This is a genomic window from Pseudomonas sp. TS_SC_3, from assembly GCF_056156225.1.
This window is the reverse complement of sequence record NZ_CM149586.1, coordinates 480,001-537,671: the sequence shown is the minus strand read 5'-3', so window position 1 is coordinate 537,671 and position 57,671 is coordinate 480,001. Positions and strand designations below refer to the sequence as shown.

Here is a 57,671-nt window from a genome sequence, read left to right as displayed (position 1 = left end):
GGCCTCTACCTCGCGCTGCGCTTCGCGAAACGGCGTGACCGCAGAGCCTGGGCGGGCACTGCGGTCTGGCGAATAAGAGGAGGTAAAACCGTCGATACGCATCTATTACTGCTCGGCTTGCTTAGCCAACGATGGATACAGGTGATGGCAATTTAGCCGCCATAGCCGGGCTTGGCAATCACGCGCCGCATGCCGCCGCCCCATGCGCGACAGAAGGTGCGCCGATACCCTGCAGATCAAACGGCGGCTTTGGGTGTGGCCACCTGATCACGCAGATAAACCGGCTGCGCCAGGTCAGCCGCCACGGCCTCGCCACGTGCCCAGGCAAAGCGTGCCAGGCTGAGTAGGTCTTCGGCATGCGGCAGCATGGCAGCATCTTGCCCGGTAACGGTCACCGGAATGCGCGCAGCAAAGGTGCCCCAGCCAGTACCTGCAGCAAACCAGTCGCCACTGGCATCAACCGGTAGGCTGGCACGCTCAGGTGGCAATACCGCCTCAACACCGGCCAGGCGCATTTCACCCTGCTCGGCACGGTAGCACCCCCAATAGACTTCATCCATGCGCGCATCGATCGCGGCTGCGACCTGCTGCGCGCCATGTTCACGCAAGCTGCGCTGAGCCAGCACCGCCAGGTTGGAGACCGGCAACACCGGGCGCTCCAGCGCGAAAGCCAAGCCCTGTACCACGCCGATGGCAATCCGCACCCCGGTAAATGCACCGGGGCCACGGCCAAAGGCAATCGCATCCAGCGCCGACAACGGCACACCCGCATCAGCCAGCAATTGCTTGATCATCGGCAACAGACGCTGCGCGTGCATGCGCGGGATCACGTCATAGTGACTGAGCACCTTGCCGTCATGCAGCAGGGCAACGGAGCAGGCTTCGGTGGCGGTATCCAGGGCCAACAGAGTGGTCATCGCGGTTCAGGCTGGTCAGCAAATGGGCGGGCATTAAAACGGTTTACCGTATTTTTTGCCAGCACCCTGGCCGGGTAGGCGACAGATTACGCGCGGTCACACCGCCTTCCACTGCACGCTCCACCGCGTAGGTTGTGCGTATAAACAACAACGCCCCGCAAAGGCGGGGCGTTGTTTGCAATCGGCAGTGGCTTAGCTGAGTGCAGCCAGTACCTTGGCCGTAATCTCATCAACCGAACCCACACCAGCAACGGCGCTGTATTTCGGTGTGCCATCAACGGCGGCCAGCTTCTGGTAGAAATCGACCAGTGGCTTGGTCTGCGAGTGATAGACCGACAGACGATGACGGACGGTTTCTTCCTTATCGTCATCGCGCTGGATCAGCTCGTCACCCGTTTCGTCATCGATACCTGCGACTTTCGGTGGGTTGTGCTCGGTGTGGTAAACGCGACCCGAGGCCGGGTGCACGCGACGACCGGCGATACGGCTGACGATTTCTTCATCATCAACCGCGATTTCAATCACGTTGTCGATGACCACGCCGGCTTCCTTCAGGGCTTCAGCCTGGGGAATGGTGCGCGGGAAACCGTCGAAGAGGAAACCGTTGGCACAATCGGCTTGGGCGATACGCTCTTTGACCAGGTTGATGATCAGGTCATCGGAAACCAAACCACCGCTGTCCATTACGCTCTTGGCAACCAAGCCCAGCTCGGTGCCGGCCTTGACCGCAGCACGCAACATGTCACCGGTGGAGATTTGCGGAATACCAAATTTCTTGGTGATGAAACCCGCTTGGGTGCCTTTACCGGCACCGGGCGCACCCAGCAAAATTACGCGCATCGATGTGCTCCTCAACATGTAAGTGGAAATCGCTCGGACTCGCCTCGTGGGGCCAATCTCAAAATGGTTCAGACAGCGCTTGCCGCAAGGGCCAGCGTGCCAAAAGGTCGATCAAGATACACAGCGCACCAGTAGCGCACAAGCCGCCGAAAGTCGGATACACCTACAACCCCTTCAGCGTGTCAGCGCTGCCGGCAACGTGTTGGCCATACGCTGCCGGCGCCGGCAATCCCCCCTTGAAATGGGCTAGCCGGTGTTACGCAAACCAGCGGCAATGCCTGCCACGCTGACCAACAACGCTTGCTCCAGCGGGCTATCGGCCTGGCTGTCACGCTGCCGCGCACGGGCTAACAGCTCGGCCTGGAGCAAGTGCAGCGGGTCGAGGTAGGTGTTTCGCACGCTGATCGACTCCAGGGTTTCCGGGCTGTGCGCCAGCAGCTGAGACTGGCCCGTCAGCCCCAGTACGGCGGCCACTGCCTGCGACAATAGGCCGCGTAAATGTGCACCCAGCGGCTGTAAAGCGGGGTCGACTAAACGCTCGTCGTACAGGCGTGCGATAGTTTCGTCAGCTTTGGCCAGGACCATTTCCAGCATGTCGATGCGGGTGCGAAAGAACGGCCAACCCGCGCGCATCTGCCCCAGGAGTTCGCCTTCACCGCGCTGCAGGGCGTTGTCCAGCGCCGCTTCCCAGCCCAACCAAGCCGGCAACATCAGGCGCGTTTGGGTCCAGGCAAAAATCCATGGAATCGCACGCAGGCTTTCTACGCCCCCCTCGCGGCGCTTGGCTGGACGGCTGCCCAACGGCAAACGGCCCAGTTCCTGCTCCGGCGTGGCCTGGCGGAAATACTCGACAAACTGCGGGTGCTCGCGCACCACCGCACGGTAAGCCTGGACGCCATCGCTGGCTAATTTATCCATCAGCTCACGCCAGGCCGGCTCCGGGCTGGGCGGCGGCAGCAGGGTGGCTTCCAGCACAGCGGCCAGGTACAGGTTGAGGTTTTGCTCGGCGATATCCGGCAGACCGAATTTGAAACGAATCATTTCACCCTGTTCAGTGGTACGGAAACGCCCGACCACTGAACCCGGCGGCTGCGACAGAATCGCCGCATGGGCTGGGCCGCCACCACGCCCTACGGTGCCGCCGCGGCCATGAAATAGCAGTAGCTCGACATCGTGTTCACGGCATACCTGCACCAGGGTTTCCTGGGCGCGGTACTGCGCCCAGGCAGCGGCCGTGGTGCCGGCGTCCTTGGCCGAATCGGAGTAGCCGATCATCACTTCCTGCGGCCCTTGCAGTCGCGCGCGGTAGCCATGCAGCGCCAGCAACCGGCTGATCACCGGGCCGGCGTTATCCAAGTCGGCCAGGGTTTCAAATAACGGCACCACACGCATCGGTCGTTGCAACCCGGCTTCCTTCAGCAGCAGCTGCACCGCCAGTACATCGGAGGCCGCACCGGCCATGGAGATGACATAAGAGCCTAGCGATGCGGCAGGTGCACGCGCCACTTCCCGGCAAGTGGCCAATACTTCGGCAGTTTCGCCGCTGGGTTTGAAGTGCCCTGGCAGCAGCGGACGGCGGCTTTCCAGCTCTTGCAGCAAAAACGCGACACGGGCGTCTTCATCCCACTCGGCATAACGCCCCAGGCCGAGGTAGTCGGTGATTTCACTCATGGCCGCCGTATGTCGACTGGAGTCCTGGCGCACATCCAACCGCCCCAGAAACAGACCAAAGCTCGCCGCGCGCCGCAGGCAATCGAGCAATGGACCGTCGGCGATCACGCCCATGCCGCAGTCATGCAGCGACTGGTAGCAACACTGCAATGGCTCGAACAGCTCGCGATTGTTTTGCAGTACAGCCGGGGGCGCCGGTAACTCCTCCTGCAGAGCGGCCTGAGCCCAGTTGCGGGTGGCACGCAAACGTTCACGCAGCTGCTTGAGCAACGCGCGATACGGCTCGGCGCTCTCGCCTACCCGAGCCAGTAGAGCCGGGCTGGCCTGCTGCATCGACAGTTCAGCGGCCAGTTGGTCGATGTCACGCAGGTACAGGTCGGCGGCCATCCAGCGCGCCAGCAGCAGCACCTCACGGGTCACGCTGGCAGTCACATTGGGGTTGCCATCACGGTCACCGCCCATCCAGGAGGCGAACCGAATCGGCGCGGCATCCAGCGGCAGGTGCAACCCGGTGGCGCTGTGCAGCACCTGATCGGCTTTGCGCAGCACATTGGGGATGGCATGCCAAAGCGAATGCTCGATCACCGCAAAGCCCCATTTGGCTTCATCCACCGGGCTTGGCCGGCTACGGCGGATTTCCTCGGTGTGCCAGGCTTCGGCAATCAGCCGTTGCAGGCGCTGCTTAACCTGCTCGCGCTCGGCGGCGGAAAGATCACTGTGGTCGCCTGCAGCCAACTGCTCGGCCATCGCGTCGTATTTCTGAATCAGGGTGCGCCGCGCCACTTCGGTGGGGTGCGCGGTCAATACCAGTTCGATATCGAGACGGCCGAACTGGCGGGCCAGCGCCTCGCCTTTATGCCCATGAGCGCTCAGGCGCTGCAGCAGGTCGGCGAGGATATTGTCTTCAAAGGGCTGTGCTTCACCCGGTGCACGGCGGCGCACACGGTGGTACTGCTCGGCGATATTGGCCAGGTTGAGAAACTGATTGAACGCCCGCGCCACGGGCAGCAACTCGTCATCCGCCAGCTGGTTCAGGGTTGCACTGAGTTGCTCCATCCCTTCCGCCGAGCCACGGCGCGAGGCTTTAGCGCCTTTGCGGATGCGCTCGATCTTGTCGAGAAAGGCGGCTCCATGCTGCACGCTGATGGTGTCACCCAGTAGTTCGCCGAGCTGGTGGACGTCTTCGCGCAAACGCGCATCGATTTCTGCCATGACTGTTACCTCCGCTAATCCTGTGTCCAGAGTGCCCAGCGCGCCACCTTCTTACAAGTGCGCGACGCCACGCCTGCACTTATCGGCGCGGGCGCTAGCCTGAACAGTGAAAGCCCGCCACGTCGCGGCGGGCATAACAAGGACAAGAGGCAAACATGAAGATTCGCGAGCTGGTACAGCACTGGCAGGAAAATGCGCGGGGCCGCCTGAGCGCAACGCCCTATCAGATCCACCTTGACCTGGAAGCAGCCGCACGCCTGGCGGCGCTGCAGGAGATGTACCCCAAACACCACGTCGAAGAACTGCTCGGCGAGTTGCTCGGGGCGGCGCTGGAAGAGCTGGAAGCCAGCCTGCCCTACGTGAAGGGCACTAAAGTGGTGGCCACCGATGAGCTGGGCGACCCGCTGTATGAGGATGCCGGCCTGACGCCGCGCTTCCTCGCCCTGTCACGCCAGCATCTGCAGCGCCTCAGTGAACAGCAGGCCCATAAGGACTAGGCGTTACTGACCTTCGTTGCAGCGAACGGCCTGCTTGCGCTGATCAACCAGCACACCGCTCAGGCCCTTCTGCTCCAGGTCAAACATCACCAGCACGCCATCAATGCACTGCGCCACTTGGCTGGCGGGCTTGAGCGAGACTTTATAGTCCTCACCCGGTACCGTTTTGAGCATGGTGAACTCGGACAGTAGCAAGGCATCCTCAGGCTTAGCCACGTGCAGATAACCGTAATAACCGAGCACGGCCACGGTAGCGCAGATGCTGCCAATACCGGTCAGGATCAGCGGAATAGGATTGACTTCACTCATAACAGGCTCTCGGATTAACAATTGGGCAGGCGATGCATCAGGCGGCGCAGCTTGCAACAAACCCACACGCCTGCAAAGCCCCAGATTGCCGCATTACTTGCCACCGGCGCGCACTTCTTCACGCGCCTTGAAAGTGGCTTCATAAATACGCTCAGCCAGGCGCGAAAACGGCAAGCTCTGCACCCACACGGTACCGGTACCTTTGAGCGTGGCCAGAAGGATGCCTTCACCACCAAACAACATGCTTTTCAGCCCGCCAGCCAGGGCGATGTCGTAATCAATGCCGCTGGTAAAGGCCACCAGGCAGCCGGTGTCCAAGCGCAGGGTTTCGTTGTTCAGTTCTTTACGAATCACCGTGCCGCCGGCATGCACAAAGGCCAGGCCGTCGCCTTCGAGCTTCTGCAGGATAAAACCTTCACCGCCAAAAAAACCCGCCCCTAGGCGCTTGTTAAAGCTGATGCCGACCGCCGTGCCGTAGGCCGCGCAGAGAAAAGCGTCCTTCTGACAAATCAACGTGCCGCCGTGCTCAGCCAGCTGGATCGGCACCACGGTGCCCGGATAAGGCGCGGCAAAGGCCACCCGCGCCTGGGTTTTGCCAGCATTGGAAAAGTGCGTCATAAACAGTGATTCGCCGGTCAGCATGCGCTTGCCCATGCCCCACAGCGTGCCCAGCACACCCGTGGCCGCGCCATCGCCCATGCGCGTTTCAAAGCGGATGCCGTCGGTCATGTAATTCATCACGCCGGCTTCGGCGATCACCGTCTCGCCCGGATCGAGAATGATCTCCACGCTTTGCGCGGAGGCGCCGAGGATTTCGTAGTCGAGTTGATGGCTGGGCATGTGGTGGCTCCTGTTAAGGCGGAAAGAGCAGCCCGGATTTCATCCGGGCTACGGCTCGTCTACTGAACGGCTAGGAGCGTCATGCGTGAGGTGCGCTGCCGCTTCTAAAGAATGTTGGCGTAGTCGGCTTCGATCCGATCGAGACTCAGATGGTTCAAGAAATTGGAGAAGCACATCCAGGCTGACAGCGAGTTGAGATCGCTGAACTGCGGCGGCAGGAACTTGGGCGCAACAACCAGCCCTTCGTCCACCAGCTGACGCAAGGTACGCATGTCTTCCAGGGTGGTTTTGCCGCAGAACAGCAGCGGAATCTGCTCCAGCTTGCCTTTGCGCACGGCCAACTGGATGTAGTTGTAAATCATGATGAAGCCTTTCAGGTAGGACAGGTCCTTGGTGAACGGCATACCGGTGGGCGTCGAGCCACGGAACACTCGGTTGGCGTTGCTGTAGCTCTCTTCCTGGCTGAAGCCCTGCTCGCGGTAGAAGTCGAATACTTGCAGAAAATCCGCGCCCTCTTCGGCCATATGAATGGCGCGGGTGCGGTTGGTCAGCTTGCGTAAACGGGTTGGGTAGGAGGCGAAGGTGATCACCTCCATCAGGATCGCCAGGCCTTCCTGTGTCACCGTGGACGAGGGCGGGCCCTTGGCCAGAAAGGTGCACACCGGCTGGCTCAGGCCATTTAGGGTGGTCGCCACATGCACCAAGCCCTCGTGCACTTCCAGGGCTTTTACATCGCGCTCATTGAACATGGCATCGGCGCGGATCTTGATGTAATCGGCACCAGCGGCGGCATCAGCAAGAATACCGTCTGACTCAAAAACCCGAATGGTGCTCTCCTCCTCGCCAAACACCTTGTTCAGGCGATGTTGCAGCAGGTTGACCGCCTCTTTGGCAGTCAGGGTCTTGGCTTCATCCTTGAGATCGCCGCGCTTGTCGATGTTATTCAGGAAGTCAGAAAACATCAGGCCCAGGTCGGCCAGGGTGGGGTCACCGGCATGGAAGGCATCGGAGGCCGCGCCGTAGAGTTCCTGGCTGATCAGGCCGAAATCCTCAGTGCCGCGCGCTTCGAGCATACGAATGACCATGCGGTACTCGCGGCACATGCGCCGCATGATCTTGCCCACCGGGTTGAACTGGCCAAGCTGGCGGGTGATATCACGCTCGATATTCTGGAACTCGAGCTTCTTGGCTGACGCATCAAAAGGCAGCGGCCGGTTGGCGTAGTAGGCTCGGTCAACGGCAGGCAGCTGCTTACCGTTGTGCTTGAGGAACTCGTTGCGGATCGAGTCATCCCACTTCACCGCATCCAGCACGCGTATCGGCGTTTGCGCGTCGACCAAACGGTCGGACAGCGCGCGCACAATCAGCTGGTAGTCGTCCAACTCGGTATAACTGTTCATGCTTTCCCTATCCCCTACTAGTCGCCGGCCCGCTGATAACGCGCGACTTCGATAAACACATCCGAATTGGCCTGATCGTCGAGGTAGCTGAACACCTGCTCCAGCGGGCTGCTGATCAGCACGCCATCGCCTTCTGCGCCGTCAATCACCTCGCCCTGCAATGCCCCCTGCTCCAGCTCATGGAGAATACGGTCGACATCCAGGTTGTAGATCACCAACTCATTACTGGTGGTCAGCTCGAAACCGGCGATGGCGAAATTCGCCCCCAGGCTTTTCGGCAGGCCGGCCGACAGGTACCAGCGCCGGCCGTGATGGGCCACGGTAAAGCCGTACTCCTCAATGCTTTCGAGGTTATCCGGGTTATCCACATAGGTCCGCGCTTTGTACACATTGGAACCTGCGCGCGTGACCTGCAAATACTGCTGCTCACCCCATTCATTTTTACGCGACCACTGGCCAAGTAAAGGCATGGGAGCGGCTTCATTGGCGGGAATGGGGTCTTTGAAGGTAACCAGACACCCACTCAGCAACAAGAAGGACACGGCAAGCAGCGCGCGCCAGGTGATCATTGAGCTCTCCTTATAAATGGATTGACCAGGCTACCAGGCCGTTAAAAACCAGACGAGGCAGGCAAAACAGACGAGAACACAGCATTTGCGCAGGGTAAATGAGCACCCCGTTCGGCCTCATGCCCAAGCCTGTATTTAACGCAGTATTACCAACGCAGGTCGTTTTTCAACGGCCTGTTATGGCTTCGCAGCAAATACACATGGCGCTTGAATGAGGACAACCTATTTCCACAGCGCAGACGATCAACACCATCGCGCCGCCCTGATACTCCACGCGCAGAATAATCGCCGTCAAGCGCCTGACCTAGTGCCCCGCCCGCACTTGCTCACGAATACGGGCCGTAAAAAGCAGACCATAAAAAAACCGCCCGTAGGCGGTTTTTTCAGCATCAGGCGTGTGGGCGCATGTGCGGGAACAAAATCACGTCGCGAATCGACGGTGAATTTGTCAGCAGCATCACCAGGCGGTCGATGCCGATCCCCTCACCCGCCGTCGGCGGCATACCGTATTCCAGGGCGCGGACGAAGTCGGCGTCGTAGTGCATGGCTTCGTCATCGCCGGCGTCCTTGTCGGCTACCTGAGCGTGGAAGCGCTCGGCCTGGTCCTCCGCGTCGTTCAACTCGGAGTAGGCGTTGGCGATTTCACGGCCACCAATAAACAGCTCGAAACGGTCGGTGACGTTCGGGTTGTCATCGTTACGGCGAGCCAGCGGCGACACTTCGAACGGGTATTGTGTAATGAAGTGCGGCTGTTCCAGCTTGTGCTCGACCAGCTCTTCGAAAATCATCACCTGCAATTTGCCCAAGCCTTCGAAACCGAGCACTTTGGCGCCGGCCTTTTTAGCGATAGCACGCGCCTTGTCGATATCGTTGAGGTCATCGGCGGTCAGCTCGGGGTTGTACTTAAGGATCGAGTCGAACACCGACAGGCGTACGAACGGCTCACCGAAGTGGAACACCTTGTCACCGTACGGCACGTCGGTGGAACCGAGCACCAACTGAGCCAACTCGCGGAACAGCTCCTCGGTTAGGTCCATGTTGTCTTCGTAATCGGCGTAAGCCTGGTAGAACTCCAACATGGTGAATTCAGGGTTGTGCCGCGTCGAGACGCCTTCGTTACGGAAGTTGCGGTTGATCTCGAACACCTTCTCAAAACCGCCGACTACCAGACGCTTGAGATACAGCTCCGGGGCGATACGCAGGAACATCTGCATATCCAGGGCGTTGTGGTGAGTTTCGAACGGCTTAGCCGCTGCGCCGCCGGGGATGGTCTGCAGCATCGGCGTTTCTACTTCGAGGAAGTCACGCTGCATCAGGAAGCTGCGGATATGCGCAATCACCTGAGAACGCACGCGGAAGGTGTGGCGGGTTTCTTCGTTGACGATCAGGTCAACGTAGCGCTGACGATAGCGCTGCTCGGTGTCGGTCAGGCCGTGGTGCTTATCCGGCAGTGGGCGCAGTGACTTGGTCAGCAGGCGCACGTCGGTCATTTCCACGTACAGGTCGCCCTTGCCGGAACGGGCCAGGGTGCCAACGGCTGCGATGATGTCGCCCATGTCCCAGGTTTTCACCGAGGCCAGGGTTTCTTCGGACAGGGTTTTACGGTTGACGTAAACCTGGATGCGCCCGGTCATGTCCTGGATCACCATGAACGAGCCACGGTTAAGCATGATGCGCCCGGCAACCTTGACCGGAATAGCGGCCTCGGCCAGCTCTTCCTTGGTCTTCTCGGCGTACTGTTTCTGCAGGTCGGCGCAGTAGTTGTCACGGCGAAAATCGTTGGGGAAGGCGTTGCCCTGCTCACGGATAGCGGCAAGCTTTTCCTTGCGCTGGGCAACCAGCTTGTTTTCTTCGTGCTGCCGCTCTTCGTGGGAAAGGGCCTGCTGGTCGTGTTGTTGGTCGCTCATGGTCGTTTGTCTGTCCTGTAAATCGTTGGTTGGGCACGGGCCCGGCCGATGGTTGGGCTACGCAGCGCGTAGCTCAACCTGCCTAAAACCATCATTCAGCGGTTAGAGCCCTTGTTTCAGGCTCGCCACGAGGTATTCGTCGATATCGCCATCAAGCACCTTGTCGCAGTCGCTGCGCTCGATATTGGTGCGCAGATCCTTGATCCGCGAGGCATCCAGCACGTAGGAGCGAATCTGGTGGCCCCAGCCGATGTCCGACTTGCTGTCTTCCAACACCTGCGAGGCGGCGTTGCGCTTCTGCACTTCTTGCTCGTACAACCGTGCGCGCAGCATCTTCATAGCGGTGTCTTTGTTGGCGTGCTGCGAACGTTCGTTCTGGCAGCTGACGACGGTGTTGCTTGGCACGTGAGTAATACGCACCGCCGAATCGGTGGTGTTTACGTGCTGACCACCGGCACCGGATGAACGATAGGTGTCAATGCGCAGGTCCGCCGGGTTGATTTCGATCTCGATGTTGTCATCGATCTCCGGCGAGACGAATACCGCAGAAAACGAGGTGTGGCGACGGTTGCCCGAGTCAAACGGGCTTTTACGCACCAGGCGGTGCACGCCGATCTCAGTACGCAGCCAGCCGAACGCGTACTCGCCTTTAATATGCACGGTTGCGCCCTTGATGCCGGCAACTTCACCAGCGGACAGCTCCATGATGGTGGCATCAAAGCCGCGCTTGTCGGCCCAGCGCAGGTACATACGCAACAGGATGTTGGCCCAGTCCTGAGCCTCGGTGCCACCGGAACCGGCCTGGATGTCGAGGTAGGCGTTGTTCTCGTCCATTTCACCGCTGAACATGCGGCGGAATTCAAGCTTTTCGAGGATGCCGCGCAGGCGCTCGACTTCACTGGCGACGTCGGCCACGGCGTTTTCGTCGTTTTCTTCAACAGCCATGTCGAGCAGGTCACGGGAGTCGGCAAGACTGCCCTGCAGGTCATCCAGGGTGTCGACAATCAACGCCAGGGAGGCGCGCTCGCGGCCCAAGTTCTGCGCGTATTCTGGGTTGCTCCAGACCGTTGGATCTTCGAGCTCGCGGTTTACTTCGACTAAACGATCATGTTTGTGATCGTAGTCAAAGATACCCCCGAATAGTCAGGGTGCGCTCGGACAGATCCTTGATGCTGTTGAGGATCGGGTTGATTTCCATGGCGTTCAGCACTCGCAGGCAATTGAGGTGTACAGCGGCCCTGTGCGGCCCGATAAGCCAGCCCTATGGCTGCTGATCGTTGCGGCAAGCGGACCGTGGCCCCGAAGTTTTAGAAAAGCCGGCGAGTATACCCCAGTCAACGCCCTGCTGGCAGTCTGCGACGAACGCCATTGGGTTGCCGGGCGGCCCCTCAACCGGGCTCAGCAACACCGACTTGGTTGCGGCCATTTTTTTTGGCCAGGTACAAGCCACGGTCCGCCAACTCGATCAAATCAGTTGGCGCCATGCCTGCCTGAGGCGTGAGGGTGGCGACCCCCAAGCTGATGCTGACAACAGAACCCGGTGCAGGGTGTTCATGGGCAATGGCCAAGGCCTGCACGCACAGCCGAACTTTCTCGGCAAGCAAGCGCGCACCACCGCGCGAGGTCCCCGGCAGAATCATGACGAATTCTTCACCGCCATAGCGCGCGGCCAGGTCTGAAGAGCGGCTGCACATGTCACTCATGCAGGTCGCCACTTGGCGCAAGGCTTCATCGCCCTCCACGTGCCCAAAGCGGTCATTGAAGGCTTTGAAGTAGTCGACATCAATCATCAGCAGCGACAGCTCGCTTTGCTCACGCAGCGCGCGTGCCCATTCGGAATTAAGGCAATCATCAAAATGGCGGCGGTTGGCCAGACCGGTGAGGCCGTCGGAGCGCATCAAGCGCTGCAGAACCAGATTGGCTTCAAGTAATTGCTGCTGACTCTCGCGCAGCGCTCGAAACGCCTCATCGCGCTGCTGCATGGCGAGGTAGGAGCGTGAGTGGTAGCGGATACGCGCCACCAACTCAACCACATCGGGCAATTTGACCAAGTAGTCGTTGGCCCCTTGGGAGAAGGCGGCGCTTTTGATCTTGGGGTCTTCTTTGGTCGACAGCACGATGATCGGCACATCTTGCAGCGCTTTGCGCGCACGGTATTGGGTCAATAGCTCAAGGCCGTCGACCCCTGGCATGACCAGGTCTTGCAAAATAACCGATGGTTTTATCTGTTCGGCCAGGCTAATCGCCTGCAGGGGGTCTGAACAAAAGTGAAACCCAATGTTCGTTTCAGTCGCCAACGCTCTGCGCACGGCCTCTCCGATCATTGCTTGGTCATCGACCAGCAAGACCATCAGTGGAGTCGATATCGGTGCATCCTCCTGAACACCGTTAAATTGCGGAAAACTTTGCATACTACTTTCTCCAGGCTTGGCGCCCGTTATCATTTTAGACCCTGCAACATCCAATAGCACTTCGCCATCCACGTCGTTAATCAAACAGCGCGACCAGACGCCGGCCAATCTCGGCTAACGGTAATATCTCGCTTGCGGCGCCAAGCTGCGCAGCAGCCTTGGGCATACCATACACGGCGCAGCTGGCCTGATCCTGGGCGATGGTCAGGTACCCGCGCTGGCGCATATTGAGCAGCCCCTGAGCGCCATCGCGGCCCATACCGGTGAGCAGTACGCCGATGGACTCACCCGGCCAATTGGCCACCACGCTGTCAAAAAACACATCAATCGACGGGCGGTAAATATGTGCGCTGGGCTCGGCGCTGTAGGTCAACTCACCGTTGCGCTGCAAAATCAGGTGGTCATTGCTGCCCGCCAGCAACACCGTTCCCGGCTGCGGCACATCGCCCATGCGGGCCAAGCGTACCGGCAACGGTGACTCGCTAGCCAACCATTGGGCCATGCCAGCCGCAAAGGTTTGGTCCACGTGCTGCACCAGCACCACGGCTGCAGGGAAACCAGGCGGTAGCTGTTTGAGCAATTCAACCAAGGACGCCGGCCCGCCGGCCGAGGCGCCAATAACCACCAAGCGCTGGCGGCCACCGGCGCCGACCCGGCGCACGGGACTCGCGACCGTACGGACATTTTTTTGCCCCAATAGCAGGCCTAAATTATGGATCTTGCGTAACAGCGCAGCGGCATCCGGCAATTGCGCACCCCCCAGCGCAGGCGTTGCTACCACGTCCAGAGCGCCATGGCCCATGGCTTCAAACACGCGACTGACATGCCGCTCGACATCCGAGGTGACAATTAATATGGCGCAGGGGTTTGCAGCCATGATCTGGCGGGTGGCTTCAACGCCGTCCATTTCCGGCATCAGCAAATCCATCAACAACAAGTCCGGCGTATCCTCACGGCAACGCTGCACGGCCTCCGCGCCGCTGCCGGCGACCCAGGCCACCTGATGCTCAGGCGCACGCGCCAGGGCACGGCGTAATGCCTCCACGGCGAGCGGCATATCGTTGACTATTCCGATTCTCATCCCTATGCCTCGCCTATCAGTGCCTGCACCGCGTCCAACAGCGTTTCATCATGGAAACTGGCTTTAGCCAGGTAGTAATCCGCGCCGGCATCCAGCCCCCGACGACGGTCTTCTTCACGGTCTTTATAAGACACCACCATCACCGGCAAGGTGCGCAAGCGGCTATCGCGGCGCACCAGGGTCAACAGTTCGATACCGTCCATGCGCGGCATGTCGATGTCGCTGATCAGCAAATCAAAGTGTTCATCACGCAGGGCGTTCCAACCGTCCATGCCGTCCACAGCAACGGCCACGTCGTAACCACGACTGAGCAACAACTTGCGCTCAAGTTCGCGCACCGTCAGCGAATCATCGACCACTAGCACCCGTTTGCGCATTGCCGCCTGAGCACGCTGGCTGCGCCGGTCCACCCGTTCCAGCTGGCCGCTGCCCAAGAGTTTGGCAATCGAGCTGAACACATCTTCAACATCCAGGATCAGCACCGGCGTGCCGTCATCCAGCAAGGCGCCAGCAGCCACATCTTTGACCTTGCCCAGGCGCGCATCCAGCGGCATGACCACCAGCGTGCGTTCGCCAATAAAACGATCCACGGCCAGGCCATACACGTTGTCGCGTTCGCGGATCAGCACCAGCGCGATGCCGGCGTCTTCAGCGCGGCCCTCCGGACGCTGCAACAACTGGCTCGCCGAAATCAGGCTGACATGGCGGTCGCCGTGCCAGAAGTGCTGACGCCCTTCCAGCTGCACAACATCCTCGGCGCTTACCCGCACCATGTGCTCGATGTGCGCCAGCGGTAAGGCGTAGGCCTCCCCGGCAATCTCTACAACCAGACTGCGCACTACCGACAAGGTAAGCGGCACTTGCAGAATGAAGGTGCTGCCCTCGCCCTGGCGATGCTCCAGGCGCACGCTGCCGCGTAATTGACGCAAGCCGTATTGCACCGCATCGAGGCCTACGCCGCGCCCGGACACCTCGGTAACCTGATCGCGCAGGCTGAAGCCCGGCAAAAACAGAAACGCCAGCAGCTCGTCTTCGCACAGCTTGGTAGCTGTTTCAGCGCTGGCAAATTTACGCGCCACCACCACTTCACGCAGCCGCTCGATATCCACTCCGGCGCCGTCATCACTCAACTCCAGCACCAACATGCCAGCCCGGTGCCGCGCGCGCAGCAACAGCCGCCCTTCTGTCGCCTTGCCCTTGCGCGCACGCAACTCCGGCGGTTCGATGCCGTGGTCAACCGCATTGCGCAGCAAGTGGGTTAAGGGCGTATCCAAGCGCTCCAGCACATCGCGATCAACCTGGGTGCCTTCGCCTTCGATATCCAGACGCACCTGTTTACCCAATGAGCGCCCCAGGTCACGCACCATGCGGGCGCGGCCAACCAGCACATCAGCCAGCGGCCGCATACGCGACGACAACGCCGCGTCATAGAGTGAGCGGCTTCGCAGGCCGCCCTCCCAAGAAAATTCATCAAAAGTTTCAAAGTGCTCTTGTAGCTGCATCTGGCATTCGCCCAGCTGCGCCCTGGCCTCTTCCAACAAAGCCAGTGCTTGCGGCTCCAGCGCGCCGCCAAGGGTGACTTCACGCAACGCATCCAATGTCCGCCGTACGGAGGACTGCTGACGCTTGAGCCGCAGTAACGAGTCGGCCAGCGGTTGGATGCGCTGGAACTCGACCAATGCCTTGCCGGACATATCCAGTAAGTGATCCAGGCGCTCGGCCGAGACCCGCAACACGCGCCCGCGCCCTTCATCTAGCGGCTCTTCGGCCGCGTCTGCGGGAGCCGCCTCTAGCACCGCGCTTGGCGCCAGCGCCGGTAATAGCGGTTCAGCTGCAGCGGAGCGCCCCAGGGCAGGCACTGCAATCGCCAACTGACGTTCAAGCAGGTCCACCAATTGCTCAACGCGCTCGGCAGACGGCGCATCCGCACTCAACGCCGCGCCGACCCGGCGCAGTAGATCAGTGCCTTGCAGCAACCCGTCTATCTGTTCGGGCAATAGACGTAATAGGCCTTCCTGGGCTGCAACCAGGATGTCTTCCATGGCGTGAGCGACTTTCACGCCATGCTCCAGGCCGACAATGCGCGCGGCGCCTTTGAGCGAATGGGCCGCACGCATGCAGGCTTCCAGCTGCCCAGCGTGATTGGGCTCACGCTCCAGCACCAATAACCCAGCATCCAGCACCTGCGCCTGGGCATCCGCTTCCATGCGGTAGAGCTCCAGCAGCGAAGCATCCCTCATCTGATCGGGCGTCATGTAAAGCTCCTGCTGATGGCCTGGCGCAGCAACTCATCATCAAGCTGGGTAATGCTGCGGCCCTGCCACTGCAACACCCCGCTGGCGAACTGGCTCACGGCCAGCCCACTCTCACTCCGGGTAGGCTGCACGTGCTGCAGTGGGATTGTGTGAATACCCTCCACTTCATCAACCGGCACCACCACCGGCCCGCCCTGCCCAGCCAGAATCAGCATGCGCGGGATCACGCGCTGGCCCGCTGCCGGGGCACTGCTGGGCGCAATGCCCAAGAGTTCGCCAAGTGATACACAAGCCACAAGGGTGCCGCGCACATTGGCGACCCCCAGCAGGCTGCGCGAGCGCTGGTGAGGCAATGAGTGAATCGGCATTTGCGCCACCACTTCAACCAAGCCACGCGTTGCCAGTGCCAGCCACTCATCGGCAACCCGGAACACCAGCAACGAGCAGCGCTCAACGGCTGGCTCGTCCGGCACACACGCGTCATCGTCTTGCACCAGCGCATAACGCTCCAGCAACTGCAGCGCCGCTGCGGCATGCACCTCACAATTGCGGCAGTGCACATGCTCGCGCAGGCGTTCACAGCTTTTATCGCCCTGCACGCCGATACGGTTCCAGCAATCATCGATGGCTGCCCCGCCGTGCGTCAGCACCAGGTTATCGCTCATTACGCGTCACTCCAGGCGTGCTCGCTCGGCTCACTCGCTGCTGCAAGCGCTTGGCGCCGTCATGGTCACCGCGCGCCGCCAACAGGGCCGCCAAGTGCACCAGGCTTTCAACATGCGTCGGCTCAAGGTAAAGCGCTTTGCGGTAGTAATCCTGAGCCTGATCCCCCTGGCCCGCCATGTCATTGAGCAGCCCCATCCAGTAGAACGTGTCCGCGTTGGGGCCATGCTCCAGCAGGTAGCGATCACACTCGCGAAGCGCCTCATCACTGCGCCCGGCATCCGCCAAGGCCGCAATGCTGGCCAATGCGCTGAGTGCATCGTCGCGCGGCGCAATGGGCGCAGCAGGCGCTGCGGCCCTGACAACTGGCGCACGCGGCAGCGGCAGCGGCAGCGCAGGGCGAGCCGGTGCTGGCGCAATCATGCGTGCCGGCGCCATCACGGGCAGCGGCGCGAGCGCGTACTGAAACGCAAACGTCAGCGGCGCACCCAACGCTTGCATACCGCGCTGGGTCAGTAAGCTGGCCTCGGCAGGGCCGACGAAAAAAGTGCCCTCGGCGTGCAGCAAACGCTGCAGTACGTCCAGCACCGCGCCCTGTGTCGGGCGGTCAAAATAGATCAGCAAATTGCGGCAGAAGACAAAATCAAACGGTGCTTCACCCGCTAGTACGTGGCTGTCCAACACATTGGCGCAGCGCAACCTGACGCGCTCAAGCACCCGCGCCTGCAACTGAAAGCCACTGGCCGTGGCGTCGAAATAACGCGCGCGAAAATTCAGGTCCTGGCCGCGAAACGAGTTGCGCCCGTAGTGCCCCAGCCGTGCTAACTCAAGCGCGCGGGCACTCACATCCAGCGCGTCAACTTGAAATGCAGCCGGGGCGAACCCCGCGTCCAGCAGCGCCATTGCAATCGAGTAGGGCTCTTCCCCCGTAGAACACGGCACACTGAGGATGCGCAGCGGGCGGCTGCCACATAACGCCGCTTTTCGTTTCAGTGCCAGCTGGGTCAGGGTGACAAAAGACTCTGGGTAGCGGAAGAACCAGGTTTCCGGCACAACAACGGCCTCAACCAACGCCTGTTGCTCAACAGGCGATTGGCTGACCTGCCGCCAGTAATCGGCGTCCACAGCCACGCCTAGAACCTGCATCCGCTGACGCACCGCGCGCTCGATCACCAAGCGCCCGATGGACTCCGCATCCAGGCCGATCAGCTGTTTAAGCAGGCGCTCCACTTGGGCAATCATGCTGCGCCCCCGGCATCGGGGAACAGCAGCGCGCTGACATCCGCCGGCAGCAACCCGGCAACCTCAATACGCTGCACCAGCCCTTGCGTAGACGTCTGCACGCCGCCCAGGTAATGCGCCGCGCCAGGGCTCAGGCCCGAATCTGCAAAGGCGCTGGCAGGTAGACGCAGGGTCTGGTTGGCTTTTTCCAGGATCAACCCCAGCACGCGATTGGCGGGGAGGTAATGCACCAGCACCAGTCGGGTACTGGCCAGCGCGACGGCAGACCGACCACAGGCGCGCGCCAGCAGATCAATCACCGGCACCAACGCCCCACGGTATTCAAAGCCACCCGCAACCCAGGCTGGCGCCTGCGGAAATGCCTTAAGGCGACGCAGGGGTAGCACCTCAACCACTTCATGGACACTGAGCGCATAGCGGTCTTGGTCCAGGCTAAACAGCAGATAAAGCTCGCCCGCCTCGCGCTTAAAAGACGCCAGACCGGCATTTGGGCTGTGCATGCTCAGACCTTAAATCGGCTGACGCCGCTGCGCAGGCTGCCGGCGACCTGATTCAACTCATCAATCGCGGCACCGGCTTGGCGCAATGAATCAACCGTCTGACCACTGGCTTCGCTCAACTGCACCAGGGCCTGGGTAATCTGCTCGGCGCCTGTGGCCTGGGCCTGCATGCCCTCATCGACCATTTGCACCCGAGGCGCCAAGGCCTGCACCTGATGAATAATCTGCGACAGCTGGTCACCAACCTGGGCCATCTCGCTATTACCGCGGCGCACCTCTTCAGAGAACTTGTCCATGCCCATAACACCAGCCGACACCGCCGACTGGATCTCGCGCACCATCTGTTCGATGTCATAGGTGGCCACAGCCGTTTGATCGGCGAGGCGACGCACCTGGGTGGCCACCACGGAAAAACCACGGCCATATTCGCCGGCCTTCTCGGCTTCAATCGCGGCGTTGAGGGACAACAAATTGGTTTGATCGGCCACTTTGACGATGGTGGTGACCACATGGTTGATGTTGCCAGCCTTCTCATTGAGGATCGCCAGCTTGGCATTCACCACCTCGGCAGCGCCCGCCACCTGGCGCATGACGTCTTCCATGCGGGCCAGCCCCAGCTGACCAGAACCGGCCAGTACCGAGGTGTGTTCGGCGGTGCCGGACACTTCACTCATGGTGCGCACCAGGTCGCGCGATGTGGCGGCGATTTCACGGGATGTGGCGCCAATTTCCGTGGTTGTGGCAGCTGTTTCCGTAGCCGTGGCTTGCTGCTGCCGGGAGGTTGCGGCGATTTCGGTGATCGACGTGGTCATTTGCACAGCCGACCGCTGCGCTTGCGCCACCAGGCTTTTTAGCTCATCGGCCATGCGATTGAACCCTTCCTCGATGGCGTTGAACTCATCGCGCCGGCCCATATCAAGGCGGGCTGATAGATCCCCCGAACCCAAAATCTTAAAGGTTTCGACCACTTGGGTGATGGGCTGGCTGATTGTGCGCTGCAGAACGACCGCACTCAGCACGGCCACCACCAGAACCACCAGAATCGCCACCAGCAAACTCAACTTGGTGAACTCTGCATCGGTGACGATCTGCTGTACGGCCTGATCGACAAACGCCTGGTTGGTCTCGAATAACTGGGTCAAAACCGCACGCGCCTGCGCCCACGCCGGTAGAAGCTGCTCGCTGCTCAGGGCTAACGCCTGCGCGTCACGGCCGGCTGCGACCAACTCCAACCACTGAGCGTGCAGCTGGAAGTACTGATCGCGTTTCTGCGCAAAAAGCTGCGCCTGAGTCCGGTCCTCATCACTGGTAATGGTGCCTTCATAAGCCACGAGGCCGGCGTTCACCTCACGGGCCAAGCGCGCAAACGTCTCGCGTTTCTCAGCCGTCAGCGCCTGGCGGCCAGCCTGATCATGGCCGACCATCAACAAGCGCTGACTCTCCAGCAAGTGGTCGGCCCAGGCCAGGCGAATTACCCCAACCAGACGCATCCCCGGTGCGGCAGACACACGCACGTTAATGGCGGCTTGTTCCACCGTCGCCAAGCGGTGATACGCGGTGGCAGACAGCAGCAAAAGGATGGCGACCACCACAGAGAAGCTCGCGATGATGCGTTGCCGGACAGTCCAGTTCTTCACAGTATTCCCCACTTGGTTAAGCGTACCCGGCCAGCAACATGCTGAACGCGCAAAAAACGCTAGGACTCTAGAGTTTGCCTCCGCCAGCGGCAAGCACTGAAATGCCCGATGACACAAGCAGACCCGGTGTGCGGCACGCCTACGACAACGCGAGCGCCGCCGCAGCGGGGATTGCCGGCAGAGGCCGCGCTGCGTCAGCCAGAATCATCTGCGCGGCTTTTTCGGCAATCACCAACACCGGTGAGCAGCTGTTGCCTGAGGTCAGAGTGGGCATAATCGAGGCATCGGCAATCCGCAGCCCGGCAATACCATGCACACGCAGGCGGCTATCAACCACCGCATGCTCGCCCGTGCCCATACGACAAGTGCCGGCCGGGTGAAAAATGGTGGTGCCAATTTCGCCGGCGGCCCGCTGCAGGTCGGCCTCACTCTGATAGTCCGGCCCTGGTTTGAACTCTTGCGGGCAATAGGCGGCCAGCGCCGGCGCAGCGACAATCCGGCGGGTCAGGCGAATGGCATCTGCGGCCACTTTAAGGTCTCGCGGGTCGCTGAGGTAATTGGGTTGAATCAGCGGTTTTTCCCGCGCATCGGCAGAGCGAATGCTGACGCTGCCACGGCTGTGTGGGCGCAGGTCGCAGACCGATGCCGTAAACGCTGGGAAGTTATGCAGCGGCTCACCAAAGCGTTCCAACGACAACGGCTGCACGTGGTACTGCAAGTTAGCCGTGGCCTGAGTAGGGTCTGATTTAGCGAAAGCGCCCAACTGGCTGGGCGCCATCGACAATGGCCCGCTGCGGCGCAACAGGTACTCGGCGCCCATACCCAGCTTGCCCCACAGGCTATTGGCAATAAGGTTAAGGGTCGGCGCGCCGGTGATGCGGTAGATCAGGCGCAGCTGCAGGTGATCCTGCAGATTAGCGCCAACGCCCGGCAACGCATGCCGCACACCAATACCAAGGCGCTCAAGCAGCCCGCGCGGGCCGATACCGGAGCGCTGTAACAGCGTGGGCGAGCCAATCGAGCCGGCACATACAATTACCTCGCGCCGTGCCCGTACCTCGTGGCGTGCGCCTTGCCAATCCACCACCACACCGGCGGCGCGGCTGTTTTCCAGGATCAGCCGTTGCGCCTCAACGCCGGTCAAAACCGTGAGATTGGCGCGCCCCTTGATAGGACGCAGAAACGCCTTCGATGCATTCCAACGCACGCCACGCTGTTGGTTGACCTGAAAGTAACTGCAGCCAGCATTGTCGCCACCGTTGAAGTCCTCAACGCTGGCAATGCCGCTTTGCCCAGCGGCTAGGCGGAAGGCATCAAGAATGCGCCAGGACAGCCGCTGCTGTTCAACTCGCCACTCGCCGCCAGCGCCGTGCAGCGCGCTGTCACCGGCATAGTGGTCTTCCATACGGCGAAACAGCGGCAGCAGTTCCTGCCAACTCCAGCCAGGGTTACCCGCCGCCGCCCAGCCGTCATAGTCGCCCGACTGGCCACGCATGTAGATCATGCCGTTGATAGAAGAGCTACCGCCGAGCACCCGCCCCCGAGGGTATTTCAGGGCGCGGCCATGCAAACCAGGCACCGCCTCGGTGTCAAAACACCAGTCGGTGCGCGGGTTGCCAATGCAATACAGGTAGCCGACCGGGATGTGAATCCACGGGTAGTTGTCCGGGCCACCGGCTTCAAGCAGCAATACGCGGTTGGCCGGGTCCGCAGAGAGTCTATTGGCCAACAGGCAGCCGGCCGGGCCGGCGCCGATGATTAAGTAATCATAGTTATCTGCAGTCACAGGCATGGCGACCTCACGCGATTCTTATCGTTATCAACGACAGAGCCTACGCCTGCTTGCCGCGCAACGAAACCGCCAGCAAATGCCTCGCCGACTTTGCCAGGGCGGGGACCGGCGCCGCCGAGGAACGACGCTGCACGCTAGCCGGCAATCAGCTCTTGCCGCACCTGGGCCTCAAGCTCGGTTTTAAGCGCCGGGTCCAGTTTGAGCTGGCGGGCCAACTCTTCAAGGTAAGCGCGCTCCATAAAATGCTCTTCGTCGACCATCAACACGCTGGCCACATACATTTCTGCGGCCATTTCTGGCGTACTGGCGGCGCGGGCTATTTCGGCGGGGTCCAGCGGTTTGTTCAGCTCGGCCTGCAGCCACTGCTGCAGTTCGACGTCACTGGTGAGCTTAACCAGCTCGCCCTCAATTAACTGACGCTCGCGGGCGTCAACATGGCCATCGGCTTTGGCCGCACCGACAAGCGCTTTGAGAATCGCCTGGCTGTGCAACTCGGCCTGCGGTGCCGGCAAGCGATCCAGGGTTTGTGGCTCGCCTTGCGGTGCGCTGGCCTGCTTCGCCTGCCAGTTGTTGTAGGCCTTGTAGGCGACCACACCAAGCGCCGCTAAGCCTCCGTAGGTAAGGGCCTTGCCGCCCATTTTGCGCGCACTCTTGTTACCCAGCAGCAAGCCCAGCGCACCTGCCGCCAGAGCGCCGCCGCCGGCGCCTTTCAACAGAGAGCCGAGATCACCACCCTGGCCGCTTTTACCGGCGCCACCGAGCAAACCGCCCAAGCTGCCACCCAAGCCGCCGGTCGAACCACCGGCAGAGCTGCCGGCAGATTTCTGTTGCAACAAGTCCTGGCCGGACTTTAACAACTGGTCAAGTAAGCCACGGGTAATCATCAAGCGCTCTCCCTAAAAATGATTGTGCAAGCACACGAGTTGATTCTAGAGACACAGGCTTAACCGTCGCTAACGCCAGAGTGCTTCGAAAGATTGCCAGCGGCTGAGAGAAAAACAACTACGGGGCGGCTCAGCTGGCGCACAGCGTCAAATACGGTGCGTCGCACACGTGCTACCTAAGCGGATGGCGACCGCAGCCAATGGCGCTAAGGGCCATGACCGCTGTTAATCCGACGCCGCTACGGGGCGCTTATCGCGGGCTGATGTGGGCGATCAGCAGCTGCACCGATTCCTGGCCGCGAAACTCGTTGACGTCCAGCTTGTAGGCCAGCTCGACCCAGCGCACGGTCGGGTTCGGCCAGATTTCGCGATCCACGCCAAAGGCGATGCCATCGAGTTGCACGCTGCCGCACTCGCTTTTCAACACCACCTTAAGATGGCGCTCGCCGACTACACGCTGCTGCACCAACTGGAACACGCCATGGAACAGCGGCTCCGGGAAGTGCTGCCCCCACGGCCCGGCATTGCGCAATTCCTTGGCCAGCGGCAAGTGGAACTCTTCAATCGAGAGTGCTCCATCGGAGAGCAAACGACCGGTGAGATCGTCCTCGCAGAGCTGGCGACGCACTTCGGCATCGAAGGCCGCCGCAAAGTCGGCGAAATTGGCTTCGGGCAACGACAAGCCCGCAGCCATGGCATGCCCACCGAACTTGCTGATCAGCTGCGGATGCTTGGCGGCCACAGCATCCAGTGCGTCGCGGATATGAAACCCCGGCACGGAACGCGCCGAACCTTTCAGCACACCATCGCCTGCATCGGCAAAGGCAATGGTCGGACGGTGATAACGCTCTTTCATCCGCGAGGCGAGAATGCCGATGACGCCCTGGTGCCAGTCGGGCTCGAACAGGCACAGGCCGAACGGCATATCTTCTAGCGGCAAGTCCTTGAGCTGGGCCAGCGCCTCACGCTGCATGCCTTGCTCAATGGCCTTGCGGTCCTGATTGAGCTGATCCAACTGCACGGCCATGTCACGTGCCAGCGCTTCGTCTTCACACAGCAGGCATTCGATGCCCAGCGCCATGTCATCCAACCGCCCGGCCGCATTCAAGCGCGGGCCGAGGATAAAGCCCAGGTCGGTGGAGGTGATACGCCGATGATCGCGCCCGGCCACGTCCAGAATCGCGCGCAAACCCGCTCGCGCCCGCCCGGCACGAATGCGCGCCAACCCCTGATGCACCAGAATGCGGTTGTTGGCATCCAACGGCACCACATCGGCCACACTGCCCAGCGCGACCAAATCCAGCAGTTCACCGAGGTTCGGCTCCGGGCGCTGCGCGCTAAACCAGCCCATTTCACGCAGCCGGGCGCGCAACGCCAGCAGCACATAAAACATCACACCCACCCCAGCCAATGCCTTGCTGGGGAACGCGCAGCCCGGCTGGTTAGGGTTGACGATGGCATCCGCTGCAGGCAACTCGGCGCCGGGCAGGTGGTGGTCGGTGACCAGCACAGTCAAACCCGCCGCTTTGGCCGCCGCCACACCCTCGACGCTGGAAATGCCGTTATCCACGGTAATCAGCAACCGCGGCGCACGCTCAAGCGCCACCGCGACAATTTCCGGGGTCAGGCCATAGCCATATTCGAAGCGATTGGGCACCAGATAATCGACGTGCGCCGCACCCAGCATGCGCAGCCCCAATACACCCACCGTGCTGGCGGTGGCACCGTCGGCATCGAAGTCGCCGACGATCAGCATGCGCTGGCCCTGTTGCAGCCCCAGCACCAGCAAATCGACCGCAGCGTCCATGCCCTTGAGCTGCTGATACGGAATCAACCGCGCCAGCCCCTTATCCAACTCAGCGGCGGATTGCACCCCACGGGCGGCATACAGGCGGGTCAGGAGTGGCGGCAGCGCGCCCAGATCAGGCAGAGTGGAGGGTAGCGGACGGGCTTCGATACGCATGGGCATTCTTTTTCGTGTAGGGCGGACGCGGAGCGTCACCGGCTGTATTCCCACGCTGGAGCGTTGGAACAATCATCACGCCACTTTGTAGGAGCCAGCTTGCTGGCGATCATGATCGCTCACATCGCCAGCAAGCTGGCTCCTACAGGACGGCTTATCGTTCGCCGATCAGCCACTCGATCGGCAGCTCATGCTGGCCGCGCTCATCGGTGACGAACAGCTCGCCGTCGCTGATCATCACGCTCCAGTTCAGCGAACGCGGCATGTCCAGCGCCAGCTTGGCCAAGGCTTCTTGGTCGAGAGCCACAACATTGATGTTCTTTAGGCTGCGCACTGGATCAAGCGCTTTGGTCTGCCATACGCGCAGGTTGCCATAGGCCACCAAGCTGAACTTCTCGGTGCGCCGCGAGCACCAGGTGATGCGGTCACTGTCCGGCTGACCGACTTCGATCCAGTGCAGCACGCGATCGTCCAGGCTCTTTTCCCACAATGCCGGCTCATCCACATCCGACAGGCCACGACCAAACGCCAAGTGCTCGTGATAGAACAGACAATAGGCCACCAGGCGCGCCGCCAGGCGTTCTTCGGTTTCCGAAGGGTGCTTGGCCACGGTGAAACGCAGGTTTTCATAGACGCTGCGGTCCATGTCGGTGAGGTTCAACTCGATTTTGTAGGTGGTAGACGGCAGGGCCATGGACGGGGCTTCTTGACTGGTCGAATAAGCCGGTAAGTCTAACCCGAATCCCGCGCCCACCCCAGTTGCATAGACGCCCCACCGGCGTCATCGCATCCGATACGCCCAGTGCAATGGCCCTAAGCCTCAGCGGCCCGGCCAATACAGGTGCCCGCCCTGCCCTCGAGAATAGCCAGGGCATCCTGCAGCCGGCCTATGCCGCTGACGCCCCCGCTGTCGGCAAAGTCGCAGGCGGCCTGCACCTTCGGGCCCATGGAACCGTCCGGCACGTTCAGGCTACGGGCCTGGGCGACGCTAAGTGCGGACAAGGCGCACGCATCCGCACTGCCGAAATCGCGGTACACGGCCTCCACATCCGTCAGCAGCAGCAACGCATCGGCGCCAAGTTGCGCGGCCAGCAGTGCGCTGGCGGCATCCTTGTCGATCACTGCTTCAACGCCAATCAGGCTGCCGTTGTCCAGGCGCAACACCGGAATGCCACCGCCGCCGGCGCAGATCACCACCACGCCCTGCTCCAGCAGCAGTTTGAGCACGCGCAGGTCAGGAATTTCCAGGGGCTTTGGCGAAGGCACCACACGCCGCCAGTGCGCGCCGTCGGCGGCAATCTGCCAGCCGGCAGCGGCAGCGCGACTCTCGGCCTCGGCCTTGCTGTAAACCGGGCCGACAAACTTGCTGGGGTGCAGGAAGGCCGGGTCGTTGTGATCAACCAGCACCTGGGTCAACAGGGTTGCCACCGGCCGGTCATGCTGCAGGGCGTTTTCCAGTTCCTGCTCGATGATGTAGCCGATCATGCCTTCGGTCTGCGCCCCCAGCACATCCAGCGGATAGGCCTCATCGGGTTTATAGGCCGCGCCTTGCAGCGCCAGCAGCCCCACCTGCGGGCCGTTGCCGTGGGTCACCACCAGGCTGTGGCCCGCCCGGATCACCTGGGCAAGCGCCTGCGCTGCCACCACCACATTGCTGCGTTGCACCTCGGCAGTCAGCGGCTCACCACGTTTTAGCAGGGCGTTACCGCCCAAGGCTGCGACAACCAGCATGTCAGGCTCCCAGTGTGGCGACCAATACGGCCTTGATGGTGTGCAGGCGGTTTTCCGCCTGATCGAAGACGATGGACGCCGGGCTTTCAAAGACCGCATCGGTCACTTCCATGGCATCAATGCCGAACTCGGCCTGAATCTCGCGGCCCATGGCGGTTTCGGTGTTGTGGAAGGCCGGCAGGCAATGCATAAAGCGGGCGCGTGGATTCGCGGTTTTGGCCATCAGCTCGGCATTGACCTGATACGGCATCAGCAACTTGATGCGCTCGGCCCATTTTTCCTTGGCCTCGCCCATTGATACCCAGACATCAGTGTAGACAAAGTCCACGCCTGCAACGGCGGCGTCGATGTCCTCAGTGATGGTGATTCTGGCGCCGGTATCTGCGGCAACCCGCTGCGCTTCCTCTTGAATAGCCGGGTTTGGCCAGCAGGCCCGCGGGGCGCAGAGGCGCACATCCATACCCATCTTCGCGGCGCCGATCAGCAGGCTGTCGCCCATGTTGTTGGCCGCATCGCCAATAAACACGAAGGCCACTTCATGCAGCGGCTTTTCCACATGCTCTTGCATGGTGAGAAAGTCGGCGAGTATTTGGGTCGGGTGAAATTCGTTGGTCAGGCCGTTGTACACCGGTACACCGGCATACTCGGCCAACTCCTCGACGATCGCCTGACCGAAACCGCGATACTCGATGGCGTCATACACGCGGCCCAGCACCCGGGCAGTGTCTTTTACCGATTCCTTGTGACCGATATGGGTGCCGGTCGGGCCTAAGTAGGTGACGCGTGCGCCCTGATCAAAGGCCGCCACCTCGAAACCGACGCGGGTGCGGGTGGAGTCCTTCTCGAAGATCAGCGCGATGTCTTTGCCACGTAGTTGCGGCACTTCTGTGCCGGCATATTTGGCAGCTTTCAGATCAGCCGACAGCTTGAGGAGAAAGTTGATTTCCTGCGGGGTGAAGTCGCGCAGGGTGAGGAAGTGACGGTTTTTCAGATTAAAAGCCATGGTGGTATCCCTGTCAGATTAAACGGCGTCACGGATGGTTGGACAGCTCATGCAATGGCCGCCACCGCGACCGCGACCCAGCTCGGCGCCGGGTATGGCCAGCACTTCGATGCCCGCCGCCTGCAGCGCGGCATTGGTGTCGTCGTTGCGGTCATAGCCGATGACCACACCAGGGCTGAGGGCCAAAACGTTATTGCCATCGTTCCACTGCTCACGCTCACGCTCGGCTGCATTGCTGCCGCCGGTGGGCACCAGTTCCAGGGATGGATAACCCAGCACCTCCGCCACCACATCGAACAAATGGCGCGGGTCCTGGCGAAAACTAAGGTGCTTGCCGCCCTCGCCTGGGCGCAGGTCATAGCAGATCACCTCATCGGCAACTTCTTTGAAGGTGGTGACGATATTGCCGCCGCACAGGGTAAACACCGTATCCAAGTGCATGGCCGCGCGGGATTTGGGCAACTGGCAGGCAATTACCCGCTGCGCCGCACCCTGCTTGAATAAGGCATCCGCCAGCTGACCAATGGCCTGGGGCGATGAACGCTCGCCCATGCCCACCAGTACAGTGGCGTTACCCACGGGCATGATGTCGCCGCCTTCGAGGGTAGCCAGGCCATGCTCACGAGCGGGGTCACCCCAGAGCACCGGCACACGCCCGGCGAAGATCGGGTGAAAGCGGTAAATGGTCGCCATCAACAGCGTCTCCGGGCGGCGGGCAGGCCAATACATCGGGTTCAACGTCACCCCGCCATAAATCCAGGCACTGTTGTCACGGGTAAACAGCAAATTGGGCAGTGGCGGCAGAACGAAACCCGAGCGCCCCAGATGGTTGCCAAATAATCCGCTGGGGTTGAAGGGCATGTCGCCGACCTGCAGCCCGCCGATCAGAAACTCCGCCAGCTGCGTGGCGGGCATCTCATCCATCCAGGCCCGCAGGTCGGAGAGCATGCCCAGGCCAATGTCATTGCGGGTGATGCGCAAATCCAGCAGCCAACGCCGCGCCTCGGCAATATCCAGGGCCTGGGCCAGCAGCTCATTAACATCCAGCACCTCAATGCCGCGAGCGCGCATCAGGCTGGTGAAGATATCGTGATCCTTCTGCGCCTGCTTGACCCAAAACACATCGTCGAACAGCAACGCATCGCAGTTGGACGGGGTAAGCCGGCGGTGGGCCAGCCCCGGCCGGCACACAATCACCTGACGCAGAACGCCCGTTTCAGAATGCACACCAAAGGTTTTATCAGACATGACGAAGCTCCTTTACTGAAGGGCTGCAGCGGCGCGTCAAAGCAATACGCCGACACTCAGCACAAGCGAGACGAACAGCGTGAGGATGAGTAGTAAAGGCCAGATAAAGACCAGCCAACGGTCATAGGACACCCGGCCTATTGCCAGCCCGCCGACCACCACGGCAAAGGTGGGGTTGATCAGATTGACCAGGCCATTGGCCGATTGGTACGCCGTGACCACCAGATCACGGCCGACGCTGGCAAAGTCCGCCAGAGGCGCCAGAATCGGCATCGACAGCACCGCCAGGCCCGAGGACGACGGCACAAACAAACTCATGCCGGCCTCAATCCAGAACATCACATGGATAAACGCCAGCGGCGGTAAGCCGCCGAGCGAGGTCTCGGCACTGTGCAAGATGGTGTCGGCGATCATGCCCTGCTCCATGATCACCACGATGCCGCGCGCCAGGCCGACGACCAGGGCCACCCCGAGCAGATCGCGGGCGCCGTCAACAAAGCTGCCGGTAAGCTTCTTTTCGCCCAGCCGGGCGACGATGCCGATCACGATGGCCGAGCCGAGAAACAACGCGCCCATGCTGGCCATCCACCAGCCCTGGGATGACACACCCCAGATCATCACCGCAAAGGTCAGCGCAAAGATCACCAGCACCAGCATCTGAGTGCGCGTCAGGCGCGTGTCTTTAAAATCGTCCTCATGGCCCTGCAGGAACAGCTTTTTGTGCGCCTCGCGTTGCTTGGCCACCACCGAGCGCGAGGGGTCGGCCTGCACCTGTTTGGCATAGCGCATCACATAGACGGCACAAATAATCAGCCCGCCGAGCAGAATCACCAGGCGCAGGGCCAGGCCATCGGTGAACGGAATACTGGCCGCATTGGCTGCGATCACCGTGGCAAAGGGGTTGATGGTCGAGCCAACAACGCCAATACCGGCACCGATCAGAATGATCGCCACACCAGTGATGCTGTCGTAGCCGGCGGCGATCATCACCGGGATCAGAATGGCGTAAAAGGCCAGGGTTTCTTCGGCCATGCCATAAGTGGTGCCGCCCAAGGCGAACAGGGTCATCAGGATGGGGATCATCCAGATTTCATGGCCCTTGAGTTTGCGCATGGCGCTACGGATACCCGTGTCGATGGCCCCCGTGGCGTTCATCACCCCGAGAAAGCCGCCGAGAAACAGCACAAACAGCGCCACATCGATGGCATTGGCGGCATAGCTGTCTGGGTTATAGAAGCCTGCCGTGGGCGCCAGCATGACCTCGACGAAGCCCTGAGGGTTGGCCTCAACCTGCTGGTAGGTGCCTGGCACCGCCACTTCACGGCCGACACTCTCGTTCATTACCCGCTCGTACTTGCCGGCGGGAATCACCCAGGTCAGGGCCGCGACAAAGACAATCAGCAGAAACAGAATCGTGTAGGCCGTGGGGAAACGCGTGGCCAGATCGTCATGCTGATCGGCCGGGGAATTATCTTCTTGCGAACTCATGGCGCCGCTCCTTGATCCGAATACCGGGTCGACAGGAGATAACAGCCAGCGTGTTCAAGCGCTGGCACTACCCGCCAAAATCACAATGCCCCCACTGGTTAGACGTCGTGTGATCCAGGTCAAACCCGGCGCATTACTCACGACCTTTCATCGGCAAATAGCCGAACCACCCGTGCGTTGCAGGCTTGCGTGTGAACATGGGGTATCAAGATAAGTTCAGCCTGAGTCAGTTTGATTACTGACCGCCCTGCTGATACACCGCCCTCGCAGCGCAAGTTGCGCCGTAGGCTAAGCACACGCCATGACACCAGCCGGCCTCGGCGAGAGCAGGCCGGTAGCGCGCAGACATAGTCCCCCTGCACGCAATGCAATAGGCTACGCCGGCATCGTCCTTCAGGAGTCCTCATGAGCAACCCCAGCAAGCCCCTCGCCGGCATTAAAGTCATCGAACTCGGCACCTTGATCGCCGGTCCTTTTGCCTCGCGTATTTGCGCCGAGTTTGGTGCCGAGGTGATCAAGGTCGAGTCGCCCGACGGCGGCGACCCACTGCGCAAGTGGCGCAAGCTGTATGAGGGCACATCGCTGTGGTGGTTTGTGCAGGCACGCAACAAACAGTCGATCACCCTTAACCTCAAGCATGAGGCCGGGCGCGAGGTGTTGAAAAAGCTGCTCAGCGAGGCGGACATTCTCATCGAGAACTTCCGCCCCGGCGTGCTGGAGAAACTCGGCCTGGGCTGGGAAGTGCTGCATGCACTCAACCCAAAATTGGTGATGGTGCGCCTGTCCGGCTTCGGCCAGACCGGCCCGATGAAGGATCAGCCAGGCTTTGGCGCGGTGGGCGAATCCATGGGTGGGCTGCGCTATATCACCGGTTTCGAGGATCGCCCGCCGGTGCGCACCGGCATCAGCATTGGCGATTCGATTGCCGCGCTGTGGGGCGTGATCGGCGCGCTGATGGCGCTGCGCCATCGCGAGGTCAACGGCGGCAGCGGCCAAGTGGTGGATGTGGCGCTGTATGAAGCGATCTTCGCGATGATGGAGTCCATGGTGCCGGAGTTCGATGTGTTCGGTTTTATCCGCGAGCGCACCGGCAACATCATGCCCGGCATCACGCCCTCCTCGATTCACACCAGCAGCGACGGCAAACACATCCAGATCGGTGCCAACGGTGATGCGATCTTCAAACGCTTTATGCAGGCCATCGACCGCCCGGACCTGGCCGACGACGCGACCCTGGCCAGCAATGACGGCCGCGATGCGCGACGCGATGAAATTTATGGCGTGATCGACCGCTGGGTTGGCTCGCTACCATTAGAGCAGGTGCTGGCAACGCTGAACCAAGCCGAGGTTCCGGCCAGCCGTATCTTCAGCGCCGAAGACATGTTCCACGACCCGCAATTTCTCGCGCGCGAAATGCTCTTGTCGGCCACGCTGCCAGATGGCAAAGCCTTCAAGATGCCCGGCATCGTGCCCAAGCTCAGCGACACACCGGGCGCAGTGGAGTCGGTCGGCCCTGCGCTGGGCGAGCATACCCAACGCATCCTGCTCACTCTTGGCTACAGCGAGGCGCAAATTGCCGAGCTGAAAAGCCTTGGCGCTATTTGAGCCGTGCTGATGTCCAATCCACTCACCAGCCCAGCCCACAGCCTGGCCTGCGAGCTGCGCGATTACCCTGAGTGGCATCGCGGGCGCAGCCGGTACGCCGTGTGGGTGCTGCCCGTGCAATGCCCCACTCTGCTGGCGCACATTGACCGCGTGCAGCAACAGTTGAGCGATGTGCTGCACCCACCCGGACGCCGCCAAGCGCACATCACGCTCTTCGTTTGCGGTTTTATCAGCGGCAACGCGCGTCATGATGACGACTTCAGCAAGCAACACTTGCAGCAGCAACTCAAGGCTATGGGCCGTCAATCACGGCAGCCATTGGATCTGCTGATTGGCCAGCCCGACAGCTTTGCCAGCGCCGTCTTTCTGCCGGTCTACGACCCCTCCGGGCAGCTGCAACACTGGCGCACACGGCTGAGCGAGCAGAGCAGCGAAGTACGACAAAGCCCCTATCACGCGCACATCACCCTCGGCCTTTATCGGCGAAGTGTAGATGCCGCCCTGCTCCGCGCGCGCCTGGCTGAACTGGCTGAAGAAGCCCCACGTCAGCTGCGGGTAAAGAGCCTGCAGTTCTGCCACTACCGAGCACGCCAGCTGTTCAGCCCGCTGCGGGTGCGCCACAGCCTGCGGCTCAGGAGCTAGCCGTCGCCCATAAAAAAACCGGCCCCTTGCGGGGGCCGGTTTTTTCAACAACAGCAGCCGTTACAGCGGCTTGCCACGGTTACCGTGCTGCGCCACAAAGGCTTGAACAGTTTTAAGGTCGTTGGCCAGCACCGTGCAGCGCTCTTCACGCTCGAACAGATCAGCCAAATGCGCGGGCAACGCTGGCGCTTGGCCAACACCAGCCTTCTCCACCGCTTCGGGGAACTTGACCGGATGCGCGGTGCCCAGAATCACCATCGGTGTCGCCAGGCTGCGACGGCACTCACGGGCCGCACGCACGCCAATCGCAGTGTGCGGGTCAAGCAGCTCGCCGCACTCGTTGAACACCTCGACGATGGTTTCGCAGGTTTGCGCATCATCCACCGCCAGCGAATCAAACAGTTTGCGCGCTTCGCTCCAGCGATCGTCATCAACGCTGAAACCGCCGCCCTGCTTGAAGTTGGCCATCAATTCGGCGATCGCCGCGCCATTACGGCCATGCAGGTCAAACAGCAGGCGCTCGAAGTTCGACGACACCATGATGTCCATGGACGGCGACAGCGTCGGGTGCAGGGTGTCCTTCACATACTGATTACCGCTCATAAAGCGGTGCAGGATGTCGTTACGGTTGGTCGCAACGATCAGCTGGCTGATCGGCAGGCCCATGTTGCGCGCCAGGTAACCGGCGAAGATGTCGCCGAAGTTACCGGTCGGCACCGAGAACGCGATGGAGCGCGCCGGCCCGCCCAGCTGCAGGGCTGCGTGGAAGTAGTAAACGATCTGGGCCATGATCCGCGCCCAGTTGATCGAGTTGACTGCCACCAGGCGAGTGCCCTTGAGGAAGCCCTGGTCAGCGAAGCTGTCCTTGACCATCTCCTGGCAGTCATCGAAGTTGCCTTCAATGGCGATGTTATGAATGTTGTCGCCGAGGATGGTGGTCATCTGCCGGCGCTGCACCTCAGACACACGGTTGTGCGGGTGCATGATGAAAATATCGACATTATCGCAGGCCTTACAACCCTCAATGGCGGCCGAACCGGTGTCACCGGAGGTCGCGCCCATGATCACCACGCGCTCGTTACGCTTGGCCAGCACGTAATCGAGCAAACGACCGAGCAGCTGCAGGGCGAAATCCTTGAACGCTAGGGTGGGGCCGTGAAACAACTCCAGCACCCACTCGTTACCGTTCAGCTGACGCAGCGGCGCGACAGCGCCATGGGCAAACACGCCGTAGGTTTCTTCGAGGATCTTTTTAAAGTCGGCATCCGGAATGCTGCCGGTGACGAACGGGCGCATCACGCGGAACGCCAGCTCGTGGTACGGCAGGCCGGCCCAGGAGGCGATTTCTTCCTGAGTAAAGCGCGGCAGGTTTTCCGGCACATACAGGCCGCCATCGCTGGCCAAGCCAGCGAGCAGCACATCTTCGAAATTCAGGGCCGGTGCCTGGCCACGGGTACTGATATAGCGCATAGGGGCAAACCTTCGGTTAAATCTTCAAGAGCCGCCGCAGCTTAGCCACGGCGCCCGAAATGGATTAGTTCAGCTGCTCGACGCGGATACGCACAACGCTGCCGACCACATCGGTCAAGGCTTCAAGGGCGCTGATGGCCTCATTGATTTGCGCCTCAACCACACGATGGGTGACCAGGATCATCGGCACCAGGCCGTCTTGCTCCTCGGCTTCCTTCTGCATGATCGACTCGATGTTGATGCCACGCGCCGACAGGATGCTCGCCACCTGAGCCAGCACGCCCGGATGATCCTTGGCCTGAATGCGCAGGTAATAAGCACTCTCGCAAGCCTCAATCGGCAGTATCGGGTGATCAGACAGCGAGTCGGGCTGGAAGGCCAAGTGCGGCACGCGGTTGGTTGGATCGGCGGTCAGCGCACGGACTACGTCAACCAGATCAGCGATCACCGAAGACGCAGTCGGCTCCATGCCTGCGCCAGCGCCGTAGAACAGGGTGCTACCGGCAGCGTCACCGTTGACCATGACCGCGTTCATCACGCCGTTCACGTTGGCGATCAGCCGATCCGCCGGGATCAGCGTCGGGTGTACACGCAACTCGATACCGGCTTCAGTGCGACGGGCAACACCGAGGTGCTTGATGCGATAGCCCAAGGCTTCTGCGTAGTTCACGTCAGCGGTGGTCAGTTTGGTGATGCCTTCGGTGTAGGCCTTGTCGAACTGCAGCGGAATACCAAAAGCGATGGACGCCAGGATGGTCAGCTTGTGCGCAGCATCAATGCCCTCGACGTCGAAGGTTGGATCGGCTTCGGCATAACCCAGCGCCTGCGCCTCGGCCAACACGTCATCGAAGGTGCGACCCTTCTCACGCATTTCACTGAGGATAAAGTTACCAGTGCCGTTGATGATGCCGGCCAGCCAGTTGATGCGGTTAGCCGCCAGGCCTTCACGAATCGCCTTGATCACCGGAATACCGCCGGCTACGGCGGCTTCGAAGGCGACGATCACACCCTTCTCGCGGGCTTTGGCAAAGATCTCATTGCCGTGTACGGCTATCAGCGCCTTATTGGCGGTGACCACGTGCTTGCCGTTGTCGATGGCCTTGAGCACCAGCTCCTTGGCCAGGGTGTAACCGCCAATCAGCTCGATAACAATATCGATCTCAGGGTTATTCACCAGCTCGAAAACGTCGCTGGTCAGGCTAATACCGGTCGTGTCGTACTGTGGCTTGGGCGAGCGAATGGCAATCTGGGCAACTTCAATACCACGCCCTGCACGCCGGGTAATTTCCTCGGCATTACGCTTAAGTACATTCAACGTACCGCCACCGACGGTACCGAGCCCACAGATGCCTACTTTGACCGGTTTCACACTGAACTCCCCATCTGCACTGCGAAAAACGGCCGGAGCAAGCCCCGGCCGTGGAAAAGAGCCGCACCATACGAAGCGGCTGTTTATTAGTCAATCAGGCGTACGCCTTCGCTCACTTGGACTCTAAGGCGATTTTCGCCAACTGCGGCGCCGGCTGATAGCCCGGAATGATCTTGCCGTTAGCCAACACGATGGCCGGTGTGCCGCTGACACCAATTAGCTGACCCAATGCGTATTGCTTGGCCACCGGGCTGTCGCACTGCGCATCGGCCACGCCTTGGCGGGTTTTGGCGCGGTTCATGGCGTCCTGTTTGTCCTTGGCGCACCAGACATTAGACAGCTCTTTGGCGGCAGCGCTTTCAAGACCCTGACGCGGGAAGGCCAGGTAACGCACTTCAACACCCAAACGGTTTAGCTCAGGCACTTCGCTGTGCAGTTTTTGGCAATAACCGCAGTCGGTGTCGGTAAACACGGTGATATGAGTTTTCGCTTGCTTGGGCGCGAAGATCACCATTTCAGAAGCGGGAATCGCCTCCATCAACTTAACCACGCCTTTGCTCTCAGCAACTTCAGTCAGGTTGACTGGCTTGCCATCCTTAACCTGGAACAGATAACCCTGAAGCAGAAACTGGCCATCTTCGCTGGCGTATAACTGACGGCCGCCCTGCAACTGAACCTGATACAGACCGCTCATCGGGCTCTCTGCAATGGCTTCAATCGGCAGATCAGGGTCAATCGCTTTGAGCGTAGTGCGGATAGCCTGATCAGGATCGGCAGCCATGCCAATGCTGCTGGCCAGGCTCAAGGCCAACGCGACAACACTGCGATTAAAGCGCATACAAACTCCTAACGAAAACGATCTAACAAAGAGTGTCGCAGCCTACCATACAAGCCCATACAGACCGACTACAGCAGGCCAGACGGCGTGCTCAACCACGCGGGTGGTGCAAGGCATGCAGCTCCTGCAACCGCGCGCGGGCGACGTGGGTATAAATCTGCGTGGTCGATAAATCGCTATGCCCCAAGAGCATCTGCACCACACGCAGATCTGCACCGTGGTTGAGCAAGTGCGTGGCAAAGGCGTGGCGCAAAGTGTGCGGCGACAAACTCTTGGCAACCCCCGCAACGCGTGCTTGGTGCTTGATGCGGTACCAGAAGGTCTGCCGGGTCATCTGCTCACCACGCAGGCTGGGAAACAGCACATCGCTGGGTTTGCCATCCAGCAAGAATGGCCGAGCCTCTTTGCTGTAGCGCTCAATCCAGGCAATCGCCTCTTCACCGAGCGGCACCAAGCGCTCCTTGCTGCCTTTGCCAAATACGCGCAGCACACCCTGACGCAGATTGACCTGCTCAAGCGTCAAACCTATCAGCTCACTGACGCGCAGGCCACAGGCATACAGCACCTCGAGCATGGCGCGGTCACGCAAACCGATCGGGTCATCCAGCTCCGGAGCGGCCAGCAAGGCCTCAACATCCGCCTCGGACAGCGACTTGGGCAGCGGCCGGCCCAGCTGCGGTAAATCCACCTGCAACGTTGGATCCCGACTGATCAGCTGCTCACGCAAGAGAAACCGGTAAAAACCGCGCAACCCCGAGAGCAGCCGCGCGGTAGAGCGCGCCTTGTAACCCTCATTCAGACGCCAGGCCAAATGGTCGAGAATCAGCTCACGGCCTGCATCTGGCAACTGCACATCGCGCACCTGCAGCCAGCCATTAAACAACGCCAGATCACTGCGGTAAGCCGAGCGGGTGTGGGCCGACAAGCCCTTCTCCAGCCATAACGACTCAAGAAAACGGTCAATCAGCGGATGGTCGAGAGCTGCCATCAAAAAACCTCAAACAATATGGCCGCTAGTGTCTACGAGCGCAGCGCCATGGGCCAGCGCTTTGCCTGCTTGAGCCGAGATGACATCAACGCGTTACAACGTAATAGCCAAAGCCCAGAAACGAAAAAAGCAGCCCGAGGGCTGCTTTTTATTGGAAAGCTGAGACTTAGCCCAGTTTTTCCTTGATGCGCGCTGCTTTACCGGACAGGTCGCGCAGGTAGTAAAGCTTGGCTTTACGTACGTCACCGCGACGCTTAACGGCCAGGCTGTCAACCAGCGGGCTGTAAGTCTGGAAAGTACGCTCAACGCCAACACCGTTGGAGATCTTACGAACAGTGAACGCACTGTTCAGACCACGGTTACGCTTAGCGATAACAACACCTTCAAACGCCTGCAGACGCTGACGATCGCCTTCCTTTACTTTTACCTGAACGATGATGGTATCGCCCGGTGCAAAAGGAGGAATCACTTTGCCCATCTGCTCAGCTTCGATCTGCTGAATAATCTTGTTGGTCATGCTGCGCTCCTAAGACAGGCAATCAGGCCTGCCATCGATACATTAACTATCGTCCCGCTGGCGGATGTATTCCTCCAGCAGCTTCTTCTCTTCTCCAGAAAGCGAGCGGCTTTCCAGAAGATCAGCGCGTCGTTCGTGCGTCCGACCAAGGGACTGCTGCAAACGCCAGCGCCGGATGTGTTCGTGGTTGCCGCTAAGCAGCACCTGTGGAACACGTTTATCCGCATACACCTCCGGGCGGGTGTAGTGCGGGCAGTCAAGCAAGCCATCCGTAAAGGAGTCTTCCTCGGCCGAGTCTGCATGACCCAATGCACCAGGCAATAGGCGCGTTACCGCGTCGATCAGCACCATGGCCGGCAGCTCACCGCCAGACAGGACGTAATCCCCAATCGACCATTCTTCATCGACATGCGCCTCAATAAAGCGCTCATCAATGCCTTCGTAGCGACCTGCGATGAGGATTAATGCCTCAACGTTGGCCAGTTCGCGTACTGCTGACTGAGTCAGCTGGCGACCTTGCGGCGAAAGATAAATCACTTTCGCTTTTTCACCTGCGGCGTGCTTGGCGTCGAGCAAAGCATCCTCAAGCGGCTTGATCTTCATCACCATGCCGGGGCCACCACCAAAAGGCCGATCATCCACAGTGTGGTGACGGTCAGTGGTGTAGCTTCGCGGATTCCAACAGGTCAGTTGCAACAAACCCTGTTTCACCGCGCGACTGGTAATGCCGTAATCGCTAATAGCAGTAAACATTTCCGGGAACAACGTAATGACTTCAACGCGCAGATTTGGCATCAGGCTTAAAAGTCCGCATCCCAGTCAACCCGCATTTCGCCAGCACTCAAATCAATCGACAGCACACATTGCTCTGTGTAGGGCAATAAGCGCTCACGACCATCCAGGCTGTCGGTGCAGGGTTTAACCACCATCACATCGTTGGCACCGGTTTCTAACAAGTGATCGATCTTGCCGAGCAATTGCCCTGCCTGGTCGATAACCTTGAGACCTTCCAACTGGTACCAGTAGTACTCACCGGCTGTTAATTCAGGGAACAGGTTGCGCGGCACGCAGATCTCATAACCCGCTAGAAGACGTGCTTCTTCGCGGTCATCAAGACCCTTGAGCTTTGCGACCAGGAACTTATCATTCCCGCGTCCGCTAACCAGCTCGACCTGTTTGACACTGCCTTCGCGCCTAAGCGTCCAGGACTTGTACTGCAACAGGTTTGCAACAGGATCGGTAAAGGAATACACCTTCACTTCACCGCGAACGCCATGTACAGAGTAGATCTTGCCGATAACGATCAAATCATCGGTAGAAGCAGGCGTTGCGCTCATATTGCTCAGGCCGCAGCCTTAGCAGCGTCCTTCAACAGCTGGGCAACACGGTCAGACGGCTGTGCGCCGACGCTCAGCCAATGGGCCAGGCGATCTTGCTTAACGGACAGACGAACTTCCTGACCGCGAGCAATCGGGTTGAAGAAACCGATTTCTTCTTTGTGCGAACCGTCACGTGGGTTACGGCTGTCGGTCACGTTGATTTTGTAGAATGGGCGCTTTTTGGAGCCGCCGAGGGCAAGACGAATCGTTAGCATGTGAACATAGTTCCTGTAGTCGGTGCTGCAAATCTAAATGCACAGCGGGAATGGGTACCCGAAAGGCCGCATATTCTAAGGAATATCCGGACTTTTGCAAATGGCTTTTTCAAGCGCATGGGCCTGTGCAATCAAGATTTGCCAGAGGGCCGCCATCCAAACCGGCCGATCAGCTCCCGCAAAAGGCGGGTTTACTGTCTATCCCCGCGTTGCGCGAGGGTCTGCGTCGGCATCGCAACCGACGCGGATTCCTTACATCTTCGGCATGCCGCCGGGCATCATCCCGCCCATGCCACGCATCATCTTGGCCATACCGCCTTTAGCAGTGAACTTCTTCATCATCTTCTGCATCTGCTTGTGCTGCTTGATCAAGCGACCAATGTCCTGCACCTGGGTGCCGGAGCCCATGGCGATACGGCGCTTGCGCGAGCCGCTGATAATTTCCGGGTCGCGACGCTCTTGAGGCGTCATCGAGTTGATGATCGCCTCCATCTGCTTGAACTGCTTCTCGGCCGCGCCCTGGGCGTTGCCCATCTGCGCCAGATTGACGCCGCCCATCTGCGGCAGCTTGTCCATCAGGCCGCCGAGGCCGCCCATGCTCTTCATCTGCTGCAGCTGGTCACGGAAATCTTCGAGGTCGAAGCCCTTGCCCTTCTTCAGTTTCTTGGTGAGCTTCTCGGCTTTCTCACGATCTAGGGTCTGCTCGGCCTGCTCGATCAGGCTGAGTACATCGCCCATGCCAAGGATGCGCGATGCAATCCGGTCAGGGTGAAAAGGCTCGAGCGCCTCGGTCTTCTCGCCCATGCCGATAAATTTGATCGGCTTACCGGTGATATGCCGCACCGACAACGCCGCACCGCCGCGCGCATCACCGTCGACCTTGGTCAGCACCACACCGGTCAGCGGCAACGCATCATTAAAAGCTTTGGCGGTATTGGCAGCATCCTGGCCGGTCATGGCGTCAACCACGAACAGAGTTTCCACCGGCTTGATCGCCGCATGCAGCGCCTGGATCTCAGCCATCATCTCGGCATCAATAGCCAAACGACCGGCGGTGTCGACGATCACGACATCGATAAACTTGAGCTTGGCTTCCTTGATCGCCGCCTCAGCGATATCCACCGGCTTCTGGCTGAGATCGGAAGGGAAGAAGGTCACACCAATATCGTTGGCCAGGGTTTCCAGCTGTTTGATTGCCGCCGGACGGTAAACGTCAGCCGACACCACCATCACGGTCTTTTTCTTGCGCTCTTTAAGGAAGCGCGCCAGCTTACCGACGGTGGTGGTTTTACCCGCACCTTGCAGACCCGCCATCAGCACCACGGCAGGCGGCACGGCATTCAGCGCCAGGTCTTCGTTGGCTGCGCCCATCAGCTCTTCAAGCTCGGCGCGGACGATCTTCACGAACGCTTGGCCCGGCGTCAGGCTCTTCGACACCTCGGTGCCGACCGCGCGATCCTTGACCTTATTCACGAAGTCCTTGACCACTGGCAGGGCAACGTCAGCCTCAAGTAAGGCCATGCGCACTTCACGCAGGGTGTCCTTGATGTTGTCTTCGCTCAGTTTGGCTTTGCCAGTGACATTTCGCAGGGTCTGCGAGAGGCGGTCAGTCAGATTTTCGAACATGCGCGTTCCTTTCAGGCTCAAGCGAACCGAGGGTGGGCTTGCAACAGGTCGCGGATTATAGCGAAGACTGCGAGACACCGACACTGACGCCGCCAGACGCTTTCGTGGCGCACGGGTTATATGCCACACTGGCCGCCTTTCGGGTTTGCCTGACAAGGATTTATGCACCCTCTGCTACCCAGCCTAGCTGCCGCTTGCCTCTATGCAGGCGCCGCACTCTATCAAGGCCTGCGCTTGCAACAGCGCAGCTCGCCCAACAAGCGCCTGCTGATTGCGCTCGGCACACTGGCACTGCTTCTGCACGGCAGTAGCCTGTGTCTGCAGATGTTTGATGACAATGGTTTGTCACTGGACTTTTTCAACGCCGCCAGCCTGATCGCCGCCGCGGTTATTCTGCTGACGCTGCTGGCTTGCGCGCGAATACCCGTGGAGAACCTACTGCTGCTGTTATTCCCGCTGGGCTTCTTCACTGTACTGCTTGCCCAGTTCATGCCCAGCGGCACAACCCAAACCATTAATGAAGCACCGGGCATCATCGCGCACATTCTGTTGTCGATAACCGCTTACGGCATGCTGACCATTGCCGTGTTCCAGTCGCTGCTGCTGTTATTGCAGGACCACCAACTCAAGCACAAGCACCCCTCCGGACTGATCAAGAACTTCCCCCCCCTACAAACCATGGAAAGCCTGCTGTTCAGCTTTCTCTGGGCGGGCTGGGCCTTGTTGTCACTCTCGCTGCTGTCTGGTGCATTGTTTATCAGCGACCTATTTGCCCAGCACCTGGTGCATAAAACCATTCTCTCGTGTTTTGCCTGGGTGGTCTTTGCTGTACTTCTGTGGGGCCGCCACCAACTCGGCTGGCGCGGTCACAAAGCCATTCGCTGGACTCTGGCGGGCTTCTGCTTGCTGATGCTGGCCTATTTCGGCAGCAAGCTGGTTCGCGAATTCATTCTGCATATCTGAGACCCCTTCCGTGGACGACCTTCACTCCAGCTACCTGTTTGGGCTGCTGATCTTTCTGATTTTGTGCTCGGCATTCTTCTCCAGCTCGGAGACCGGGATGCTTAGCCTCAACCGCTACCGCCTCAAGCACATGGCCAAAGAGGGGCATAAAGGCGCTAAACGCGTGACCAGCCTGCTCAATCGCCCAGACCGCCTACTGGGCACCATTCTGGTTGGCAACAACGTGGTTAACATCCTCGCTGCGTCCATCGCCACTGTGCTGGCCGTAGATATTTGGGGCGAAGCGGGAATCGCGATTGCCACTGCAGGCCTGACCATCGTGGTGCTGATTTTCGGTGAGATCACCCCAAAAACATTGGCGGCCCTGCGCCCAGAGCTGGTGGCGTTCCCTGCAAGCCGCTTGCTGATACTGCTGCAACGCTTGCTATACCCGGTGGTGTGGACCACCAGCACCATCAGCAATGTGCTGCTGCGCCTGATGGGTATCGATCCGTCACAACGCGCCAGCGACAGCCTGTCTACCGAAGAACTGCGCAGCGTCGTGCGCGAGTCCGGCGCTGGCATGCCGAAGAATCGCCAAAATATGCTGCTCGGCATCCTCGATCTTGAGCGGGTGACGGTGGATGACATCATGATTCCGCGCAACGAAGTCACCGGCATCAACCTTGATGACGACCTAGAAAGCATCATCGGCCTGCTGACCAACACCACCCACACCCGCCTGCCGGTCTTTCGTACTGATATCAATCAGATCGAAGGCATCGTGCATATGCGCCAGATTGCCCGGCTGCTGACGCATAACGAGTTGAGCAAAGAAGTGCTACTGGCGGCCTGCAACGAGCCGTACTTCGTGCCCGAAGGTACGCCGCTGTCGACCCAGCTGATTAACTTCCAAAAGCAGAAACGCCGCATTGGCATCGTTGTGGATGAATATGGTGACGTGATCGGCATCGTCACCCTGGAAGACATCCTCGAAGAAATCGTCGGTGACTTCAGTAACCAAGACACCCTGCGCAGCCCGGACATTCACCCCCAGGAAGACGGCACCCAGGTCATTGATGGCGCCGCTTATATCCGCGAAATCAACAAAGCGCTGGACTGGCATCTGCCCTGTGATGGCCCCAAGACCCTCAATGGCCTGATCACCGAAGCACTGGAAAGTATCCCCGACAGCGCGGTATGCCTGAAGATCGGCCCTTATCGTCTGGAAATTCTGCAGTCGTCAGAGAACCGGGTAAAAAGCGTACGCGCCTGGCGGGCCAAGCCTAAAGTACACACCGAGCCGCTGGCGTAAGACTGACGGCCAGCCCCTGCGCCCACACGCGATAGCCCAAACCTGACGGGTGATAACCATCACGTGCCAGGTAGTCGCTTGAAAACTCCAGTTCAACCGGGTGATGGCCGGCCCCGAGTTTTGCCGCCAACCGACGCAGGCGTGCATCCAGCAGGCCGGCGCGCATGCCGAGTAAACGCCGTAAAAGCCAGGGCAGCGCGGTAAACTGCTGCAGCGGCGGCACGCTGCTAAACGCCACCTGCACACCCCGCGTCATCAGCGCCTCAGCCATGTTGCCAAGTGCGCGCTCCCAACGCGGCAATGACGTTAAATGCGTGGTGTCGTTAACGCCGAACACTAATAACGCCAGATCAAAAGGCTGCTCAAGCACCTGCGGCAGGAGCCGCGCGCAGGCCTGCGCCGCCGTAATGCCATTCTCACCACACGCACGCCAGGCAACCGGCCGACCACGAAGCACAGACAGCGCCGCCGCCAGCTGCGCGACCAATGCGGCGTCCTGCGCATCCACGCCAACGCCGACCACGGTCGACTCGCCCAACACCAGCAAGCGCAATGGCTCGCCCGGTAAATCCGCACCGGCCACGCCGCTTAACAATCCTGCAGCGGGCGGTAAACGCAGAGCATTACGGCGCGTGTACACAGCCAGCGGTAGCGCGACTGGCGCCAGTAGCAGCAAGCCCAGCCACCAGGCATAGCCGCGCCAGGCACTCACAGTTCGATGGTGACCGCCTGCGCGGCCCGCGTAGCCTTGGCACGCGCGGCCGCCAACAACTCATCACGCGCCAACGCCACGCCCATACGGCGCTGGCCACTGACTTCCGGCTTGCCGAACAGGCGCAGAGCGGTATCCGGCTCAGCCAGAGCCGCCCCCAGATTGCCGAAGCTGACCTGCTGCGACTCGCCCTCGACCAATACGACTGCGGACGCTGAGGGCCCCAACTGACGAATTGCCGGAATCGGCAAACCGAGAATCGCCCGTGCATGCAGGGCAAACTCGGACAAATCCTGAGAAATCAGGGTGACCAGGCCGGTGTCGTGCGGGCGCGGCGAGATTTCGCAGAACCATACCTGATCGCCTTTGACGAACAGTTCAACGCCAAACAAACCACGCCCACCCAGTGAACCGGTAACCGCCAGCGCAATACGCTCAGCTTCGGCTTGAGCCTTAGCGCTCATCGGCTGCGGCTGCCAGGATTCTTGGTAATCGCCTTTGACCTGACGGTGACCAACCGGTGCACAGAAGGTGGTACCGCCGCTGTGACGCACGGTAAGCAGGGCGATTTCATAGTCAAAATCGATAAAGCCCTCGACGATTACCCGGCCTTTGCCGGCGCGGCCACCGGCCTGGGCGTAATCCCAAGCGGCTTGCAAATCATCCAGGTCCTTCAGAACGGACTGACCTTTGCCCGAGGAACTCATGATCGGCTTGATCAGGCAGGGAAAACCGATGCTCTCGACTGCGGCGCGGCACTGCTCGAAAGAGTCGGCAAACTGATAAGGCGACGTCGGCAGGCCTAACTCTTCGGCAGCCAGGCGGCGAATACCTTCGCGATTCATGGTCAACTGCGCGGCGCGCGCACTGGGGATGATGGTAAAGCCTTCATTCTCCAACTCAACCAGGGTCGCGGTGGCGATGGCTTCAATTTCCGGGACGATATAGTGCGGCCGCTCCAGCTCGATCAGCGCCCGCAGCGCGTCGCCATCGAGCATATTGATCACGTGGCTGCGATGCGCCACCTGCATAGCCGGCGCATTGGCGTAGCGATCAACAGCAATCACCTCGACGCCCAAACGCTGCAGTTCAATCACCACTTCCTTACCCAGCTCACCAGAGCCACACAACAGCACACGGGTCGCGCTCGGCGACAAAGGGGTTCCGATACGGGGCATGGTGAGACCTCAAACGAATTGATTTACAGAGTATTACAACAAGATGCCTTGGGCCTGGGCACGCTCATGACAGCGCTGTAGCACCTGGCGGCGCTCGGTGTTGTCCATCAGACCCCAGCGGGTGATCTCAGCGACCGAGCGCTGACAGCCAATGCAAAGATCTTGATCATCCAGCGCGCAGACATGCACGCAGGGTGAGGCGACTGGGTGTTCATGGGCTTGCATCAGGCGTCTTGCTCAAGCAGGTCGCGGGCATAACGCTGAGCGTTGTGCACGTAATGAGCCGCGCTGGCTTCGAGCATCTTCTTCTGCGCTTCGGTCAACTCCCGCACGACTTTACCGGGCGAGCCCATGACCAATGAGCCGTCAGGGATTTCCTTGCCTTCGCCGATCAAGCTGTTGGCGCCGATGATGCAGTACTTGCCAATTTTCGCGCCGTTAAGGATCACGGCATTAATGCCGATCAGGCTGTAATCGCCCACCGAGCAGCCGTGCAGCATGGCATTGTGGCCGATGGTCACGCCCGTGCCGATATTCAGTGGAAAGCCCATGTCGGTGTGCATCACCGTGCCGTCCTGCACGTTGCTGTTCTCGCCGATGTGAATCAGCTCGTTATCACCGCGCAGCACGGCGTTGAACCACACGCTCGCCCCCGCCTCTAGCTTGACCTTGCCGACCAGCGTGGCATTCGGTGCGACCCAACTGTCGGCATGAGCCTCGACGTGGGACGAACCCAGGCGATATTTCATGGATGCTTCCTCTAGGCTCAAGTGAGCTTGATAAAGTGCTCAGGCGGCTGCTGCATATCGATATGCACATCGTCGAACACCAGGTTGACCAACTCGACCAGCATGATCGCCGTCAGGCCCCAGATTTTATATTCGCCGTAGCGATAGCTCGGCACGTACCAGCTGCGGCCAAGATAATCGATACGGTGGGTGGTTTCCCGCGGGTCGTCGCGGAAGAACGCCAGCGGCACGGCAAACACGGCGGCAATTTCAGCGTCATTCGGCTTGTATTCGACAAAGTCCGGCACCAGGCCGACATAGGGCGTGACTTGAATGCCGTGACGCGACACCAGCGTACTGAGCGGCCCGACAATCTCAACCAAGCCAGGCGGCAAACCGATCTCCTCCTCGGCCTCGCGCAGGGCGGTCCGCACCAGGTCAGGATCCTCCGGATCACGCCGCCCTCCCGGAAAGGCTACTTCGCCGCCATGCGTAGACAGCCCACTGGCGCGCAGGGTGAGCACCACTTCCGGCTCGTCGCTGCGGGTGATGGGCACCAACACGGCAGCCTCAGGGTAGCGTGTGTCGGTCTGCATACTCTGCGGGCTATAGCCACGCATGCGATGGAGCAGCTGATCCAGCATGAGGATTCTCGGTCTTTTGTTCTGCGCGCGATGATGGCACGAAAGCAGCTTACGGCCCAAGCCCCGCACTGCTGGCCATCGGCATTCAGCGTGTGGCGCTCCGTGCCTAAGCCGCTTGCCGAGCGCCCACTCGGCACGCCAAGATAGCCGCCACGCCGTGAGGTTTTACCATGAAGTTCTGTAGCAACTGTGGCGGTCCAGTCAGCCACGTCATCCCGTTAGGGGATAACCGTTTACGCCACGTCTGTGCGCAGTGCCAAATCGTGCACTACCAAAACCCACGGATCATCGCTGGCTGCTTGCCGGTATGGGGCGAACAGGTGCTGTTGTGCCGCCGCGCCATCGAACCGCGCCGCGGCTACTGGACCCTACCCGCGGGTTTTATGGAAAACGGCGAAACCCTAGAGCAAGCTGCCGCCCGTGAAACGCATGAAGAGGCCTGCGCACGCGTGCGTAGCCTCAACCTCTATACCCTGTTTGACCTGCCACACATCAATCAGGTGTATATGTTGTTTCGCGCCGAGTTGGTCGATCTGGACTTTGCCCCCGGCGAGGAAAGCCTTGAGGTTCAACTCTTTCATGAACACGACATTCCTTGGTCAGAGCTGGCTTTCCCGAGCATCGGGCGTACCTTAGAATGCTACTTCGAGGACCGTCGTAAGCAGCATTACCCGGTCCGCAACGAGCCGCTCGAAGCTTTGCGCGCGCATTACAAGAAAACCTTTTGATCCATGGGAATTACGATGCGCTGGTTGTTCACCCTGCTGCTCCTCACTATTGCTCTAACGAGCCACGCCAGCACCACGGCGTCACTTCATGGCAAAACTATCGATAAAGTGCTGGTGGTCAAGTCTGAACGCACACTGCACCTGATGAGCCGCGGCGACACACTCAAGTCCTACCGCATGTCGTTAGGTAAAAAGCCGGAAGGTGCCAAACAATACGAAGGCGACATGCGTACCCCTGAGGGTTTTTATTGGATCGACTGGCGCAAAACCAGTGACAAGTACAACCTGTCCATGCACATTTCCTACCCTAACGCCCGCGACCAAGCGCAGGCCCGCGCCAAAGGCTTATCGGCAGGGGGCATGATCATGATCCACGGCACGCCACTGGATGAGGAATACCCTGAGTGGTTCTTCCACTCGCTGGACTGGACAGAAGGCTGCATCGCCATGAAGAACACCGACATGCGCGAGATCTGGAGCCTGGTTAAAGACGGCACGCTAATCGAAATCAGACCCTGAGGCATGCCAAGCTAGGAATGCAGAAGGCTTTCACCGGCGTTAAATACAGGGCTGACCGGTACTGCCGCTGGGCATAACGCAAACAATGAGGGCCGCAATCGCGGCCCTTAGTGTTTCAGCGGTCAGTTACGGTTCAGCACAATCTTGGGCGCCCACCTTAACCACTCCTCGTTCACCTCATCAAACAAGGCAAAGGTCTGCCCCGGTTGTGCTGGACCACCCATCTGCGGGTTATCCGGTGAAGCGAAGGCAATCCCGCCCTCCAGCAACGCCTCAAGTGACTCTGCACGCACCTTCACGCCGCTGAAAAGCCCAGCGTCCACGCCAATGCCACTGGCGTTCCAAAAGCGGCTACCGCTGCGCACCAGCGGCGCATAACGCGGCTCAATCAGAATATGAATCAGCACCCGATCCGAGGTCGGTCCCAATTCAAAGTGAGTCACCTTCCCTACCGGTACTTCACGGTAGCTGACCACCACACCTGGCTTAATCGAACCGCGCCGCGCCGTACTCAACACCAGGCGCAAGCCCTGCTCGCGGGCGTTCTGCGTCGGGGCAGATTCGGCTGCAACAAAGCTGGTTTTGATTGCACCGGGCTTGTTTGCAGGCCGCACCTCAAGGTACTGGCCACTGACTAAGGTTTCCAAGTTAGCCGCACGGGTCAGGCTGACCTCGGGCTTGACGACCCAGAACTGCGTGCCCACACGTGCAATCTGCTGTGTTGCCTGAGTTACGCGGGCGTGCAAAATCACCGCCTGCAAATCGTCCGTCAGCTCAATGCGCTCGACCTTACCCACCTCTAAGCCTTTATAACGAATAGCCGTCCCTGGGCTCAGGCCATCACCACGAGGGAGGCGTATTGTCAGTGCCAAGCCTTTTTCAAGCGCGCTGTCCTGACTGCTGTAAAGGCTGAAGCGCTGTACCCGCTTGGCGCTTTTTGCTGCCTGCGGGTCGGGCGTTTCAAAGGCAATCCCCCCCGCCAACAAGGTTTGTAGCGACTCGCTCTTAACTTCAACACCCGACAGGCCGCCCTTGAGGGTGATTCCACTGGCATTCCAAAAACGCGTACTGGTGTTAATCAGGTGCACGAACTCAGGCTCGATGTGCACGCCAAACGCCACTTTTTTATTATCCCGCGACAATTGGTAGCTCTGCACCGAGCCTACCTTGAGCTGCTTGAACAGGACCGGGCTGCCAACCTCCAACGAGCCACGTACATCGCTAAACAACACTAAGTGCAGGCCAGGCGAGGACAGATCAAGGGGCGGCGCTTTGGCTCTGGCAATAAATTCACGTTGCGCTGGTTTGCCCTGCTCACCGGGGCGAATCGCGATGTAATTACCTTTAACCAACGCCTCCAGTCCGGTAATACCGGCCAAGGAAATAGAAGGTTTGACCATCCAAAAATCCGTACCTTCCACCAGATAATCTTCGGTGCGTGGGTCGAGCATTAATTCAACGCTGGCACTACTCAGGTCTTCATCAATTTTGAAGGTTTTTAGGTGCCCCACCTGAATGCCCTTGTACATAACCGGCGTGCGGCCCGCCTCTAGCCCATCAAAATCCTGCAGTTTGAGCGACACACGAATGCCGGCCTGCGCGCTGTCAAAGTCTTCATAAAGGCGAAATGGCAAGCTCGGATCAGTCGCAGGACTGTCCTTACGATGTTCGGGGGTAGCAAAAGCAATCCCGCCGGCAACAATGCTCGCCAGCGATTCAGTTCGCACCTTTACACCCGAAAGCCCAGCATCGATGGAGACGCCACTAGCGTTCCAAAACCGCGTGTGTTTACGCACCAAAGAGGCAAACTCTGGCTGAATAAAGACCTTAACCTCGATCAGATTCTGATCTTCAACCAAGGCATAGCTTTTTACTCGCCCGACCTGAATCTGCTTGTAGAACACCGGGCTGTCGCGGTTTAGCGAACCCAGCCGGTCAGCCCTAAGGGTTAGGTGCAAACCAGGGGCGCTATCAGCCAATGGCGGCGGCTCACTGAGCGCGGTGAAATCTCGTGCTGGCTCGCCCTCACCTGGGCTCACGCTAATGTAGTTACCTGACACCAAGGTTTCCAACCCCGTGATGCCCGCCAACGATACACTCGGCTTGACCAACCAGAAGCGTGTGTTAGTGCGCAGCTGATTCTCAACCCGCTTGTCCATTTCGACAGTAGCGCGCACACCGCGCCGCTCACCGCTGTCATCGAGCTGTAAAGCCTTGACCTTGCCGATTGGCATACCTTTATAGATAACTTCAGTCTTACCGGGCTGAATGCCATCACCACTGTCGAACATCACCTGAATCTCGATGCCCGCCTCGTTATAAGCGCGCCACCCCAACCAGCCACCGATCAGCAGCGCAATCAGCGGCAGAACCCAGATCGCCGACCAGTTTGAAGCAGGGCGCGCCTTGGCCAACGGCAAATCATTCATGATCGTCATCCGATTCCGTGTTGTCCCATATCAAACGGGGGTCAAAAGTTAAAGCAGCCAACATCGTCAGCACCACCACACTGGCAAAAGCCATAGCACCATAACCGGGCACAATACTGGCCAAACTGCCGAAGTTGACCACCGCCACCAGAATGGCGATGACAAAGATATCCAGCATTGACCAGCGTCCTATCCACTCGATAAACCGGTACATCAGCACCCGCTGACGCGGCGACATAGGCTGATGCCGTTGCACTGAATACAACAACAAGGCGATGCCGACCAACTTAAACGTCGGCACCAGAATACTCGCGATAAAAACGACTGCCGCTATCGGCAGCATGCCGTAGTTAACCAACTCGATAACGCCCGACATGATGGTGTCGGACTGCCCCTTGCCAAGCGAATTGACGGTCATAATCGGAAGCAGGTTAGCGGGGACATAGAGTACCGCTGCCGTCAGCAATAACGCCCAGGTTCGCGCCAGGCTATTCGGCTGACGTGCATGGACGATACCGCCACATCGCGAGCAAAACTGCTTGCCCTGCTCATCCTCAATGGCATTGAGTTGATGGCACTCGTGGCAAATCAGCAGCCCTGCATCAATCGCGCGCATGTTCATCCTCTCCCGACAGGGCTTTCCAAATTTGGTGCGGCGACATTGTCACCTCAAGCCAGACCTGAACCAGTAACAACGCGATAAAGCACAACAGCCCGATACCAATGCTCAGCTCGGCCAGATCAACCAGCTTTACGATAGATACCAAGATGCCCATAAAGTAGACCTCTAGCATGCCCCACTCGCGCATATGATGATAAATGCGATAGAGCAGTAGGCCATATCGGCGCCCTACATCCAGACGAATGCTCAGCAATACAGCGAACTGACACAGTAGCTTCAGAAGCGGCACCGCCATGCTGCAGAGGAAGACCACCACCGCCACACTCTGCATACCGTTGTTATAAAGCCCGACAACACCCGTCCAAACCGTATCGTTTGAGGTTTGCCCCAACAGATTGAGCTGCATGATCGGTAGAAAATTGGCCGGCACATACAACAACAACGCAGCAATCACTAACGCCAAGCTGCGACGTATAACCTGAGTACGGTGGGTGTATAGCTCACAACCACAGCGGGGACATTCAACCCGCTCACCTGCCGAAGGTTCAGGCTGACGCAGCAAAAGATCGCACTCATGACAGCCAACTAGCTGGTTCAGCCTAAGCCCTGCGAGCTTTTCAGAGGATGCAGAATCAGCCATGAGAAAAACTCTGATAAAGGTGTAATAAAGAACTCAAGCTACGCACTGTTTAGTTGCCCATCAAGTGTTGGTGGTGCGCGTGGATATTTTCGATGTGCAAAGTAAAACCCCCGACCAGTTTCCTGATCGGGGGTTTTGGTGTAGGTGCTTGACGATGACCTACTCTCACATGGGGAAACCCCACACTACCATCGGCGATGCATCGTTTCACTACTGAGTTCGGGATGGGATCAGGTGGTTCCAATGCTCTATGGTCGTCAAGCGATTCAGCTGGAGCCTCGTCGTTAGACGCTGCTCCGAATTGGGTATGTGATAAATGGTTTTGCAGTGCTTACAAATTTTCGGCTGTTGCGGTCTTCTGTATTAGACACACAAACATCAAATTGTTTGGGTGTTATATGGTCAAGCCTCACGGGCAATTAGTATTGGTTAGCTCAACGCCTCACAGCGCTTACACACCCAACCTATCAACGTCGTAGTCTTCGACGGCCCTTTAGGGAACTCAAGGTTCCAGTGAGATCTCATCTCGAGGCAAGTTTCCCGCTTAGATGCTTTCAGCGGTTATCTTTTCCGAACATAGCTACCCGGCAATGCCACTGGCGTGACAACCGGAACACCAGAGGTTCGTCCACTCCGGTCCTCTCGTACTAGGAGCAGCCCCTCTCAAATCTCAAACGTCCACGGCAGATAGGGACCGAACTGTCTCACGACGTTCTAAACCCAGCTCGCGTACCACTTTAAATGGCGAACAGCCATACCCTTGGGACCGGCTTCAGCCCCAGGATGTGATGAGCCGACATCGAGGTGCCAAACACCGCCGTCGATATGAACTCTTGGGCGGTATCAGCCTGTTATCCCCGGAGTACCTTTTATCCGTTGAGCGATGGCCCTTCCATACAGAACCACCGGATCACTAAGACCTACTTTCGTACCTGCTCGACGTGTCTGTCTCGCAGTCAAGCGCGCTTTTGCCTTTATACTCTACGACCGATTTCCGACCGGTCTGAGCGCACCTTCGTACTCCTCCGTTACTCTTTAGGAGGAGACCGCCCCAGTCAAACTACCCACCATACACTGTCCTCGATCCGGATAACGGACCAGAGTTAGAACCTCAAGGTTGCCAGGGTGGTATTTCAAGGTTGGCTCCACGCGAACTGGCGTCCACGCTTCAAAGCCTCCCACCTATCCTACACAAGCAAACTCAAAGTCCAGTGCAAAGCTATAGTAAAGGTTCACGGGGTCTTTCCGTCTAGCCGCGGATACACTGCATCTTCACAGCGATTTCAATTTCACTGAGTCTCGGGTGGAGACAGCGCCGCCATCGTTACGCCATTCGTGCAGGTCGGAACTTACCCGACAAGGAATTTCGCTACCTTAGGACCGTTATAGTTACGGCCGCCGTTTACCGGGGCTTCGATCAAGAGCTTCGCGTTAGCTAACCCCATCAATTAACCTTCCGGCACCGGGCAGGCGTCACACCCTATACGTCCACTTTCGTGTTTGCAGAGTGCTGTGTTTTTAATAAACAGTCGCAGCGGCCTGGTATCTTCGACCGGCATGGGCTTACGCAGTAAATGCTTCACCCTCACCGGCGCACCTTCTCCCGAAGTTACGGTGCCATTTTGCCTAGTTCCTTCACCCGAGTTCTCTCAAGCGCCTTGGTATTCTCTACCTAACCACCTGTGTCGGTTTGGGGTACGGTTCCTAATTACCTGAAGCTTAGAAGCTTTTCCTGGAAGCATGGCATCAACCACTTCGTCATCTAAAAGATAACTCGTCATCAGTTCTCGGCCTTGAACGCCCGGATTTACCTAAGCATTCAGCCTACCACCTTAAACACGGACAACCAACGCCGTGCTGGCCTAGCCTTCTCCGTCCCTCCATCGCAGTAATTAGAAGTACGGGAATATTAACCCGTTTCCCATCGACTACGCATTTCTGCCTCGCCTTAGGGGCCGACTCACCCTGCGTCGATTAACGTTGCGCAGGAAACCTTGGTCTTTCGGCGTGGGAGTTTTTCACTCCCATTGTCGTTACTCATGTCAGCATTCGCACTTCTGATACCTCCAGCAAGCTTCTCAACTCACCTTCACAGGCTTACAGAACGCTCCTCTACCGCTCATCCTAAGATGAACCCGTAGCTTCGGTGTATGGTTTGAGCCCCGTTACATCTTCCGCGCAGGCCGACTCGACTAGTGAGCTATTACGCTTTCTTTAAAGGGTGGCTGCTTCTAAGCCAACCTCCTAGCTGTCTAAGCCTTCCCACATCGTTTCCCACTTAACCATAACTTTGGGACCTTAGCTGACGGTCTGGGTTGTTTCCCTTTTCACGACGGACGTTAGCACCCGCCGTGTGTCTCCCGTGCTGACACTTGTTGGTATTCGGAGTTTGCATCGGTTTGGTAAGTCGGGATGACCCCCTAGCCGAAACAGTGCTCTACCCCCAACAGTGATACACGAGGCGCTACCTAAATAGCTTTCGAGGAGAACCAGCTATCTCCGAGCTTGATTAGCCTTTCACTCCGATCCACAGGTCATCCGCTAACTTTTCAACGGTAGTCGGTTCGGTCCTCCAGTTAGTGTTACCCAACCTTCAACCTGCCCATGGATAGATCGCCCGGTTTCGGGTCTATACCCAGCGACTGTCGCCCTATTAAGACTCGCTTTCGCTACGCCTCCCCTATTCGGTTAAGCTCGCCACTGAATATAAGTCGCTGACCCATTATACAAAAGGTACGCAGTCACCCAACAAAGTGGGCTCCCACTGCTTGTACGCATACGGTTTCAGGATCTATTTCACTCCCCTCTCCGGGGTTCTTTTCGCCTTTCCCTCACGGTACTAGTTCACTATCGGTCAGTCAGTAGTATTTAGCCTTGGAGGATGGTCCCCCCATATTCAGACAAAGTTTCTCGTGCTCCGTCCTACTCGATTTCATTGATAAGAGAATTTCGTGTACGGGGCTATCACCCACTACGGCGGCACTTTCCAGAGCCTTCCACTATTCTCAAATCAACTTAAGGGCTAGTCCCCGTTCGCTCGCCACTACTAAGGGAATCTCGGTTGATTTCTATTCCTCAGGGTACTTAGATGTTTCAGTTCCCCTGGTTCGCCTTACACACCTATGTATTCAGTGTGTAATAACCAGCTTATGCTGGCTGGGTTCCCCCATTCAGAGATCTCCGGATCAAAGTCTGTTTGCCGACTCCCCGGAGCTTATCGCAGGCTACAACGTCTTTCATCGCCTCTGACTGCCAAGGCATCCACCGTATGCGCTTCTTCACTTGACCATATAACCCCAAGCAATCTGGTTATTGTCTAATAACGTGAAGACGACATTCGCCGAAAATTTGCAATTGAGAACTACAAATTTTACCTTGACCAAATTAATTACCAGTGAAAGTAATCAATCAGTCACTTCTATCACATACCCAAATTTTTAAAGAACGATTTTCTTACTGGTCAAAGACCAGAAATCAACATTCATCTGCTTTTTGCAGGAACGTTCATTTCTGAACTCTAAAACGAGGCTGTATATGGTGGAGCCAAGCGGGATCGAACCGCTGACCTCCTGCGTGCAAGGCAGGCGCTCTCCCAGCTGAGCTATGGCCCCATATTCTTACAAGGCCAAACCCCACAACAATTGGTGGGTCTGGGCAGATTCGAACTGCCGACCTCACCCTTATCAGGGGTGCGCTCTAACCAACTGAGCTACAGACCCAATCGTCTTTTTCAATGAATCAAGCAATTCGTGTGGGAACTTATGAAGAAGCTGAAGTCTTCGATTAAGGAGGTGATCCAGCCGCAGGTTCCCCTACGGCTACCTTGTTACGACTTCACCCCAGTCATGAATCACACCGTGGTAACCGTCCCCCTTGCGGTTAGACTAGCTACTTCTGGTGCAACCCACTCCCATGGTGTGACGGGCGGTGTGTACAAGGCCCGGGAACGTATTCACCGTGACATTCTGATTCACGATTACTAGCGATTCCGACTTCACGCAGTCGAGTTGCAGACTGCGATCCGGACTACGATCGGTTTTATGGGATTAGCTCCACCTCGCGGCTTGGCAACCCTTTGTACCGACCATTGTAGCACGTGTGTAGCCCTGGCCGTAAGGGCCATGATGACTTGACGTCATCCCCACCTTCCTCCGGTTTGTCACCGGCAGTCTCCTTAGAGTTCCCACCATTACGTGCTGGTAACTAAGGACAAGGGTTGCGCTCGTTACGGGACTTAACCCAACATCTCACGACACGAGCTGACGACAGCCATGCAGCACCTGTGTCTGAGTTCCCGAAGGCACCAATCTATCTCTAGAAAGTTCTCAGCATGTCAAGGCCAGGTAAGGTTCTTCGCGTTGCTTCGAATTAAACCACATGCTCCACCGCTTGTGCGGGCCCCCGTCAATTCATTTGAGTTTTAACCTTGCGGCCGTACTCCCCAGGCGGTCAACTTAATGCGTTAGCTGCGCCACTAAGAGTTCAAGACTCCCAACGGCTAGTTGACATCGTTTACGGCGTGGACTACCAGGGTATCTAATCCTGTTTGCTCCCCACGCTTTCGCACCTCAGTGTCAGTACCAGTCCAGGTAGTCGCCTTCGCCACTGGTGTTCCTTCCTATATCTACGCATTTCACCGCTACACAGGAAATTCCACTACCCTCTACCGTACTCTAGCTCAGCAGTTTTGGATGCAGTTCCCAGGTTGAGCCCGGGGATTTCACATCCAACTTACTGAACCACCTACGCGCGCTTTACGCCCAGTAATTCCGATTAACGCTTGCACCCTTCGTATTACCGCGGCTGCTGGCACGAAGTTAGCCGGTGCTTATTCTGTCGGTAACGTCAAAGTAGCAACGTATTAAGTTACTACCCTTCCTCCCAACTTAAAGTGCTTTACAATCCGAAGACCTTCTTCACACACGCGGCATGGCTGGATCAGGCTTTCGCCCATTGTCCAATATTCCCCACTGCTGCCTCCCGTAGGAGTCTGGACCGTGTCTCAGTTCCAGTGTGACTGATCATCCTCTCAGACCAGTTACGGATCGTCGCCTTGGTGAGCCATTACCTCACCAACTAGCTAATCCGACCTAGGCTCATCTAATGGCGCGAGGCCCGAAGGTCCCCCGCTTTCTCCCGTAGGACGTATGCGGTATTAGCGTCCGTTTCCGAACGTTATCCCCCACCACTAGGCAGATTCCTAGGCATTACTCACCCGTCCGCCGCTCTCAAGAGAAGCAAGCTTCTCTCTACCGCTCGACTTGCATGTGTTAGGCCTGCCGCCAGCGTTCAATCTGAGCCATGATCAAACTCTTCAGTTCAATACTGCTTGGGTTTTGAGAAAACCCTAAACTTAGCTCAGCAATCGTTGGTTACATCTTTGATTTCTCGCGGAGTAACTTGTGATGCTGATAATCTTGCGACTAGCAGTCTTACCTCACAAGCACCCACACGAATTGCTTGATTCAGTTGTTAAAGAGCAGTTGGTTAAGTCTTTCGTCTCAACCGAGGCGCGAATTCTACAGCAGCCTCATCTTTCGTCAAGCTGTTTTTCGAAGTTCTTTTCTAAAAGCGCTTTCTACTCAACAACTTGCGTTACATCTCACTGGCTGTGATTTTGATCGCTCAAAACTTCATGCCTGTACTAATAGTAAAACCCCCGACCAGTTTCCTGATCGGGGGTTTTGGTGTAGGTGCTTGACGATGACCTACTCTCACATGGGGAAACCCCACACTACCATCGGCGATGCATCGTTTCACTACTGAGTTCGGGATGGGATCAGGTGGTTCCAATGCTCTATGGTCGTCAAGCGATTCAGCTGGAGCCTCGTCGTTAGACGCTGCTCCGAATTGGGTATGTGATAAATGGTTTTGCAGTGCTTACAAATTTTCGGCTGTTGCGGTCTTCTGTATTAGACACACAAACATCAAATTGTTTGGGTGTTATATGGTCAAGCCTCACGGGCAATTAGTATTGGTTAGCTCAACGCCTCACAGCGCTTACACACCCAACCTATCAACGTCGTAGTCTTCGACGGCCCTTTAGGGAACTCAAGGTTCCAGTGAGATCTCATCTCGAGGCAAGTTTCCCGCTTAGATGCTTTCAGCGGTTATCTTTTCCGAACATAGCTACCCGGCAATGCCACTGGCGTGACAACCGGAACACCAGAGGTTCGTCCACTCCGGTCCTCTCGTACTAGGAGCAGCCCCTCTCAAATCTCAAACGTCCACGGCAGATAGGGACCGAACTGTCTCACGACGTTCTAAACCCAGCTCGCGTACCACTTTAAATGGCGAACAGCCATACCCTTGGGACCGGCTTCAGCCCCAGGATGTGATGAGCCGACATCGAGGTGCCAAACACCGCCGTCGATATGAACTCTTGGGCGGTATCAGCCTGTTATCCCCGGAGTACCTTTTATCCGTTGAGCGATGGCCCTTCCATACAGAACCACCGGATCACTAAGACCTACTTTCGTACCTGCTCGACGTGTCTGTCTCGCAG

At 58.9% G+C, this 57,671-nt stretch carries 49 protein-coding genes, 2 tRNA genes and 5 rRNA genes (2 of these 56 only partly in view); 7 read left to right on the top strand and 49 right to left on the bottom strand.

Features of this window, described 5'->3' with window-relative positions; translation table 11 throughout:
* From AC0J6G_RS02590 to ppc, 4 genes are all read right to left on the bottom strand, one after another.
* A protein-coding gene (locus tag AC0J6G_RS02590) for a hypothetical protein (protein WP_475250992.1) crosses the window boundary here: on the bottom strand, positions 1-102 show its start. The gene continues 240 nt to the left of window position 1, outside the view; the window shows 102 of its 342 coding nt (coding positions 1-102); the start codon lies at positions 100-102; its stop codon lies off the left edge, out of view.
* 134 nt (positions 103-236) lie between these two features.
* A complete protein-coding gene (gene tsaB, locus AC0J6G_RS02585; RefSeq protein WP_475250990.1) occupies positions 237-917 on the bottom strand; it encodes a tRNA (adenosine(37)-N6)-threonylcarbamoyltransferase complex dimerization subunit type 1 TsaB in 681 nt (226 codons plus the stop codon).
* A 192-nt stretch (positions 918-1,109) separates the two neighbouring features.
* A complete protein-coding gene (adk, locus tag AC0J6G_RS02580) occupies positions 1,110-1,757 on the bottom strand; it encodes an adenylate kinase (RefSeq protein ID WP_475250988.1) in 648 nt (215 codons plus the stop codon).
* A gap of 246 nt (positions 1,758-2,003) precedes the next feature.
* Positions 2,004-4,640, bottom strand: coding sequence for a phosphoenolpyruvate carboxylase (gene ppc, locus AC0J6G_RS02575; protein WP_475250986.1), 2,637 nt, complete (start codon positions 4,638-4,640; stop codon positions 2,004-2,006).
* Positions 4,641-4,795: 155 nt separating this feature from the next.
* Between ppc and AC0J6G_RS02570 the strand changes: the two genes are divergently transcribed.
* Positions 4,796-5,137, top strand: coding sequence for a pilin assembly protein (locus tag AC0J6G_RS02570; protein WP_475250984.1), 342 nt, complete (start codon positions 4,796-4,798; stop codon positions 5,135-5,137).
* Positions 5,138-5,140: 3 nt separating this feature from the next.
* On the opposite strand, the gene AC0J6G_RS02565 is transcribed toward AC0J6G_RS02570, so the two are convergent.
* The 21 genes from AC0J6G_RS02565 to AC0J6G_RS02465 form a co-directional block, all read right to left on the bottom strand.
* Positions 5,141-5,446, bottom strand: a complete 306-nt coding sequence (locus AC0J6G_RS02565) for a hypothetical protein (protein WP_475250982.1) — start codon at positions 5,444-5,446, stop codon at positions 5,141-5,143.
* A 93-nt stretch (positions 5,447-5,539) separates the two neighbouring features.
* Complete coding sequence (locus AC0J6G_RS02560; protein ID WP_475250980.1) at positions 5,540-6,286, bottom strand: TIGR00266 family protein; 747 nt, start codon at positions 6,284-6,286, stop codon at positions 5,540-5,542.
* Positions 6,287-6,390: 104 nt separating this feature from the next.
* Positions 6,391-7,686: a flavohemoglobin expression-modulating QEGLA motif protein gene (locus AC0J6G_RS02555; RefSeq protein WP_475250978.1), complete on the bottom strand. Its 1,296-nt coding sequence runs from the start codon at positions 7,684-7,686 to the stop codon at positions 6,391-6,393.
* A gap of 17 nt (positions 7,687-7,703) precedes the next feature.
* Positions 7,704-8,255 carry a hypothetical protein gene (locus tag AC0J6G_RS02550; protein ID WP_475250976.1) on the bottom strand — a complete coding sequence of 184 codons (552 nt, stop codon included), beginning with the start codon at positions 8,253-8,255 and terminating at the stop codon, positions 7,704-7,706.
* Positions 8,256-8,644: 389 nt separating this feature from the next.
* On the bottom strand, positions 8,645-10,162 hold the full coding sequence (gene lysS, locus AC0J6G_RS02545) for a lysine--tRNA ligase (RefSeq protein WP_475250974.1): 1,518 nt from the start codon (positions 10,160-10,162) through the stop codon (positions 8,645-8,647).
* A 102-nt stretch (positions 10,163-10,264) separates the two neighbouring features.
* A protein-coding gene (prfB, locus tag AC0J6G_RS02540) for a peptide chain release factor 2 (RefSeq protein ID WP_475250972.1) occupies positions 10,265-11,360 on the bottom strand; the annotation gives its coding sequence in 2 pieces (ribosomal slippage) (positions 10,265-11,287 and positions 11,289-11,360; 1,095 coding nt in all).
* A gap of 190 nt (positions 11,361-11,550) precedes the next feature.
* Positions 11,551-12,573, bottom strand: a complete 1,023-nt coding sequence (locus AC0J6G_RS02535) for a diguanylate cyclase (RefSeq protein ID WP_475250970.1) — start codon at positions 12,571-12,573, stop codon at positions 11,551-11,553.
* Between the two features lie 76 nt (positions 12,574-12,649).
* The gene (cheB, locus tag AC0J6G_RS02530; RefSeq protein WP_475250968.1) at positions 12,650-13,654 is read right to left on the bottom strand and encodes a chemotaxis-specific protein-glutamate methyltransferase CheB; all 1,005 of its coding nucleotides are present in this window, start codon (positions 13,652-13,654) and stop codon (positions 12,650-12,652) included.
* 2 nt (positions 13,655-13,656) lie between these two features.
* On the bottom strand, positions 13,657-15,909 hold the full coding sequence (locus AC0J6G_RS02525; protein ID WP_475250966.1) for a response regulator: 2,253 nt from the start codon (positions 15,907-15,909) through the stop codon (positions 13,657-13,659).
* Positions 15,906-16,574, bottom strand: a complete 669-nt coding sequence (locus AC0J6G_RS02520; protein WP_475250964.1) for a chemotaxis protein CheW — start codon at positions 16,572-16,574, stop codon at positions 15,906-15,908. The genes AC0J6G_RS02525 and AC0J6G_RS02520 overlap by 4 nt, the downstream gene beginning before the upstream one ends.
* On the bottom strand, positions 16,564-17,814 hold the full coding sequence (locus AC0J6G_RS02515; RefSeq protein ID WP_475250962.1) for a CheR family methyltransferase: 1,251 nt from the start codon (positions 17,812-17,814) through the stop codon (positions 16,564-16,566). The genes AC0J6G_RS02520 and AC0J6G_RS02515 overlap by 11 nt, the downstream gene beginning before the upstream one ends.
* Positions 17,811-18,314 (bottom strand): chemotaxis protein CheW, encoded by a 504-nt coding sequence (locus AC0J6G_RS02510; protein ID WP_475250960.1) that lies wholly within the window; start codon positions 18,312-18,314, stop codon positions 17,811-17,813. The genes AC0J6G_RS02515 and AC0J6G_RS02510 overlap by 4 nt, the downstream gene beginning before the upstream one ends.
* Positions 18,315-18,316: 2 nt before the next feature.
* Complete coding sequence (locus AC0J6G_RS02505) at positions 18,317-19,951, bottom strand: methyl-accepting chemotaxis protein (protein ID WP_475250958.1); 1,635 nt, start codon at positions 19,949-19,951, stop codon at positions 18,317-18,319.
* A 139-nt stretch (positions 19,952-20,090) separates the two neighbouring features.
* Entirely contained in the window at positions 20,091-21,743 is a 1,653-nt protein-coding gene (locus AC0J6G_RS02500) for a GMC family oxidoreductase (RefSeq protein ID WP_475250956.1), read from the bottom strand.
* A gap of 134 nt (positions 21,744-21,877) precedes the next feature.
* Positions 21,878-22,627: a tellurite resistance TerB family protein gene (locus tag AC0J6G_RS02495; protein ID WP_475250954.1), complete on the bottom strand. Its 750-nt coding sequence runs from the start codon at positions 22,625-22,627 to the stop codon at positions 21,878-21,880.
* 250 nt (positions 22,628-22,877) lie between these two features.
* The gene (gene recJ / locus AC0J6G_RS02490; protein ID WP_475250952.1) at positions 22,878-24,590 is read right to left on the bottom strand and encodes a single-stranded-DNA-specific exonuclease RecJ; all 1,713 of its coding nucleotides are present in this window, start codon (positions 24,588-24,590) and stop codon (positions 22,878-22,880) included.
* A 154-nt stretch (positions 24,591-24,744) separates the two neighbouring features.
* Complete coding sequence (locus AC0J6G_RS02485) at positions 24,745-25,284, bottom strand: YaeQ family protein (protein WP_475250950.1); 540 nt, start codon at positions 25,282-25,284, stop codon at positions 24,745-24,747.
* 119 nt (positions 25,285-25,403) lie between these two features.
* Entirely contained in the window at positions 25,404-26,321 is a 918-nt protein-coding gene (gene arcC / locus AC0J6G_RS02480; RefSeq protein ID WP_475250948.1) for a carbamate kinase, read from the bottom strand.
* Position 26,322: 1 nt separating this feature from the next.
* Positions 26,323-27,324, bottom strand: coding sequence for an ornithine carbamoyltransferase (gene argF, locus AC0J6G_RS02475; RefSeq protein ID WP_475250946.1), 1,002 nt, complete (start codon positions 27,322-27,324; stop codon positions 26,323-26,325).
* Positions 27,325-27,342: 18 nt separating this feature from the next.
* Positions 27,343-28,572, bottom strand: coding sequence for an arginine deiminase (locus tag AC0J6G_RS02470; RefSeq protein ID WP_475250944.1), 1,230 nt, complete (start codon positions 28,570-28,572; stop codon positions 27,343-27,345).
* 36 nt (positions 28,573-28,608) lie between these two features.
* Positions 28,609-30,060: a YfcC family protein gene (locus tag AC0J6G_RS02465; RefSeq protein WP_475250942.1), complete on the bottom strand. Its 1,452-nt coding sequence runs from the start codon at positions 30,058-30,060 to the stop codon at positions 28,609-28,611.
* Positions 30,061-30,465: 405 nt separating this feature from the next.
* Here AC0J6G_RS02465 and AC0J6G_RS02460 point away from each other — a divergent pair, with 405 nt between their 5' ends.
* Together AC0J6G_RS02460 and AC0J6G_RS02455 are read left to right on the top strand one after the other, a co-directional pair.
* The gene (locus tag AC0J6G_RS02460) at positions 30,466-31,665 is read left to right on the top strand and encodes a CaiB/BaiF CoA transferase family protein (RefSeq protein WP_475250940.1); all 1,200 of its coding nucleotides are present in this window, start codon (positions 30,466-30,468) and stop codon (positions 31,663-31,665) included.
* Between the two features lie 9 nt (positions 31,666-31,674).
* Positions 31,675-32,307: a 2'-5' RNA ligase family protein gene (locus tag AC0J6G_RS02455; protein WP_475250938.1), complete on the top strand. Its 633-nt coding sequence runs from the start codon at positions 31,675-31,677 to the stop codon at positions 32,305-32,307.
* Positions 32,308-32,367: 60 nt separating this feature from the next.
* Here the strand turns inward: AC0J6G_RS02455 and thrC are convergent, their stop codons facing one another.
* From thrC to ffh, 9 genes are all read right to left on the bottom strand, one after another.
* Positions 32,368-33,777 carry a threonine synthase gene (gene thrC, locus AC0J6G_RS02450; RefSeq protein ID WP_475250936.1) on the bottom strand — a complete coding sequence of 470 codons (1,410 nt, stop codon included), beginning with the start codon at positions 33,775-33,777 and terminating at the stop codon, positions 32,368-32,370.
* Positions 33,778-33,841: 64 nt separating this feature from the next.
* Positions 33,842-35,146 (bottom strand): homoserine dehydrogenase, encoded by a 1,305-nt coding sequence (locus AC0J6G_RS02445; RefSeq protein ID WP_475250934.1) that lies wholly within the window; start codon positions 35,144-35,146, stop codon positions 33,842-33,844.
* Positions 35,147-35,258: 112 nt separating this feature from the next.
* Positions 35,259-35,984 (bottom strand): bifunctional protein-disulfide isomerase/oxidoreductase DsbC, encoded by a 726-nt coding sequence (gene dsbC / locus AC0J6G_RS02440; protein WP_475250932.1) that lies wholly within the window; start codon positions 35,982-35,984, stop codon positions 35,259-35,261.
* A 91-nt stretch (positions 35,985-36,075) separates the two neighbouring features.
* A complete protein-coding gene (gene xerD, locus AC0J6G_RS02435) occupies positions 36,076-36,972 on the bottom strand; it encodes a site-specific tyrosine recombinase XerD (RefSeq protein ID WP_475250930.1) in 897 nt (298 codons plus the stop codon).
* Between the two features lie 166 nt (positions 36,973-37,138).
* Positions 37,139-37,489 (bottom strand): 50S ribosomal protein L19, encoded by a 351-nt coding sequence (gene rplS, locus AC0J6G_RS02430; protein ID WP_475250928.1) that lies wholly within the window; start codon positions 37,487-37,489, stop codon positions 37,139-37,141.
* A gap of 42 nt (positions 37,490-37,531) precedes the next feature.
* Complete coding sequence (gene trmD / locus AC0J6G_RS02425; protein ID WP_475250926.1) at positions 37,532-38,284, bottom strand: tRNA (guanosine(37)-N1)-methyltransferase TrmD; 753 nt, start codon at positions 38,282-38,284, stop codon at positions 37,532-37,534.
* A 5-nt stretch (positions 38,285-38,289) separates the two neighbouring features.
* Positions 38,290-38,826, bottom strand: coding sequence for a ribosome maturation factor RimM (gene rimM / locus AC0J6G_RS02420; protein ID WP_475250924.1), 537 nt, complete (start codon positions 38,824-38,826; stop codon positions 38,290-38,292).
* A gap of 5 nt (positions 38,827-38,831) precedes the next feature.
* Positions 38,832-39,083, bottom strand: a complete 252-nt coding sequence (gene rpsP, locus AC0J6G_RS02415; protein WP_090239277.1) for a 30S ribosomal protein S16 — start codon at positions 39,081-39,083, stop codon at positions 38,832-38,834.
* Between the two features lie 252 nt (positions 39,084-39,335).
* The gene (gene ffh, locus AC0J6G_RS02410; protein WP_475250921.1) at positions 39,336-40,709 is read right to left on the bottom strand and encodes a signal recognition particle protein; all 1,374 of its coding nucleotides are present in this window, start codon (positions 40,707-40,709) and stop codon (positions 39,336-39,338) included.
* A gap of 162 nt (positions 40,710-40,871) precedes the next feature.
* Between ffh and AC0J6G_RS02405 the strand changes: the two genes are divergently transcribed.
* Together AC0J6G_RS02405 and AC0J6G_RS02400 are read left to right on the top strand one after the other, a co-directional pair.
* Positions 40,872-41,672: a cytochrome C assembly family protein gene (locus AC0J6G_RS02405; RefSeq protein ID WP_475250919.1), complete on the top strand. Its 801-nt coding sequence runs from the start codon at positions 40,872-40,874 to the stop codon at positions 41,670-41,672.
* A 10-nt stretch (positions 41,673-41,682) separates the two neighbouring features.
* Positions 41,683-42,966 carry an HlyC/CorC family transporter gene (locus AC0J6G_RS02400; protein WP_475250917.1) on the top strand — a complete coding sequence of 428 codons (1,284 nt, stop codon included), beginning with the start codon at positions 41,683-41,685 and terminating at the stop codon, positions 42,964-42,966.
* On the opposite strand, the gene AC0J6G_RS02395 is transcribed toward AC0J6G_RS02400, so the two are convergent.
* From AC0J6G_RS02395 to AC0J6G_RS02375, 5 genes are read right to left on the bottom strand one after another with little or no spacing between them, the layout of a single operon-like run.
* Entirely contained in the window at positions 42,938-43,678 is a 741-nt protein-coding gene (locus AC0J6G_RS02395; RefSeq protein ID WP_475250915.1) for an SGNH/GDSL hydrolase family protein, read from the bottom strand. The genes AC0J6G_RS02400 and AC0J6G_RS02395 overlap by 29 nt on opposite strands.
* Positions 43,675-44,856: a formate-dependent phosphoribosylglycinamide formyltransferase gene (gene purT, locus AC0J6G_RS02390; RefSeq protein WP_475250913.1), complete on the bottom strand. Its 1,182-nt coding sequence runs from the start codon at positions 44,854-44,856 to the stop codon at positions 43,675-43,677. The genes AC0J6G_RS02395 and purT overlap by 4 nt, the downstream gene beginning before the upstream one ends.
* 33 nt (positions 44,857-44,889) lie before the next feature.
* Complete coding sequence (locus tag AC0J6G_RS02385) at positions 44,890-45,081, bottom strand: DUF1289 domain-containing protein (protein WP_475250910.1); 192 nt, start codon at positions 45,079-45,081, stop codon at positions 44,890-44,892.
* On the bottom strand, positions 45,081-45,605 hold the full coding sequence (locus tag AC0J6G_RS02380) for a gamma carbonic anhydrase family protein (RefSeq protein WP_475250908.1): 525 nt from the start codon (positions 45,603-45,605) through the stop codon (positions 45,081-45,083). Before AC0J6G_RS02380 ends, AC0J6G_RS02385 begins: the two co-directional genes overlap by 1 nt.
* A gap of 17 nt (positions 45,606-45,622) precedes the next feature.
* Entirely contained in the window at positions 45,623-46,228 is a 606-nt protein-coding gene (locus AC0J6G_RS02375) for a CoA pyrophosphatase (protein ID WP_475250906.1), read from the bottom strand.
* A gap of 170 nt (positions 46,229-46,398) precedes the next feature.
* Here AC0J6G_RS02375 and AC0J6G_RS02370 point away from each other — a divergent pair, with 170 nt between their 5' ends.
* Complete coding sequence (locus AC0J6G_RS02370; RefSeq protein WP_475250904.1) at positions 46,399-46,956, top strand: NUDIX hydrolase; 558 nt, start codon at positions 46,399-46,401, stop codon at positions 46,954-46,956.
* Between the two features lie 15 nt (positions 46,957-46,971).
* A complete protein-coding gene (locus tag AC0J6G_RS02365; protein ID WP_475250902.1) occupies positions 46,972-47,475 on the top strand; it encodes a L,D-transpeptidase family protein in 504 nt (167 codons plus the stop codon).
* A 122-nt stretch (positions 47,476-47,597) separates the two neighbouring features.
* Here AC0J6G_RS02365 and AC0J6G_RS02360 read toward each other — a convergent pair whose 3' ends face one another.
* The 10 genes from AC0J6G_RS02360 to AC0J6G_RS02315 all read right to left on the bottom strand — a co-directional run.
* Complete coding sequence (locus AC0J6G_RS02360) at positions 47,598-49,904, bottom strand: PqiB family protein (protein WP_475250900.1); 2,307 nt, start codon at positions 49,902-49,904, stop codon at positions 47,598-47,600.
* Complete coding sequence (locus AC0J6G_RS02355) at positions 49,897-50,520, bottom strand: paraquat-inducible protein A (protein WP_475250898.1); 624 nt, start codon at positions 50,518-50,520, stop codon at positions 49,897-49,899. Before AC0J6G_RS02355 ends, AC0J6G_RS02360 begins: the two co-directional genes overlap by 8 nt.
* The gene (locus tag AC0J6G_RS02350) at positions 50,507-51,166 is read right to left on the bottom strand and encodes a paraquat-inducible protein A (protein ID WP_475250896.1); all 660 of its coding nucleotides are present in this window, start codon (positions 51,164-51,166) and stop codon (positions 50,507-50,509) included. The genes AC0J6G_RS02355 and AC0J6G_RS02350 overlap by 14 nt, the downstream gene beginning before the upstream one ends.
* Before the next feature lie 146 nt (positions 51,167-51,312).
* A 5S ribosomal RNA gene (rrf, locus tag AC0J6G_RS02345) occupies positions 51,313-51,428 on the bottom strand.
* A 136-nt stretch (positions 51,429-51,564) separates the two neighbouring features.
* Positions 51,565-54,454, bottom strand: a 23S ribosomal RNA gene (locus AC0J6G_RS02340).
* A gap of 247 nt (positions 54,455-54,701) precedes the next feature.
* A tRNA-Ala gene (locus AC0J6G_RS02335) sits at positions 54,702-54,777 on the bottom strand.
* A gap of 31 nt (positions 54,778-54,808) precedes the next feature.
* Positions 54,809-54,885 (bottom strand) — tRNA-Ile (locus AC0J6G_RS02330).
* Positions 54,886-54,950: 65 nt separating this feature from the next.
* A 16S ribosomal RNA gene (locus AC0J6G_RS02325) occupies positions 54,951-56,487 on the bottom strand.
* Between the two features lie 374 nt (positions 56,488-56,861).
* Positions 56,862-56,977: ribosomal RNA gene (rrf, locus tag AC0J6G_RS02320) — 5S ribosomal RNA — on the bottom strand.
* A 136-nt stretch (positions 56,978-57,113) separates the two neighbouring features.
* A 23S ribosomal RNA gene (locus tag AC0J6G_RS02315) occupies positions 57,114-57,671 on the bottom strand; it runs 2,332 nt beyond the window's last position.
* Together the 16S, 23S and 5S rRNA genes with 2 tRNA genes alongside form the textbook arrangement of a ribosomal RNA operon.

What these genes read in the sequence shown, in the direction of transcription:
- AC0J6G_RS02495 (WP_475250954.1), bottom strand. Translation starts at nt 22,627, where the DNA reads ATGATTACCCGTGGCTTACTTGACCAGTTGTTAAAGTCCGGCCAGGAC.
- rpsP (WP_090239277.1), bottom strand. Translation starts at nt 39,083, where the DNA reads ATGCTAACGATTCGTCTTGCCCTCGGCGGCTCCAAAAAGCGCCCATTC.
- purT (WP_475250913.1), bottom strand. Translation starts at nt 44,856, where the DNA reads ATGCCCCGTATCGGAACCCCTTTGTCGCCGAGCGCGACCCGTGTGCTG.
- tsaB (WP_475250990.1), bottom strand. Translation starts at nt 917, where the DNA reads ATGACCACTCTGTTGGCCCTGGATACCGCCACCGAAGCCTGCTCCGTT.
- trmD (WP_475250926.1), bottom strand. Translation starts at nt 38,284, where the DNA reads ATGCCAAATCTGCGCGTTGAAGTCATTACGTTGTTCCCGGAAATGTTT.
- AC0J6G_RS02535 (WP_475250970.1), bottom strand. Translation starts at nt 12,573, where the DNA reads ATGCAAAGTTTTCCGCAATTTAACGGTGTTCAGGAGGATGCACCGATA.
- AC0J6G_RS02465 (WP_475250942.1), bottom strand. Translation starts at nt 30,060, where the DNA reads ATGAGTTCGCAAGAAGATAATTCCCCGGCCGATCAGCATGACGATCTG.
- AC0J6G_RS02460 (WP_475250940.1), top strand. Translation starts at nt 30,466, where the DNA reads ATGAGCAACCCCAGCAAGCCCCTCGCCGGCATTAAAGTCATCGAACTC.
- AC0J6G_RS02405 (WP_475250919.1), top strand. Translation starts at nt 40,872, where the DNA reads ATGCACCCTCTGCTACCCAGCCTAGCTGCCGCTTGCCTCTATGCAGGC.
- AC0J6G_RS02455 (WP_475250938.1), top strand. Translation starts at nt 31,675, where the DNA reads ATGTCCAATCCACTCACCAGCCCAGCCCACAGCCTGGCCTGCGAGCTG.
- AC0J6G_RS02355 (WP_475250898.1), bottom strand. Translation starts at nt 50,520, where the DNA reads ATGCGCGCGATTGATGCAGGGCTGCTGATTTGCCACGAGTGCCATCAA.
- AC0J6G_RS02385 (WP_475250910.1), bottom strand. Translation starts at nt 45,081, where the DNA reads ATGCAAGCCCATGAACACCCAGTCGCCTCACCCTGCGTGCATGTCTGC.
- AC0J6G_RS02555 (WP_475250978.1), bottom strand. Translation starts at nt 7,686, where the DNA reads ATGAACAGTTATACCGAGTTGGACGACTACCAGCTGATTGTGCGCGCG.
- argF (WP_475250946.1), bottom strand. Translation starts at nt 27,324, where the DNA reads ATGGCTTTTAATCTGAAAAACCGTCACTTCCTCACCCTGCGCGACTTC.
- dsbC (WP_475250932.1), bottom strand. Translation starts at nt 35,984, where the DNA reads ATGCGCTTTAATCGCAGTGTTGTCGCGTTGGCCTTGAGCCTGGCCAGC.
- AC0J6G_RS02515 (WP_475250962.1), bottom strand. Translation starts at nt 17,814, where the DNA reads ATGATTGCCCAAGTGGAGCGCCTGCTTAAACAGCTGATCGGCCTGGAT.
- AC0J6G_RS02370 (WP_475250904.1), top strand. Translation starts at nt 46,399, where the DNA reads ATGAAGTTCTGTAGCAACTGTGGCGGTCCAGTCAGCCACGTCATCCCG.
- AC0J6G_RS02510 (WP_475250960.1), bottom strand. Translation starts at nt 18,314, where the DNA reads ATGCACAGCCCAAATGCCGGTCTGGCGTCTTTTAAGCGCGAGGCGGGC.
- AC0J6G_RS02520 (WP_475250964.1), bottom strand. Translation starts at nt 16,574, where the DNA reads ATGAGCGATAACCTGGTGCTGACGCACGGCGGGGCAGCCATCGATGAT.
- AC0J6G_RS02560 (WP_475250980.1), bottom strand. Translation starts at nt 6,286, where the DNA reads ATGCCCAGCCATCAACTCGACTACGAAATCCTCGGCGCCTCCGCGCAA.
- AC0J6G_RS02365 (WP_475250902.1), top strand. Translation starts at nt 46,972, where the DNA reads ATGCGCTGGTTGTTCACCCTGCTGCTCCTCACTATTGCTCTAACGAGC.
- AC0J6G_RS02375 (WP_475250906.1), bottom strand. Translation starts at nt 46,228, where the DNA reads ATGCTGGATCAGCTGCTCCATCGCATGCGTGGCTATAGCCCGCAGAGT.
- adk (WP_475250988.1), bottom strand. Translation starts at nt 1,757, where the DNA reads ATGCGCGTAATTTTGCTGGGTGCGCCCGGTGCCGGTAAAGGCACCCAA.
- AC0J6G_RS02500 (WP_475250956.1), bottom strand. Translation starts at nt 21,743, where the DNA reads ATGCCTGTGACTGCAGATAACTATGATTACTTAATCATCGGCGCCGGC.
- cheB (WP_475250968.1), bottom strand. Translation starts at nt 13,654, where the DNA reads ATGAGAATCGGAATAGTCAACGATATGCCGCTCGCCGTGGAGGCATTA.
- lysS (WP_475250974.1), bottom strand. Translation starts at nt 10,162, where the DNA reads ATGAGCGACCAACAACACGACCAGCAGGCCCTTTCCCACGAAGAGCGG.
- rimM (WP_475250924.1), bottom strand. Translation starts at nt 38,826, where the DNA reads ATGAGCGCAACGCCTGCTTCTACCGATGATTTGATCGTTATCGGCAAG.
- AC0J6G_RS02380 (WP_475250908.1), bottom strand. Translation starts at nt 45,605, where the DNA reads ATGAAATATCGCCTGGGTTCGTCCCACGTCGAGGCTCATGCCGACAGT.
- xerD (WP_475250930.1), bottom strand. Translation starts at nt 36,972, where the DNA reads ATGGCAGCTCTCGACCATCCGCTGATTGACCGTTTTCTTGAGTCGTTA.
- thrC (WP_475250936.1), bottom strand. Translation starts at nt 33,777, where the DNA reads ATGCGCTATATCAGTACCCGTGGCCAGGCACCGGCCCTGAATTTCGAA.
- ppc (WP_475250986.1), bottom strand. Translation starts at nt 4,640, where the DNA reads ATGGCAGAAATCGATGCGCGTTTGCGCGAAGACGTCCACCAGCTCGGC.
- rplS (WP_475250928.1), bottom strand. Translation starts at nt 37,489, where the DNA reads ATGACCAACAAGATTATTCAGCAGATCGAAGCTGAGCAGATGGGCAAA.
- arcC (WP_475250948.1), bottom strand. Translation starts at nt 26,321, where the DNA reads ATGCTGGTTGTCGCAGCCTTGGGCGGTAACGCCCTGCTAAAACGTGGT.
- AC0J6G_RS02470 (WP_475250944.1), bottom strand. Translation starts at nt 28,572, where the DNA reads ATGTCTGATAAAACCTTTGGTGTGCATTCTGAAACGGGCGTTCTGCGT.
- AC0J6G_RS02485 (WP_475250950.1), bottom strand. Translation starts at nt 25,284, where the DNA reads ATGGCCCTGCCGTCTACCACCTACAAAATCGAGTTGAACCTCACCGAC.
- AC0J6G_RS02565 (WP_475250982.1), bottom strand. Translation starts at nt 5,446, where the DNA reads ATGAGTGAAGTCAATCCTATTCCGCTGATCCTGACCGGTATTGGCAGC.
- ffh (WP_475250921.1), bottom strand. Translation starts at nt 40,709, where the DNA reads ATGTTCGAAAATCTGACTGACCGCCTCTCGCAGACCCTGCGAAATGTC.
- recJ (WP_475250952.1), bottom strand. Translation starts at nt 24,590, where the DNA reads ATGCGTATCGAAGCCCGTCCGCTACCCTCCACTCTGCCTGATCTGGGC.
- AC0J6G_RS02570 (WP_475250984.1), top strand. Translation starts at nt 4,796, where the DNA reads ATGAAGATTCGCGAGCTGGTACAGCACTGGCAGGAAAATGCGCGGGGC.
- AC0J6G_RS02525 (WP_475250966.1), bottom strand. Translation starts at nt 15,909, where the DNA reads ATGACGCCCGATCAGATGAGGGATGCTTCGCTGCTGGAGCTCTACCGC.
- AC0J6G_RS02350 (WP_475250896.1), bottom strand. Translation starts at nt 51,166, where the DNA reads ATGGCTGATTCTGCATCCTCTGAAAAGCTCGCAGGGCTTAGGCTGAAC.
- AC0J6G_RS02550 (WP_475250976.1), bottom strand. Translation starts at nt 8,255, where the DNA reads ATGATCACCTGGCGCGCGCTGCTTGCCGTGTCCTTCTTGTTGCTGAGT.
- AC0J6G_RS02360 (WP_475250900.1), bottom strand. Translation starts at nt 49,904, where the DNA reads ATGAATGATTTGCCGTTGGCCAAGGCGCGCCCTGCTTCAAACTGGTCG.